The sequence below is a fragment of the Bacillus bingmayongensis genome, assembly GCF_000299035.1.
Classification (GTDB): Bacteria; Bacillota; Bacilli; order Bacillales; family Bacillaceae_G; genus Bacillus_A; species Bacillus_A bingmayongensis.
In genome coordinates this window covers 518,258-567,733 of record NZ_AKCS01000005.1, presented here as the reverse complement: position 1 = coordinate 567,733, position 49,476 = coordinate 518,258, and the positions used below count along the sequence as shown (strand labels likewise).

At 34.1% G+C, this 49,476-nt stretch carries 33 protein-coding genes and 8 pseudogenes; 32 read left to right on the top strand and 9 right to left on the bottom strand.

What is annotated here, in order from left to right; genetic code table 11:
* Window positions 1–330 precede the first annotated feature (330 nt).
* Window positions 331–801, bottom strand: a pseudogene (locus Y7E_RS34180) (hypothetical protein).
* Between the two features lie 613 nt (window positions 802–1,414).
* Between Y7E_RS34180 and Y7E_RS0103020 the strand changes: the two are divergent.
* From Y7E_RS0103020 to Y7E_RS0102935, 18 genes and pseudogenes are all read left to right on the top strand, one after another.
* Complete coding sequence (locus Y7E_RS0103020; RefSeq protein WP_017149846.1) at window positions 1,415–1,597, top strand: YolD-like family protein; 183 nt, start codon at window positions 1,415–1,417, stop codon at window positions 1,595–1,597.
* Between the two features lie 628 nt (window positions 1,598–2,225).
* On the top strand, window positions 2,226–3,650 hold the full coding sequence (locus Y7E_RS0103015; RefSeq protein WP_017149845.1) for an alanine/glycine:cation symporter family protein: 1,425 nt from the start codon (window positions 2,226–2,228) through the stop codon (window positions 3,648–3,650).
* A gap of 124 nt (window positions 3,651–3,774) precedes the next feature.
* The gene (locus tag Y7E_RS0103010) at window positions 3,775–4,755 is read left to right on the top strand and encodes a glutaminase (RefSeq protein WP_017149844.1); all 981 of its coding nucleotides are present in this window, start codon (window positions 3,775–3,777) and stop codon (window positions 4,753–4,755) included.
* Between the two features lie 233 nt (window positions 4,756–4,988).
* Complete coding sequence (locus Y7E_RS0103005; protein WP_017149843.1) at window positions 4,989–6,305, top strand: sensor histidine kinase; 1,317 nt, start codon at window positions 4,989–4,991, stop codon at window positions 6,303–6,305.
* A 4-nt stretch (window positions 6,306–6,309) separates the two neighbouring features.
* Complete coding sequence (locus Y7E_RS0103000) at window positions 6,310–7,251, top strand: response regulator (protein ID WP_017149842.1); 942 nt, start codon at window positions 6,310–6,312, stop codon at window positions 7,249–7,251.
* Window positions 7,252–7,528: 277 nt separating this feature from the next.
* Window positions 7,529–8,929 (top strand): amino acid permease, encoded by a 1,401-nt coding sequence (locus Y7E_RS0102995; protein WP_017149841.1) that lies wholly within the window; start codon window positions 7,529–7,531, stop codon window positions 8,927–8,929.
* 281 nt (window positions 8,930–9,210) lie between these two features.
* The gene (locus tag Y7E_RS34175; protein WP_154652005.1) at window positions 9,211–9,348 is read left to right on the top strand and encodes a hypothetical protein; all 138 of its coding nucleotides are present in this window, start codon (window positions 9,211–9,213) and stop codon (window positions 9,346–9,348) included.
* A 2-nt stretch (window positions 9,349–9,350) separates the two neighbouring features.
* Window positions 9,351–10,925, top strand: a complete 1,575-nt coding sequence (locus Y7E_RS0102985) for a spore germination protein (RefSeq protein ID WP_017149839.1) — start codon at window positions 9,351–9,353, stop codon at window positions 10,923–10,925.
* Window positions 10,926–10,951: 26 nt separating this feature from the next.
* Window positions 10,952–12,049: a spore germination protein gene (locus tag Y7E_RS0102980; RefSeq protein ID WP_017149838.1), complete on the top strand. Its 1,098-nt coding sequence runs from the start codon at window positions 10,952–10,954 to the stop codon at window positions 12,047–12,049.
* Window positions 12,046–13,248 carry a Ger(x)C family spore germination protein gene (locus tag Y7E_RS0102975; RefSeq protein ID WP_017149837.1) on the top strand — a complete coding sequence of 401 codons (1,203 nt, stop codon included), beginning with the start codon at window positions 12,046–12,048 and terminating at the stop codon, window positions 13,246–13,248. The genes Y7E_RS0102980 and Y7E_RS0102975 overlap by 4 nt, the downstream gene beginning before the upstream one ends.
* Before the next feature lie 499 nt (window positions 13,249–13,747).
* A pseudogene (locus tag Y7E_RS29075) lies at window positions 13,748–14,572 on the top strand (sensor histidine kinase); the annotation flags it as partial.
* Window positions 14,573–14,576: 4 nt separating this feature from the next.
* Window positions 14,577–15,437: pseudogene (locus Y7E_RS29070) on the top strand (response regulator).
* Window positions 15,438–15,628: 191 nt separating this feature from the next.
* Complete coding sequence (gene nikA / locus Y7E_RS0102960) at window positions 15,629–17,254, top strand: nickel ABC transporter substrate-binding protein (protein ID WP_017149833.1); 1,626 nt, start codon at window positions 15,629–15,631, stop codon at window positions 17,252–17,254.
* Between the two features lie 21 nt (window positions 17,255–17,275).
* On the top strand, window positions 17,276–18,217 hold the full coding sequence (nikB, locus tag Y7E_RS0102955) for a nickel ABC transporter permease subunit NikB (protein WP_017149832.1): 942 nt from the start codon (window positions 17,276–17,278) through the stop codon (window positions 18,215–18,217).
* A complete protein-coding gene (gene nikC, locus Y7E_RS0102950; protein ID WP_017149831.1) occupies window positions 18,217–19,050 on the top strand; it encodes a nickel ABC transporter permease subunit NikC in 834 nt (277 codons plus the stop codon). Before nikB ends, nikC begins: the two co-directional genes overlap by 1 nt.
* A 6-nt stretch (window positions 19,051–19,056) precedes the next feature.
* Window positions 19,057–19,905 carry a nickel import ATP-binding protein NikD gene (nikD, locus tag Y7E_RS0102945; RefSeq protein ID WP_081584525.1) on the top strand — a complete coding sequence of 283 codons (849 nt, stop codon included), beginning with the start codon at window positions 19,057–19,059 and terminating at the stop codon, window positions 19,903–19,905.
* 31 nt (window positions 19,906–19,936) lie between these two features.
* Window positions 19,937–20,776, top strand: a complete 840-nt coding sequence (nikE, locus tag Y7E_RS0102940; protein WP_017149829.1) for a nickel import ATP-binding protein NikE — start codon at window positions 19,937–19,939, stop codon at window positions 20,774–20,776.
* Between the two features lie 12 nt (window positions 20,777–20,788).
* Window positions 20,789–22,123 (top strand): MATE family efflux transporter, encoded by a 1,335-nt coding sequence (locus Y7E_RS0102935; RefSeq protein WP_017149828.1) that lies wholly within the window; start codon window positions 20,789–20,791, stop codon window positions 22,121–22,123.
* Between the two features lie 571 nt (window positions 22,124–22,694).
* Here the strand turns inward: Y7E_RS0102935 and Y7E_RS0102930 are convergent.
* The 3 genes from Y7E_RS0102930 to Y7E_RS0102915 form a co-directional block, all read right to left on the bottom strand.
* A complete protein-coding gene (locus Y7E_RS0102930) occupies window positions 22,695–23,846 on the bottom strand; it encodes an anion transporter (RefSeq protein ID WP_017149827.1) in 1,152 nt (383 codons plus the stop codon).
* A gap of 1,393 nt (window positions 23,847–25,239) precedes the next feature.
* A complete protein-coding gene (locus tag Y7E_RS0102920) occupies window positions 25,240–27,252 on the bottom strand; it encodes a serine hydrolase domain-containing protein (protein WP_017149825.1) in 2,013 nt (670 codons plus the stop codon).
* Window positions 27,253–27,331: 79 nt separating this feature from the next.
* Complete coding sequence (locus Y7E_RS0102915; RefSeq protein ID WP_017149824.1) at window positions 27,332–29,656, bottom strand: S9 family peptidase; 2,325 nt, start codon at window positions 29,654–29,656, stop codon at window positions 27,332–27,334.
* Between the two features lie 397 nt (window positions 29,657–30,053).
* Here Y7E_RS0102915 and Y7E_RS0102910 point away from each other — a divergent pair, with 397 nt between their 5' ends.
* Together Y7E_RS0102910 and Y7E_RS0102905 are read left to right on the top strand one after the other, a co-directional pair.
* Entirely contained in the window at window positions 30,054–30,770 is a 717-nt protein-coding gene (locus Y7E_RS0102910) for a response regulator transcription factor (RefSeq protein ID WP_017149823.1), read from the top strand.
* Complete coding sequence (locus Y7E_RS0102905; RefSeq protein ID WP_017149822.1) at window positions 30,760–32,190, top strand: sensor histidine kinase; 1,431 nt, start codon at window positions 30,760–30,762, stop codon at window positions 32,188–32,190. Before Y7E_RS0102910 ends, Y7E_RS0102905 begins: the two co-directional genes overlap by 11 nt.
* Window positions 32,191–32,425: 235 nt before the next feature.
* On the opposite strand, the gene Y7E_RS0102900 is transcribed toward Y7E_RS0102905, so the two are convergent.
* Window positions 32,426–33,334 carry a LysR family transcriptional regulator gene (locus tag Y7E_RS0102900; RefSeq protein WP_026049067.1) on the bottom strand — a complete coding sequence of 303 codons (909 nt, stop codon included), beginning with the start codon at window positions 33,332–33,334 and terminating at the stop codon, window positions 32,426–32,428.
* Between the two features lie 183 nt (window positions 33,335–33,517).
* Between Y7E_RS0102900 and Y7E_RS34170 the strand changes: the two are divergent.
* The 4 genes and pseudogenes from Y7E_RS34170 to Y7E_RS0102875 form a co-directional block, all read left to right on the top strand.
* Window positions 33,518–33,727, top strand: a pseudogene (locus tag Y7E_RS34170) (IS6 family transposase); the annotation flags it as partial.
* Between the two features lie 289 nt (window positions 33,728–34,016).
* Complete coding sequence (locus Y7E_RS0102890; protein WP_017149819.1) at window positions 34,017–35,009, top strand: DUF4046 domain-containing protein; 993 nt, start codon at window positions 34,017–34,019, stop codon at window positions 35,007–35,009.
* Between the two features lie 345 nt (window positions 35,010–35,354).
* The gene (locus Y7E_RS0102885; protein WP_017149818.1) at window positions 35,355–36,599 is read left to right on the top strand and encodes an NAD(P)-dependent malic enzyme; all 1,245 of its coding nucleotides are present in this window, start codon (window positions 35,355–35,357) and stop codon (window positions 36,597–36,599) included.
* A 659-nt stretch (window positions 36,600–37,258) separates the two neighbouring features.
* Window positions 37,259–37,609 (top strand): DoxX family protein, encoded by a 351-nt coding sequence (locus Y7E_RS0102875; protein WP_017149816.1) that lies wholly within the window; start codon window positions 37,259–37,261, stop codon window positions 37,607–37,609.
* A 273-nt stretch (window positions 37,610–37,882) separates the two neighbouring features.
* Here Y7E_RS0102875 and Y7E_RS34160 read toward each other — a convergent pair.
* A pseudogene (locus Y7E_RS34160) lies at window positions 37,883–38,142 on the bottom strand (IS3 family transposase); the annotation flags it as partial.
* A 504-nt stretch (window positions 38,143–38,646) separates the two neighbouring features.
* On the opposite strand from Y7E_RS34160, the gene proC reads away from it, so the two are divergent.
* The 4 genes and pseudogenes from proC to Y7E_RS34155 form a co-directional block, all read left to right on the top strand.
* Entirely contained in the window at window positions 38,647–39,465 is an 819-nt protein-coding gene (gene proC, locus Y7E_RS0102865; RefSeq protein WP_017149814.1) for a pyrroline-5-carboxylate reductase, read from the top strand.
* A 202-nt stretch (window positions 39,466–39,667) separates the two neighbouring features.
* On the top strand, window positions 39,668–41,020 hold the full coding sequence (gene brnQ5, locus Y7E_RS0102860; RefSeq protein ID WP_017149813.1) for a branched-chain amino acid transport system II carrier protein BrnQ5: 1,353 nt from the start codon (window positions 39,668–39,670) through the stop codon (window positions 41,018–41,020).
* 338 nt (window positions 41,021–41,358) lie between these two features.
* A complete protein-coding gene (locus tag Y7E_RS0102855) occupies window positions 41,359–42,774 on the top strand; it encodes an amino acid permease (protein WP_017149812.1) in 1,416 nt (471 codons plus the stop codon).
* Window positions 42,775–43,183: 409 nt separating this feature from the next.
* Window positions 43,184–43,312: pseudogene (locus Y7E_RS34155) on the top strand (IS6 family transposase); the annotation flags it as partial.
* A gap of 174 nt (window positions 43,313–43,486) precedes the next feature.
* Here the strand turns inward: Y7E_RS34155 and Y7E_RS0102845 are convergent.
* Window positions 43,487–44,263 (bottom strand): GIY-YIG nuclease family protein, encoded by a 777-nt coding sequence (locus Y7E_RS0102845; RefSeq protein WP_017149811.1) that lies wholly within the window; start codon window positions 44,261–44,263, stop codon window positions 43,487–43,489.
* 896 nt (window positions 44,264–45,159) lie between these two features.
* On the bottom strand, window positions 45,160–45,354 hold the full coding sequence (locus Y7E_RS0102840; protein ID WP_017149810.1) for a hypothetical protein: 195 nt from the start codon (window positions 45,352–45,354) through the stop codon (window positions 45,160–45,162).
* 159 nt (window positions 45,355–45,513) lie between these two features.
* Between Y7E_RS0102840 and Y7E_RS29065 the strand changes: the two are divergent.
* From Y7E_RS29065 to Y7E_RS0102820, 4 genes and pseudogenes are all read left to right on the top strand, one after another.
* Window positions 45,514–46,066, top strand: a pseudogene (locus Y7E_RS29065) (tyrosine-type recombinase/integrase).
* 287 nt (window positions 46,067–46,353) lie between these two features.
* Entirely contained in the window at window positions 46,354–46,770 is a 417-nt protein-coding gene (locus Y7E_RS0102830; protein ID WP_017149807.1) for a hypothetical protein, read from the top strand.
* 72 nt (window positions 46,771–46,842) lie between these two features.
* On the top strand, window positions 46,843–47,382 hold the full coding sequence (locus Y7E_RS0102825) for a hypothetical protein (RefSeq protein ID WP_017149806.1): 540 nt from the start codon (window positions 46,843–46,845) through the stop codon (window positions 47,380–47,382).
* A complete protein-coding gene (locus tag Y7E_RS0102820) occupies window positions 47,375–48,484 on the top strand; it encodes a S8 family peptidase (RefSeq protein ID WP_017149805.1) in 1,110 nt (369 codons plus the stop codon). Before Y7E_RS0102825 ends, Y7E_RS0102820 begins: the two co-directional genes overlap by 8 nt.
* Window positions 48,485–48,607: 123 nt before the next feature.
* Here the strand turns inward: Y7E_RS0102820 and Y7E_RS31310 are convergent.
* Window positions 48,608–49,276: pseudogene (locus Y7E_RS31310) on the bottom strand (IS6 family transposase).
* Between the last annotated feature and the right edge of the window lie 200 nt (window positions 49,277–49,476).

Here is a 49,476-nt window from a genome sequence, read left to right as displayed (position 1 = left end):
GGGGGTATTTTGTTTTGTTAGCTTGATAGCGATGTGGCGAGACCCCTAAAACTACGGGTAGCGTTAGTACAACAACATTACAATTAGTTGTTGCAGTAAATGGGGTCATTTGTAGTACAAAAAAAGGATAGATAGAGCATATTTTATTCTGCTCTTCTATCCTTTTTAATTTACCCCTTATAATGTCTGACATTAAATGAAAACTTAGTGTTATTAGGGGGTTAAAGAAATATATTGACTTTTAATAAAATTATATTTCCACTGCTTTTTTATAATTTGTAATGCCACATATCGCATTTCTGTTACGTCAATTACAGGAACCAAAAGTAATTACTTATTTTTCATTTTCACTAAAATTTTTGATATTGCTATCCATAAATTTATAAACATTAAAGTTCCGAAAATATCAGCAACAACTACATAATGTCCTATAAATAGGTTTTCAAAGTGAAATAATGGAGTGTTATAAATGGCTATTAATAAAGATATAATCATCGAAAATAGAAAAATTTTTTTCTTAGTTATCATATAACTGCAAAACAAGAACGTATAATAAGCCCAAAATTGTGCATCATACCAGGCATGAGATAGTCGAATACCTGCTTTTGTATGCAGAGTTGTTAAAACCAGTACGAATAATACAAGTAATGCAATTAATGGAGCAAATTTAACGAATTGTAAAAGGTTTAAAATGCGCTTGTTTGAATTTGGATGGTTTACTCCATATTCAAATATCTATTTCGTTATATTATGAATAAAACATATAAAAGCCACATTAATAATTGACATAAAAAACATCATTATTATCCCTTCTTTTCCAATGTATTAATCAACTAAAAAGTTAATTGATAGTTTATTTAAACTTATTTTTATTAAACTCTTTTTTTGTAATTTTCAAGTTTGCTCAAGTGGAATGGTTCATTTTTTTCGAGTATTTCGGGGAGTGACCATTGTCATCAACCTAAGAAAACAGGTCACCCCAAAAACGATAAATACGCTTTTTCGTTACAAGAAAGCCTAAAAATTTCGTTCTGGGGGTGTAATAAAACCTTAGCTTGATAGCGATGGGGTGGTACCCCTAATGAGGTAAAATTCGGCTTTTTTCTTATCCGTATTTGCTTAGTGTATAACGGTTAATAATTGTTTCTTCATTATGTCCAAGATTTAGAAATTCACGACGATTATCTTGAAGTTTTTTCACCAAAATGAATTTTTAAATATTTTAAAAAATATTTTATAAAAAACTGTACTTTTTGGTAAGATTCTGTACTTTTGGTTATAAATTAAAAATACGTTTCTATTAGTTTAGGGTTGAAAGCGCTTCAAAGTATGGTTTTTGAATTTTTTACTTAGCCTAGATTCTTTTACTTACAGGCTATTTATATAGATTAGTAGTGAGAAAGGAGATAAATTCATGTTCTTAAGAAAATTAGCAAAAAATCACTTAATCACTATTGATTACTATCAGAGTGGATTTTTGCAAACATGTAAGGGGCGAGTTTGCAACCTTGATTTACACCAACAAACACTTCTTTTAATAAATGAACAGCAAAAGATCTTCTCTATATGTTTATCTGATATTAAGGAAATCTATTAATGATTTTCTTTATCTATAGAGGAAAATAGAATTAAAGATTCCTGAAATACTGTAAAATTGGCAATATAATATTATATAAACAAAGTATTTAAATGAAGGTTTTGTAGCAAAAATTTGCAGACAAGTGAGGGGCAGTACATCTACTGATATCATGTGTTGATTTAGAAGGGAATACCAGGGCAGACAAGTGCTTTTCTAAGAAGTGTTAATTATAAACTAAAGAGACTATGTTCTAAAACAAATATTAAAGTGCTTATAATCGTTTTGTTTTTTGATAATTCGGTTTATATCCCTGTGCAAATAATAAAAAGAGACAAAAAGGATTTATATAAGTCCAATTTAAAAATCCAGTATACGGAACAAGTATGATGGTGCAGCCACATTTCTGGATAAAAACTATTTTTTTGCGGGAGGAGCTAGAGCATCCAAGTATACAAGCATCAGATCCTTCAAGATGTCAGCTGTACAGTTACATATTATGAATATTCGTATAAACGAGGAAATACCATTTTCATAGAAAATTTTTGTCTTTGTTGCATGTGTATATGAAACGAGGTTAGTTATGTCAGAAAATAAAGGTGATTTTATATAGATTAGGGGATATGAAATTTTGATATGAGGTGATGATATGGAACAATTCTTGTTGGATTTAGTCGGATCAACGAATGCTTTTTTATGGTCTAAATTGCTAATTATTATGCTTGTTTTTTGCGGAATTTATTTCACATTTAAATCGAAATTTGTACAGTTTCGAATGCTAAAAGAAATGGTCCGTGTGTTAATGGAAGGGAAGAATAGTTCTAAAGACCAAATTTCTCCGTTTCAAGCGTTCTGTATTGGTATGGCCGCACGCGTTGGAACAGGAAATATCACAGGAATTGCGATTGCAATTGCACTAGGCGGTCCTGGAGCGGTATTTTGGATGTGGATTATTTCTATTATTAGCTCAGCATCCAGCTTTGTTGAAAGTACATTAGCACAAATATATAAAGTAAAAGATAAAGATGGTTTCCGCGGTGGTCCATCCTATTATATGGAAAAAGGGCTAAACAAACGTTGGATGGGAGTAATATTCTCTATTTTAATTACGATTACTTTCGGTCTTGTATTCAATTCTGTACAATCAAATACCGTTACAATTGCTTTTGAGAACTCTTTCGGTACAGATCGTTTAACTGTAGGGATTATCATGGCAATTGCTTTCGCAGTGATTATCTTTGGCGGTGTGCAGCGTATTGCAAAAATGGCTGAATACAAGGTGATGTTTCTAGCAGTCTTATACATTGGAGTTGCATTATTTGTTGTAGTTACGAACATAACAAAAATGCCGGAAGTTCTTTCTCTTATTGTTCAAAACGCATTTGGCTTTAAACAAATAGCAGGCGGTTCAATTGGCGCAGCACTCATGAATGGAGTTAAACGTGGATTATTCTCAAATGAGGCTGGTATGGGAAGTGCGCCAAACGTTGCTGCAACGGCAACAACAAGCCATCCGGTGAAACAAGGACTTATACAAGCATTTGGTGTATTAACGGATACACTGATTATTTGTACAAGCACAGCATTTATTATTTTACTTTCTGATGCATACAAACAACCAGAGCTAAATGGAATTGCACTTACACAAGCAGCATTAAGTGAACATATCGGCTCTTGGGCATCGGGCTGTCTTGCTATCTTTGTTTTCCTATTTGGATTCGGTGCGTTAATTGGGAACTATTATTACGGAGAAACAAATATTCGATTCTTACATAAAAGTAAAGTATGGTTGATGGTATACCGAATAAGTGTGTTAGCCATGATCGTATTCGGTTCGGTTGCAAAGATCCAACTTGTATGGGATTTAGCGGATTTATTTATGGGCTTTATGGTTATTATAAATTTAATTGCTATTACATTACTATCAAAAATAGCCTTTGCTGCGTTGCAGGATTACATGAAACAGAAAAAAGCTGGTAAAGATCCTATTTTTTATAAAGAAAGCATTAAAGGGCTTGAAAACATTGAATGTTGGGAGCATTATCAGGACACTTCAAAAAAGAAAAGTATGTAACAAGAAAGATATTCAGACTGTAATATGTCTGAATATCTTTCTTGGTTCTAGTGCAAATATTATTGATTATAATAAAGAAAAAATAATTCTATACAAAGTTAATAGTACGGAGGAATATGGTTAAATGATAAAGGAGTCTAGCGTTCAAGTTGAGAGTCAAGAAAAAGCTTACTTAGATCAATGGGTAGCTCATTATCGATCCTATGCTGCTAAGGGACAAAGCGCCAGTTATATTCCCGCTTTGGGGAAGATAAATTTATCGCAATTAGGTATTTGTATAGTAGAGCCAGATGGAACAATGATAAAGTCAGGGGATTGGGAGGTACCTTTTACCTTACAAAGTATATCAAAAGTAATCGGCTTTATAGCCGCTTGTTTAAGCCGCGGTATTTCTTATGTATTAGAGCGAGTTGATGTAGAACCAACTGGAGATGCCTTCAATTCGATTATTCGTTTAGAGATGCATAAACCAGGAAAACCTTTTAATCCTATGATTAATGCTGGAGCGATTACGGTAGCTTCGCTTCTGCCAGGAACATCGGTGCAAGAAAAATTAGAATCTCTATACGCATTAATCGAAAAAATGATAGAGAAGCGTCCCGCCATTAATGAAAAAGTGTTTCAATCAGAATGGCAAACAGCTCATCGCAATAGAGCTTTAGCATACTATTTAAAGGAGAATGGTTTTTTAGAATCAGATGTGGAGGAGGCACTAGAAGTTTACTTAAAACAATGTTCGATAGAAATAAATACAGAGGATATTGCCTTAATAGGGCTTATACTAGCACATGATGGATATCATCCTATTCGTAAAGAACAAGTTCTCCCTAAAGAGGTCGCTAGATTAACAAAAGCCTTAATGCTTACTTGTGGAATGTACAATGCTTCTGGCAAATTTGCTGCTTTCATTGGGTTGCCAGCTAAAAGTGGGGTGTCCGGAGGGATTATGGCACTTGTCCCCTCAAAATCCAGGGGGGATCTACCGTTTCAAGATGGATGTGGTATTGGTATTTATGGACCAGCCATTGATGAATATGGGAATAGTTTACCAGGGGTTATGTTATTAGAACATATTGCAAAAGAATGGGATTTAAGTATATTCTAAAAAGGATCATAGATGTTTTTGTGTCAGAGCGAATATAAAAATGTTCAGACCGTATAATGTGTCTGAACATTTTTGGGTTACAAAGTATCTTCCTAAAGTAGAAGAATGTAAAGAATACTCACAATGTTTAATGCTTTCGTTTATATCTTATTTATCGTTTTTTGTAAAAAATAGAGTAAGTGTTGTATTAATGTTAATAGATTTGTATACTGACTGTTAGGCGAAAGTGAGAAGTGATTATTTTGAATCTTAGTAATTTAGTAAGAAAAGACATCTATATTCTGGTTTTGATGATATTTACAGTACCCTTAGTAGGTGAAATAAAGTCATTTCCCTTAAATGAAACATTTAGAATGAGCTTTGGTGCACCAACATTTTTCTTTTTTTTGTTATTATTTCGACGAATACCAGCATTTTTGCCGGGTTTTTTAACAGCAATAGTGGTTGTAGCATTTCGTATCTTAATGGACGTCATCACAAATGAAAATATGGATTGGATAGCTGCTTTCCATATCCACTATCCTAGTTTTTTCTTTTATTTTACTTATTCTTGTCTGTTTTACTTAGCGAAAGTCGAACGTTTTCATCATCAACCACTGATGATTGGGTTTGTCGGTTGCATTATTGAAATATTATCAGACTGTGTGGAATTAATGATTCAATATTTCGTATTAAAAACAACTATCACACCAGAGGCAATAAATGAGATAATCGTTATCGCATTTTCCCATAGTTTTATCGTTCTAAGTTTTTTCAATATGATGAAACTGTATGAAGCGCAGTCAAGGGAGAGACACATAAAAAAACAAAATGAACACATGCTTATGCTTATCTCTAATTTATATGAAGATGCTGTTCATTTAAAAAAAACGTTGCAAGATGCTGAAAATATAACAAAAAAATCCTATGATTTATATAAAACCTTAGACTCTTTAGAGCATAAACAGATGAGCTTTCAGTTTGAGGGTTTAAGGCAGCAGGCATTAAAAATTGCTGGTGAGGTCCATGACGTTAAAAAGGATAACCAACGTATTTTTGCTGGACTTTCAAAGCTAATTTCTGATGAAAGTTTTACAGATTATATGTCTGTACATGAACTGGTAAATATCATTATACGAGCAAATGCGAAATACGCCCGGTTACTAGAGAAAGACATCGAATTTGTGTATAAGATTGATGGCGTGCATCCTCACTATCATATTTACACAATCTTATCAATTATAAATAATATCGTTGCAAACGCTGTAGAAGCTATTCAAGGTATGGGAACCATCACAATTGACATTAATAAAGACCATCATTCCGTTGAATTTCGAATAGGAGATAACGGTCCCGATATTTCTTCAAAGTATAAAGATTCAATTTTTGAACCTGGGTTTACTTCTAAATATGATGATGTAGGTAACCCATCGACAGGGATCGGACTATCGTATGTAAAAGAAATGGTCGAACAACTTGAAGGTGATGTTACGCTTGAGGACAGAACCGAAGGAAAAGGATCGATTTTTATAATCAGATTAGGGATTGATCATATAATTTCGAAAGGGTGATTCTATGTATTTTTATATAGTAGATGATGAGAAAGCGGTTCGCTCAATGTTGGCTCAAATTATCGAGGATGAGGATCTTGGAGAGGTTGTAGGAGAAGCTGAGGATGGTTCATTGTTAGATCAACAAATGCTAATCCTCAAAAATATAGACATTTTATTTATCGATTTGTTAATGCCGATTCAAGATGGAATAAAAACAATTCGTCAAATAAAACCATCGTTTAAAGGGAAAATCATCATGGTTTCTCAAGTAGAAACAAAAGAATTAATTGCTGAAGCGTATTCGCTTGGCGTTGAATACTATATTATTAAACCGATTAACCGGATTGAAGTATTAACAGTCGTTCAGAAAGTCATCGAACGAATCCGATTGGAAAAATCGATAAAAAACATTCAAGAATCGCTCAATATGGTACTAAAATTAGATAGTAATCAAAGTACGCAGGAAAAATACCGTAATGAAAAACATATAAGTACTTTCAATCATTTTCGAAATTCCATTCATTTTCTTCTATCCGAATTAGGGATAGCCAGTGAAAGCGGAAGTAAAGATTTAATGGACATGCTGGATTATTTATATAAATATGAACAAGATAAAACGTTGGAACAAGGGTTTCCCTCACTAAAAGAGATTTTTATGAATTTGGCTCAAAAAAGACTTGGAGAATCAGCTGAAGAAGCCGAATTAAAAAGGTCGATTGAAGCCTCAAAACAACGGATTAGAAGGGCAATTTATCAATCATTAAACCATTTAGCATCCCTTGGACTTACTGATTTTTTAAACCCGAAGTTTGAAAACTACGCTTCTAGGTTTTTTGATTTTACTACTGTAAGGAGAAAGATGACAGAATTGAATAATGAGCCAACATTACCTACTCGTATCGATACGAAAAAATTTATTCAGGTTCTTTATTTTGAAGCAAAACGAATACACTTGGAATTGTAATGACGAACTTTTGCTAATTCTTAATCTTCAATGTTGAATTTATAACTGTTTCGCTTATATATTCTGTTTTCAATAAAATATTAGAGAGTATACCTTTTCGTCCACTTTTACTTAATGTGTACTTAAAGTTAGCGAAATCCTTTGAAGAATCTATAAAAGTGTACTAAGTAAAGTAAGAAATGATATATTTTCTGTTTTTTAATATAAATATGTATCAATAAAATAATCTGAATTCTAATTATTTTTGTATTTTTATGTGATCTCAGGGGGAAAGAAAATGAATGCATTTATTAGAAAAAAGTCCATTGATCATTTGCAAAAGGAAGGCCTTAGAAGTACTGGACTAAATCGAGTGTTAGGATTATGGCAATTAACTGCAATTGGACTAGGAGGAATTATTGGGGTTGGAATTTTTGTTCTAACAGGAGTAGCTGCATCTGAGCATGCTGGTCCTGCAGTTATTTTATCTTTTATTATTGCTGGACTAGCTAGTGCAGCTGCTGCACTATGCTATGCTGAATTTGCTGGACTTATCCCCGTTTCTGGGAGTGCATATACTTATAGCTATGCTGTATTAGGAGAAGGAGTAGCATGGTTAATTGGGTGGGATCTGTTACTAGAATATATTTTAGTAGTGGGAGTAGTTGCTATTGGTTGGTCTGGATATATGCAAGAATTACTTCAACAAATCGGAATACATATTCCAATTTGGGCCCAAGGGGCCCCAGGTACAGGAGAAGGGCATCGAGTAGACTTAATTGCAGCTATTATAAGTCTAGCTATTGCTGGATTATTAACATTTGGTATGGAGTGGGGATCAAAATTCAATACGTTGATGGTGATTATTAAGCTAAGTATTATTTTAGTGGTTATTGCTGTTGGAAGCTTCTACATCGATTCAGCCAATTGGCATCCTTTTATGCCTTTTGGTTTTAATGGCGTAATGAGTGGTGCTGCGCTTGTATTCTTTGCAGTATTTGGATATGATACGTTAACTACAGCAGCTGAAGAAGCCAAGAATCCACAACGTGATTTACCAAGAGCTGTAGTCATATCTTTAATAATTGCATTATGCCTGTATATTGGAATGTCTTTAGTAATTACAGGAATGGCACCATATCATACATTGAATAACGCTGCACCGGTAGCTAAGATTTTCAGTGATGTAGGATTAAAATGGATTACTTTATTTATCTCTGCAGCAGCTATTACAGGCATACTTTCTGTTTTATTTTCGTTCACACTTGCAGGCTCGCGAGTTTGGTTTGCAATGAGTCGAGATGGATTATTACCAAAATGGTTTACAAAGGTACATCCTAAATATAAGACGCCACATCGTCCTACATTAATTATCGGTATAATTACAGCAATAATATCAGGGTTTACCCCTATTAGTGAGGTAGCCGAATTAGTTAATATTGGTACATTATCAGCATTTATATTAATTTGTTCTTCTATCATTGTGTTAAGAAAGAAAAGACCAGATTTAGAAAGGAAATTTAAGACGCCTTTTGTTCCTGTAATTCCGTTGATTGGGATTTGTTTTTCATTATATCTTATCATCAGTCTTCCAGAAATTACTTGGATTCGTTTTATAATCTGGATGCTTATTGGACTTGTTATATATATGTTATATGGAAAAAACAAAAGTAATTTGGCTAAAAATATAAATAAATAGTTAGTTAAATTAAAGTAAAAAAGATGCTAGAGATAGCATCTTTTTTACTTTAATAGGTATTATTACATCCTTTTATATTTAATTTATATGTAAGCATATAAATAGGCATAAAAGGAAACAATATCTAGAAAATTGAAATTGAAATTAGGAACAGAAAGTCTCAATGGTAACAAGAGTTTAGTACGGAATGAAATTAATGTCCACCGTTCTATTTTTGGGAATCTTTATAAAAAAAGACCAGATTTGATAAAATCTTGTTCCTAGGAGAGTGCATTGATAAGGTGATGAAAATGTGGAATATGATTGTTTCCTATCTTCCAGATTGGAAAATTTTTGTACAAGCTTTTATCGTATTTTTAATTCCATATATTATCTCAAGATTTTTTCATTGGGTCAATATATCAGAGAAAGAGTGGTAAGAATGAGTTGGTGGAAATCAAAGGATAACCAGGTGCAAAAAAATACCATTCAAGGAAATACTGAACAACAAACTAAGCCTTCTCGAAACTCAACGGTTCATTTTACGGGTGACTTCACATCAGACTTAGGACTCATAAGACAAGAAATCGGTCATAATTCTGATGTTCACTTTCGGGAGTTTAATATTGGGCGCATAGGCATTCGAGCTGCAATCATTTTTGTCGATGGACTATCAGATAAAGAGCTAATCGATAAACATATCATGAATTCACTAATGGTTGATTTTTTCGATGAATATAAAAACGAAACTACTTATGTGGAAGAGACTGTTTCGAAAGAATTTATTAAAAATAAAGTTCTTTCTATTAGTGAAGTAACAGAAATCAATCAAATAAAAGATTTGATATCCAAAGTATTGACAGGTTCGACAGCTCTATTGATTGATGGTTTATTTGATGTGTTCATTCTTGGCACAACAAAACCAAACAAACGGAATATTGAAGAACCAGTATCAGAAGCATTAGTCAGAGGTCCACGGGTAGGTTTTACGGAAGTATTAAGTGATAACACTGCACTTTTGCGACGTCATGGTGAAAATAAAAATTTATCATTAATAAAGCTTCAAGTAGGAGAACGTGCAAAAAAAGAGCTAGTTATAGCCTACATCAAAGACCTTGCTAGTCCAAAATTAGTGGAAGAGGTAAAAACAAGAATTCAGAAAATCAATATAGATAGTGTACCTGAATCTGGTTATATAGAGCAACTTATTGAAGATAATTACCTCAGTCCTTTTCCGCAAGCTCAGAATACAGAACGTCCTGATCGTGTTATTGGTGCCTTGATGGAAGGACGGATAGCAATTTTACTGGACGGGACACCATTCGCATTAATTGTTCCAGTTACATTTAGTATGCTGTTACAATCACCAGAAGATTATTATGAACGCTGGATTCCAAGTACGCTTCTCCGCCTATTGCGTTTCTTTGCAGCTTCTGTTTCATTATTTACTCCTGCATTATATATTTCCTTTATTTCGTTTCATCCAGGGTTAATTCCCACCAAGCTAGTTATCTCTATTATAGGAACACGTGAAGGAGTTCCTTTTCCTGCTCTTATAGAAGCATTGATTATGGAAGTGGCCATCGAAATTTTACGGGAAGCTGGGTTACGTTTACCTAAACCGATTGGACCGGCAATGGGGATTGTGGGTGGACTAATTATTGGCCAGGCTGCCGTAGAAGCAGGGATTGTCAGTCCAATTATGGTAATCGTTGTAGCTGTTACAGCTATTTCTTCCTTTACTATCCCACAATACAGTGCAGGGATTACATTACGCGTTCTTCGGTTTGTAGCCATGTTCTGTGCTGCTGTGTTTGGGTTGTACGGGGTCATTCTCTTTTTCCTCTTACTTTGTAGCCATTTGGTGAAACTGAAAAGTTTTGGCGTTCCTTATACTAGTCCAGTTGTTCCTTATCGATTAAGTGACTGGAAAGATTTTATGGTTCGCATGCCGCTAAGAATGATGAAACGGCGACCAAAGATGATGCATTCAAAAGACCCTACTCGCAAAGGATAGCTTAAGCCGAAAGGAAGTGACTTTCAATGATTAGCAGACCCCAAGACCGAATTACGACATCGCAAGCAGTTGTTATCGTCGTTAATTTTATACTTGGAACAGGAATCCTTACCCTGCCTAGAGCATCTGTAGAAAAAGTGAAAACACCGGATGTATGGATAAGTGTGATTTTAGGTGGGATAATCGCGATGGTTGCAGGAGTAATCATGGTTAAATTAAGTCAACAGTTTCCCGAAAAAACCTTTTATCAATACAGCCAAGAAGTTGTAGGGAAATGGATAGGGAGGTTATTTAGCTTACTTGTTGTATGTTATTTTCTTGCAACTTCAGGGTTTCAAATCCGTTCAATGGCAGAGGTCATTAGCTTGTTTTTGCTAGAAGGAACTCCTACATGGGCCATTATTATACCTTTTATGTGGATAGGTCTCTATTTGATTATGAGTGGCATTAACTCAATTGCCCGGATGTTTGAAATCATATTCCCTATTACGGTGTTTATTTTTTTACTAATTTCCTTGATGAGTCTCGGAATATTTGAGATAGATAATCTCCGCCCCGTATTAGGTTTAGGAGTTAAGCCGGTGTTAAACGGGATAAAGATGACTGCTCTCGCATATACAGGTCCTGAAATCATGTTAATCCTTTTGGTGTTTATGGAGCAACCAAACAAAGCAGTAAAAGTCATTCTAGTTGGAATTTCTATTCCGTTAATCTTTTACGTAATAACGGTCGTAATGGTCATCGGTGCATTATCCGTCGATGGAGTTGTAATGAGAACATGGCCGACAATTGATCTCATGCGCAGTTTTGAAATTTCTGGTTTGATATTTGAACGTTTTGAATCTTTATTGCTTGTAATATGGATTATGCAAATATTTGCTACATATACGATCAGTTACTACGCTGCTGCACTGGGGCTAGCACAACTCTTCAAAAAGAGCATTCATCCTTTTATGTTTGCTTTGCTTCCGATTATTTATATCATTGCTATGACTTCGAAAAATATAAATGATCTACTTAAATTCGGGGATATGGTCGGCAATACTGCTTTATTTTTATTTGGGTTACTACCACTGCTCCTTCTTATCATCACGCGATTAAAGAGAAAAGGGGGGCCATCGTGAAGAATAACTTTCACTATGTACGGGTTCTTTTGACTTTGTTTTCGATGCTTGTACTCCTGTTTCTGACAGGGTGCTGGAGTAGCAAAGAAATTGAAGAGATGAGTTTAGTTTTAGCTGTAGGATTGGATAAAGGTAAGGAGTCAACAATTGAGAAAGAGATTAAGGACCGAGGAGGAGGATATCCTAAAAGAAACCTTATAACATCTACTTATCAAATTGCAAGCCAACAAACGGGGAGTAAAGGAGACGGGGCACAACAAAAACGTTATGTTAATGTTTCTGAGACTGGAGATTCTACTCATCAAATAATCCGTGAATTTTCATTAAGAGAAGATCGGCCTTTGTTCGCTTCACATTTAAAAGTGATTGTGATTAGTGAGAATCTTGTACGCAAGTATAGTTTAGACCAATTACTTGATCAGTATCTCCGTGAAAATGAGAGTAGACTTAGCTGTCTTGTGTTAATCAGCAAGGGGCGAGCTAGTGAGACGCTGGAATCAAAGGAAATAGGAGAAATTCCAGCGTTTCATTTGGTTGGGATTGGAGATAATCAATATAGAATAACAAGAATTTTACCTCCTGTATCGCTCGCTAAATTAGGAGGTAAGATGGAATCAGGAGCTAGTTTTCTTTTACAAAATGTAATTTCGACAAATGGTGAAGTAAAATTTGCGGGAGCTGCCATAATCAAAGGAAATACAAATAAGTTGCGTGGTTTTTTAAATGAAGAGGAATTAGAGGGGCTAATATGGATCAACGGAAAAAGGAAAGGTGGTGTGGTAAAAGGCTTTGATAAAAAGACAGGGCAACCTATCATCTACGAGATAAAGTCCATAAAAAGCAAAATCACCCCGCATGTTAAGGGAAATAAGATTTCTTTTGATGTAAACATTGAATCAGAAGGGCGTGTGTCTGAAAATTGGATGCACTCAGGAAAAGGTTTTGAAAATGAATTTTTAAAAAGGGCAGAAAAAGCTGCTGAACAAGAAGTAAAGCACTTGGTGCATCATGTAACAGAAAAAATGCAGAAAAAATATCAAGTTGACGTTGCTGGCTTTGGAAACCGATTAAGAATTGAAGACCCAAAAGTATGGGAGAAAGTCAAAAAAGATTGGGATCAAACATTTAGTAGGGTACCGATTAAATATCATGTGAATGTAACCATACAAGATTATGGGGCGTCAAACTTCAAAAAGTGAGACGCCTTATTCCATTTCGCGAATGCATAATTCTAATTAATTGTATTGCAAAACAAATGAATTTAAATTCAAAGCTCTTTCATCAATATAATTGCCAAAGCGTTTTGTGTGCCAGAAACTATCGTTATACGCTCTTGATCTACATCAATACCGAAAGATTTCATCTAATTGAGTTCTGCCGTTTTTTAATGGGGAATACCAGTTGGATTATTGTAATATCCTCGTTCCTCTTCGTATATTTGTACCAGAACCTTTAGAAATTCACAGTGATTATCTCGAAGTTTTTACGCCAAAATGAATTTTTAAATACTTTAAAAATTGTTTTATAAAAAATGTACTTTTTGGTAAGATTCTGTACTTTTGATTATAAATTAAAGATACGTTTCTATTAGTTTAGATTTGAAAGCGCCTCAAAGGGTGGACTTTGAATTTTTTACTTAGCCTATATTCTTTTACTTACAGGCCATTTATATAGATTAGTAGTGAGAAAGGGGGTACTTCCCACAGTTTTATAGTTCTAAGCTTTTTCAATATGATGAAACTGTATGAAGCGCAGTCAAGGGAGAGACACATTAAAAAACAAAATGAACACATGCTTATGCTCATCTCCAATTTATATGAAGATGCTGTTCATTAAAAAAAAACGTTACAAGATGCTGAAAATATAACGAAAAAATCTTATGATTTATATAAAAGTTTAGACTCTTTAGAGAACAAACAGATGAGCTTTCAGGTTGAGGATTTACGGCAGCAGGCATTGAAAATTGCTGGTGAAGTCCATGACGTTAAAAAGGATAACCAACGTATTTTTGCTGGACTTTCAAAGCTGATTTCTGATGAAAGTTTTACAGATTATATGTCCGTATATGAACTGGTAAACATCATTGTACAAGCAAACGAGAAATACGCCCGGTTACTAGAGAAAGACATCCAATTTGTGTATAAGATTGATGGCGTACATCCTCACTATCATATTTACACAATTTTATCAATTATAAACAATGTCGTTGCAAATGCTGTAGAGGCTATCCAAGATATGGGGATCATCACAATTGACATTAATGAAGACCATCATTCCGTTGAATTTCGAATAGGAGATAACGGTCCCGGTATTTCTTCAAAGTATAAAGATTCAATTTTTGAACCTGGGTTTACTTCTAAATATGATGATGCAGGTAACCCATCGACAGGTATCGGACTATCGTATGTAAAAGAAATGGTCGAACAACTTGAAGGTGATGTTACGTTTGAGGACAGAACCGAAGGAAAAGGATCGATTTTTATAATCAGATTAGGGATTGATCATATAATTGCGAAAGGGTGATTCTATGTATTTTTATATAGTAGATGATGAGAAAGCGGTTCGCTCAATGTTGGCTCAAATTATCGAGAATGAGGATCTTGGAGAGGTTGTAGGAGAAGCTGAGGATGGCTCAGTGTTAGATAAACAAATGCTAATCCTCAAAAATATAGACATTTTATTTATCGATTTGTTAATGCCGATTCAAGATGGAATAAAAACAATTCGTCAAATAAAACCGTCATTTAAAGGGAAAATTATCATGATTTCTCAAGTAGAATCAAAAGAATTAATTGCTGAAGCGTATTCGCTTGGCGTTGAATACTATATTATTAAACCGATTAACCGGATTGAAGTATTAACAGTCGCTCAGAAAGTCATCGAACGAATCCGATTGGAAAAACCGATAAATAACATCCAAGAATCGCACAATATGGTGCTTAAATTGGATAGTGATCAAAGTACGCAGGGAAGTGAAAGCGGAAGTAAAGATTTAATGGACATGCTGGATTATTTATATTAATACGAACAAGCTATAACGTTTGAACAAGGTTTTCCTTCTCTAAAAGAGATTTTTATACATTTAGCTCAAAAAAGACTTGGAGAATCAGCCGAAGAGATCAAATTAAAAAGGTCGATTGAAGCCTCCAAACAACGGATTAGAAGGGCAATTTATCAATCATTAAACCATTTAGCATCCCTTGGACTTACTGATTTTTCAAATCCGAAGTTTGAAAATTACGCTTCTAGGTTTTTGGATTTTACAACCATAAGGAGAAAGATGACGGAGTTGAATAATGAACAAACATTAACTATTCGTATCGATACGAAAAAATTTATTCAGGCTCTTTATTTTGAAGCGAAACGGATACATTTAGAATTGCAATGACGAACTCTAGTTAATTCTTAAACTCAAATGAAGGGCTTGTTTTGTTTTGTTAGCTTGATAGCGATGGAGTAGCACCCCCAATTATTTGTAATTTTCATTGACAGGAATTATTTTAGTAACTATTATTAGTTAGTGATAATGATTTTCAATTGCGTCATTTTTTATTAATTTTAAGGGGGAAGTATTTACTAATGTTTAAAGAGAAAAGGGAAATCGGTATATTACTATCAGCAATAATTCTCCTCTTGTCTATTGTCTTTGTGGGTTGTACACCACAAAATAATGAGCAGGCCGTTAAAAAAGAAACGAGTAATAAAGAAAAAACTCTCACTTTGTCTTGGCCGAGGGACATAGGAGAGATGAATCCACATGTTTACAATCCTTCGCAATTAATTGCACAAGCGATGATTTACGAACCATTGGTTAGCTATAAAGAAGGCGGTAAACTGGAGCCGGCGCTGGCCGAATCATGGACAATATCTGAGGACGGTAAGGAGTATATTTTTAACCTTCGTCAAAATGTAAAATTCTCTGATGGAACCGCTTTTAATGCGAATATCGTGAAAAAGAATTTTGATGCGATTATAAAAAATATGAAAATGCATAGCTGGCTAGGATTAATCAACATGATTGATAAGACTGAGGCAGTAAATGATTCTATCTTTAAAATTACATTAAAGCAGGCTTATTATCCAACATTACAGGAGCTAGCGGTAGTCCGTCCAGTACGCTTTTTAGGTGAAGCAGGCTTCCCGGATGATGGCGATACTTCAAAAGGAGTGAAGAAATTTATTGGAACGGGCCCATGGATGCTAGAGAAATATAAGAAGGATGAATATGCGGTATTTACTCGCAACCCGAATTACTGGGGTGAAAGTCCAAAAGTTGACAAGATTGTAATTAAAACAATTCCTGATGCAGAGACGAGAGTGCTTGCTTTCGAAAAAGGTGAACTCGATTTAATTTATGGAGAAGGTACTATTAGTTTAGATGCTTTTAAACAATTAAAGGAGTCAGGAAAATATAAAACAAGTATTTCTGAACCTGTTGCAACAAGACAATTGGTTATGAACACGACAAAAGAGCAGCTTTCTGACATAAAGGTACGTTTAGCGCTTCAATATGGTTTTAACAAGCAAGCGATGGTAGAAGGAGTAACTTCTGGACTGGAAGAGAAGGCAGACAATATTTTGGCTCCAAACCTCCTATATACCAATATTAAAACAACACCTATTAAGTATGACGTAGAAAAAGCGAAGAAGTATTTAGAAGAAGCGGGATGGAAGCTGCCATCCGGAAAAAGTGTTCGAGAGAAAGATGGTAAAGCATTGGAGCTTGAGTTGATGTATGATAAATCAAACCAAACCCAAAAGGCGATGGCAGAAGCCCTTCAAGCTGAGTGGGCGATGATAGGTGTTAAGCTAAATATTACTGGTGTTGAGCTGCCTGTTCAAGTAAAACGGTTTGGCGAAAATGATTTTGACTTGAACTTCTACAGTAACTATGGAGCTCCATATGATCCACATACCTTCCTTAACATTGTTTCAATGGACGGCTTTGGATTCTCAGATGCTTTGTCAAACTTGCCATTAAAGCAACAGCTTGATCAACAAATAAAAGAAGTATTTGCCTCGACGGATGAGAAAAAGCGAAAAGAATTATACAACTCTATCCTACAGACATTGCAGGACCAAGCAGCAATCGTGCCAATTTCTTATATTAAGAAAACAGCTGTGTACCAAAAGGATATAACTAGCTTTGAATTCCCGGAAAATCGTGATGATCATCCATTCACTGGAATTAACATTAATAACTAGGAAACGGAAGGATGAGAAATAATGGGTAGCTATATTATCAAACGATTTCTTGCCATCATTCCTATTTTTCTCTTTGCCACACTTCTTACTTTTTTATTGATTCATCTGTCGCCGGTCGACCCTGCTGAAGCATATTTGGCAGCTGCCCATATTCAGCCGACAGCGGAGATGTTAGAACAAAAAAGACAGGAGTTTGGCTTAGATCAGCCACTGTTTGTGCAATATATTCAATCTCTTATTAAGATATGCCAACTTGATTTTGGCGTATCTTATCTTTCTAACAAGCCCGTTTGGCAGGAGGTTGTGTACAGGATGCCTACGACGATCCAGCTCGCCTTTAGCAGTATTTTCGTAGCTGTACTCGTTAGTGTGCCGATCGGATTTTTAGCTGCAGTGAAGAAAAATGGTGTCGTGGACCAGCTTAGTCGAGTTCTGGCTTTTTTTGGTGCTTCAATTCCGCAGTTTTGGCTCGGTTATTTATTAATTTATTTGTTTGCAGTGAAGTTTAATCTGTTTCCTGTGGAGGGAGCAGGAACATGGATGCACTTGATTCTTCCATCCGTAACACTGGCTTTGCCGCTCATTGCGATTTATACTCGTTTGCTACGCATTAGTGTGCTGGAGAATTTACAGGATCCTTATGTCTTGTATGCGAGAACAAGAGGCATTCATGAGCATGCCATTATGGTAAAGCATGTATTGAAAATTGCAATTTTGCCGATGATTACGGGGATTGGGATGAATTTTGGAAAGCTATTGACGGGAACGATTATTGTTGAGTCCGTTTTTTCGTGGCCTGGGTTTGGACGTTATTTTATTGAGGCAATTTTTAACCGGGATATACCAGTCATCCAATGCTATGTGTTTCTTGCGGCCTGTCTATTTATTTTATGTAACCTGATTGTGGATATTGTGCAAATGTATATGAATCCGCGGATTTCTTGGAAAGGAGGAACGGACTAATGATTGCAAGTATAAGAGGTGTTTTCAAGCATCAAATCACCATTGCAGTCTGCTCATTCACTTTAATCGTTCTTTTTATCCTTACGATTTTGGCTCCGTGGATTTCTCCGCATGATCCCATTCAAGTGAATTTAGCATTAAAACTAAAGCAGCCTTCCATGGAATATCCGTTGGGTACTGATTATTTAGGACGGTGTAATCTGTCTCGTCTTTTACATGGTGCTCGTATTTCTTTAGGGATTGCATCTTTAATTTTTATTTCTTCCTTAGGGATTGGTTTGCTTATCGGAACTTTTGCTGGTTACAAGGGAGGCCGGATTGATCTTATATTAATGAGATTTTGTGAGGGAGTGATGGCCTTCCCGAATCTTGTGCTCATACTTGGACTTGTAGGAATATTCGGTCCAGGAATGAAACAGGTAATTTTGGCAATGGTGCTTGTGCAGTGGGTGTATTACGCGAGGATGTTCCGAGGCTTAGTACTCAGTTTAAAGGAGCAGAATTTTATTACAGCTGCGAGAATAAACGGATCTTCGCAATGGAAAATTATTAGACGACATATTATCCCGAATGTACTTCCTCCTATTGTCGTGATGGGGACACTTGAAATGGGGTGGGCTATTATGGATATTTCCGCTCTGTCGTTTTTAGGACTAGGTATTCAGCCACCCACACCTGAGTGGGGTGCTATGATTCACGAAGGGAAATCGTATATACGAAGTAATCCAGAGTTAATGATATATCCAGGTGTAATGATTATGCTCGTTGTTATCACTTTTAATATATTGGGAGAAGCTTTATCAGATCGGTTTGGGGTAAAACGACGTTTTTAAAAAGGAATGAGACAATTGATAGAAAAACAGTGTAATGTTTTGGAGGTAAGTGACCTGCATGTAAAGATAAAGACCCCCACTGGAACAATCCCCTTAGTGCAGGATATCCATTTTGAACTAAAGCCTGGGCGTGTGCTCGGGCTTGTTGGAGAAAGTGGCAGCGGCAAAACCGTTACTTCCTTGTCACTTCTGCAACTGCTAGATCGTAAAACAACAAGTATAGAAGGTAGTATACGATTGCACGATAGAGAACTAAATGAGCTGAGCGCGAAGGAGATGCGACGGATTCGAGGGAAAGAGATTGCCCTTATTATGCAAAATCCAATGAATGCTTTTACCCCTGTATATACGATTGGAAACCAATTCATTGAAACGATTCGCACTCATACTGCTTTAACAAAGAAAGAAGCATTTGAACTGGCTGCGAACTCTTTGCATGATGTAAATTTGCCAAATCCTTTAGATGTTATGCGTAGATACCCATTTCAGCTAAGTGGAGGAATGCTGCAGCGGGTAATGATTGCTATTTCCCTATGCCTGCGGCCATCTGTAATTATTGCTGATGAGCCAACAACAGCGCTAGATGTGACAAACCAATTGCAGGTGCTGCAGCAGTTGGATTTTATTCGTTCGGAATATGGTACGTCTATCCTATTAATTTCTCATGATTTAGGAGTTATTTCGGAACTAGCTGACGATGTCATTGTGATGCAGCGCGGAAGAATTGTAGAAAAAGCAGACGTTTATCAGCTATTTGATTATCCACAGCATGAGTATACGAAAAAGTTGCTTCATGCTCGACCGACGCTGCAATTTAACGAAAAATCTCAGGATTTTCTAACATTATTGAAGTAGCATGATTATCCTAAAAACAGGGAGTGAGCCTATGAGTTTACTACAGGTTAAGGACGTAACACATATGTATGGTTCCTATAACTTGTTTGGCAGAACGGATCAACGAAAAGAGGTACTTTCCAACGTTTCTATTTCCATAGAGCCAGGAATGTGTCTCGGTCTTCTCGGAACGAGCGGAGCTGGGAAAAGTACGCTGGGAAAAGTAATCCTTGGATTGGAGAAACCGCAAAAGGGACAGGTTCTGTTTCAGGGACATGATTTTTATAACATAGACCGTACCACCCGTAAACGGCTTCGCCGTGATCTTCAAGTAGTGTTTCAAGATTGCTACTCTTCGGTAAATCCACGAATGACTGCGGAACAAATTATTAGTGAACCGTTACAAAACTATGAAAGAATGTCCCGGGATGAACAGAGGCGGACCGTTGGAGAGTTACTAGAAAGAGTTGGTCTGAATCGTGAGGATATGAGAAAGTACCCTCATCAGTTTAGCGGGGGACAGCTGCAAAGAATTAATATTGCGAGAGCGATTTCCTTAAAACCGAAGCTAATTGTATTAGACGAGGCGGTAAGTGGTTTGGATATGGTCAACCAAACAAACATTTTAAACTTGTTGAGTGAGTTGAAGTCAGCTTTTGGTCTCTCATACCTTTTTATTACACATGATATAAAAGCTGCCTATTTTATCTCTGATGCTTTGGCTGTGATGGAGAGAGGGGAAGTAGTTGAGCTATGCGAAAATAAAGACCAGTTTTTCACCTCGCGGCACCCCGCTGTGCAAACTTTGCTCTCGTCCATTCTTTCCGAGCATCCCCGTTACCGTTCTCTTTCTGGAGGGGGCATTCCTCCCATCCTCTGGCATGAGAGATGAGGGAGGAAAACTATGAATCATCGATTCTATCTTACGTTAGCCATTCCATTGATCATTTCAACTATAACAACTCCTTTATTAGGGGCTGTAGATACAGCAGTTGTCGGGCAGCTGTCTGACCCTGCTTATATTGGGGCAGTGGCTGTAGGAACCATCATTTTTAATACGATGTATTGGTTATTTGGTTTTTTGCGAGTGAGTACATCGGGATTTGCTGCTCAAGCGTATGGAGCAAACGATGATATGCAAGGGGTTTTAGCCCTAACAAGACCATTTGTAGCGGCAATTGTAGTAGGGATTATTTTTATTCTTCTGCGGCACCCTGTCGAATATTTATTTTTAACCTTAATAAACCCGGAGTCTGACGTTCGTACGTTGACATCTGATTATTTTAGTATTCGTATATGGGGTGTTCCGTTTGCTTTAATGAATTACGTTATCCTCGGATGGTTAATGGGGATGTCTAAGATTAAAATCTCTTTAATGATACAAGTTTCTATGAATCTTATGAATATTATTCTAGCCCTATTATTTGTCAACGTATTCTCTCGGGCAGTGTCTGGCGTAGCTGCAGCAACCTTAATATCGGAAATAATGGCCTTTATGATAGGTATCATCATTATATGGAAGGCTGTTCCTTTTACATGTAAGCAGCTTCCTTTAAAAGAAATTTTTAATCTTGCTTCGTTCAAAAAAATGATGAGCGTTAACCGCGATTTATTCATCAGAACATTTTGTTTGTTAACCATGTTTAATATGTTTACGGCGAAAGGTGCTTCCTTTGGAACAGAGGTTTTGGCAGCAAATGCTGTTCTTATCCAAATTCATTACATCATGGCGTACTGCTTTGACGGATTTGCGAATGCTTCTAGTATTTTTGTAGGAAAAGCAATTGGGGCAAAAGATAAACAATTGTACAAAAAGACACTTTCACTATCGTGTCAGTGGGCAATCTTTTCGTCCTGTTTTATCGCAGGTATTTACAACTTGCTTGGTCATAATATAATTACACTATTTACGAGTGTACCAAGTGTTATTGAGTTGGCAAACACCTATGGAATATGGATTACGCTATTCCCTCTTTCGGCAAGTTTTGGAATTATTATATATGGTGTTTTTACAGGGGCAACAGAAGCAGCACCTATTCGAAATTCTATGATTTTGGCATTAATTGCTTATCTCGTTGCTCAATTTATCGCAGTGCCTAGCTTTCAAAATCACGGCTTATGGTTCGCCTTTATCGTATTTAGTATAGGACGTTCTGTATTTTTAGTAATGTATATTCCAAAGTTAAATAAAAAGCTATTTTCGGTACAAGCGCAAAATACTAAAACATTTTACAATTAGGGAGCCTGCCCCTTGTCACCTTAAAATTCCCTAAGTTTTAACAAGCGGTGTATAAAGAGGGGATGGAAGAAAAGGCAGAGATAGCATCGAAGCTTTACCTTTCGCAGTTAACCACATTTCCTTAATACAAGAAAAACACTATTCTTTTCGTACAATTATTAAAAAGGATAGCGCTCTTTATTGATATTCTACTTCTAGGGGTACCGTCACACATCCATCAGCTTAAGAATAGGTTAAAGATGGTAATATGGCGGTCCCTCTGTGTTAGTTTAATAATAGAGTAAACAATGAATGAAAATAGATATTATTTTAGTGTGTTCGGTAAAGAAAAAATAATGGATTATAAACAAAAACTACACTGAAATCCAGTTCGGTATAGTAAAATTGCATAAAAAAAGACCACTTTTGTGAGTGGCTCTAAAAAGAAGGAATGGCTGCCGTACCCCTTAAGCGTACCGATATTAAAAAGCCCAATTTCTCAATTTAATGCTGAGAAATTGGGCTTTTTTCATTACTTCAGAAAAGGAATAAGAACACTATAGGTTTTTATACTCCAATCGGTAATCATTTTTTAAAAGATTTTTAGAAATTTAAAGATGAAGTATTGTATACATGCAAGTATGACTAAAAATGAAAAGTTGTAAATACTGAATTTGATTAAATACTTTTTGCTCTCTTTACGGTTGGCCTGAATGAATAGTTTATAGGAGATTACACTGGCTAAAGATGCGATAATTGTTCCAAGTCCTCCGATATTTACTCCTAATAATAAGGGTTTCCAATCAGAAGTAAAGTTTGACAGGAGAATTGACGCAGGCAAATTGCTAATCAATTGACTCAAAAATATGGAACTAAAAAAAATTGATGTGTCTCCTCTTAAATTGGCGCGAGCAAATGTCTCCATTGCATTTGAGTTAGAAATATTTCCAATAAAAACAAAAAAACAGACAAAGGTTATCAGAAGAGAATAATCAATCTTAAATAGTAATTTTCTATTTAAAATAAATACTGTCACCAATGTAATTATTAGCGCAATGTAATAATTAATGACTCCAAAAATAGATGCAATAATAATGACAAGTATCAGAATCCAGACTGTAGCTTTTTTTTGATCCTCTATGGTAATAACAGGGAGTTCTATTTTTAATTCTGTTTTATGAAGTTTTTGAGTAAATATAAACAACAAACTGATGCCAAGCACAGCTAATAACAAGATTGAACCCCAAAATGGGATAATCTTAATTCCATAGTAAGAATAGATGTACAAATTTTGCGGATTCCCCATAGGCATCAAGCTGCTTCCAATATTTGCCGCAATTGTCTGCAGGATAATCGTATCCATCATATTCATTTGTGTCTTTTTACTAATGACAAGTGTTATTGGTACAAAAGTGAGCAAAGCGACATCATTCGTTACAAACATGGAGCAAATGAAGCATAACAAAATCAGAATAACTGATATTGACCTGCTGTTATTGCATTTGTTCAATATAGCAACGGCAAGTTTGTCTAATAACTTTAGCTCTTCAAAGGCCTTAATGGCAACCATTAGATTAAATAAGCTAATCAGCACCTCAAAGTTAATATATTCGAGCCTTGGCGGATATATAAAACAGCTTACAACTGCTAGTACCAGAGAAAGGGTAAGCACTATATCCTTTTTTAAAAATACAAATTTCATAAGGATTCTTTTTTTATTTTGGACGAATATTAATTCTTTCACAATGCACCACCTGTAATCTATGTTAATAGGAGGAAACGGAAGAGCAATTCTTACTCTAAATAAGCATTCTCTAATATATATCCAACAAAGGGTATATATTGCAATAAGTTTAATAGCTTTTCATGTCAATTAGTTGTTCTATAATCTGGCCCTTAAATGGAATAATATGACTAACGTTTTCAAACAACAACAATAATATAAGGTATTTTTTATTTGTGGATTCTGTCAAAAAGCACGCTTTTTGACAGATCCGATATGTCTAGAAAAGAGTATATCACAAGGCCCTGAATGGGAACTTTGTAATATGTCATTCCTGCAAAACACTTTATGACATATATAAACAGGTTCTTAGCGTGACTGAAATAAGGAATTTTTTCTTCTTAGAGCCCTTAACGTTGTAAATCCGAGTAATGTTGTCGGGACCCTATTAGGGGGTTAGCTGAGAAAAACTAGTATTGTTTTGTTAACTTATAATATCATATATAAACCAAATGCAATGTTTTTTGAAGATTTCGTAAAACGGGTTATCAAGCCTTGAGTTCAATTACTTTACATGAAGTTTTAAAAGAACAAAAAGTATGCAGGATTTTATGAAAAAAGTAGGGAGACCAGAACTTGCACCGCTCGGGCATTGCTTAAAATCTTGCATACGAAATAAATTCGAAGATTGCGAGAAACCCAGTACCCATGTGGATTTTCCAGGGAACCCCACTTCCGATAATGCCTCATTCTGTCTCTTCCTTAACTAATCATGATGGTATGAAATTATAAAGAAATAAGGGGGCTGAAACTGAATAATAGCTGGAATCGTTTTATATAAATGTTGAGCACTTGTTTATGATGTTTTTTTAATAGTGGTAAGTCAAAGGATTTTATTTGTTGGAGTAGGGACAGGGGGAGATTTGCATTCTTTCCAATTGATCAATTACAGCCATTGATTACTCAATGGAAATGCTGTAGAAGGCAAAAAGAGTACCCTGATAATCAGGTTAAAATCTTTCATATGGATGCACAAAATCTTCAATTTACAGTGGAAGAAGAGGAGTGGCTAGAACAAGCTATGTATTCTTATTTCATGTACAGTTCTAACGTTAATCAAGAATAAGACAGGACCAACAAATTGAGACTAAGATTTGTTGGTCCTGTCTATATATGAATAATGTCTACTAATGCTTATTGCGTAAAAAGGGTGCCATTGCTACATAGGCTCAAATATCATATTGATTCAAATTATAAACAGGAAAAACTCTTCTTTGTGCTTTCAACTTTTTCAAAAGATAAGGGTTTATGTTAACTATCCGCCACTTTGCGTCCTTACGGGTTGTTTGAAGTGGTGGCTTCTTGGGAAGTAGATGCTTTTATTAGTTATCTATATATTTGTTTACATATAAATTTACTTTCCGAATCCTTTGTGAAAAGCTCTTGCAATCATAGCCGCTGCTTCCTGGTGGGTCATATTTCTTTTCGCATAATATCTTACTGCACCATCTCGATATTTCGTTACTTCGGGACCATATAACTCTAATGTAACTACCGTTTTAACTGCTTGTTCCGCCCATGAATCTACTTTATCTTTTAGCTTGGCATTCCCTTCCTTTAAGCCAGGATTGAGTATCTTCATCATATTGATTAAAATCACGGCTGCCTCTTGACGGGATACTGATTCTTCAGGAGAAAAGTTTTTCTCAGTGGATCCCTTCATTATCCCTAAGTTGACAGCTATTTCAATCTCTTTTTTCGCCCAGTAATGATTAGGAATATCGTTAAATAGAACCGATTTTTCAGGAAAAGAAACATTTAATTGCGCAAGCGAACGTGCAGTCATAAATGCCATCTCCGCCCGAGTGATTGGTTTATTTGGCTGAAACTTCCCTGTTCGGTTTTTGGTTAGCTCTAGCAATTGTGTATACCGAATATAATTTGCATAGGGGTTCTTTTGGGTGACATCTGTATAATAAGAAAGCTTGCTCTTTTCTGCGTAACTGGAAATGTCCACGTATTTCAAGTAGGAGATAGTGTGATTTTTGTCCTCTTTAAAGGCTAATTTTCTACCCTGTTCGTCTACAAATAATAACGGATCAAGCTGTTTCAGCTTGGATTTTATGCCTAAGACCCCATCTTCCGCTAATAATTCTCCATTACCAATAGCGGTAATTTTCGTTACAAGGAATCTAGTTCTTAGATCCATGTATTCTCCTTCAAAACGCTTAAGCTCCTCTTTTGGCGTTCTCATATATTTCGGTTCTTCTTCCTTTTGCGGGTAATAGTGGTTCATAAATTTCTTAAAGAACTCCTGACGTAAATCAGACGTTGATTGTTTGTTATATGTCAAAAAGATTCCGAGTTTGTGTTCAGGTAAAAACCAAATAGCAGAAGAAAAATCAGGCAAACTGCCTCCTTTACCAATCACGTACTGGCCATTAGCAGACTGAAAACTTACGTTTTCAAGTCCATAACCCGTATCAGGGAATTTAGGATGAATAGCTGAATGGTATTGATTCATTTCTTCAATAGTTTCATTCTTTAAAATACGCTCATTCTCATAAGTTCCGCCATTCAAATACGCAATCATATATTTGGCCATATCTTCGGCTGTTGTATTCATGCTTCCTGCCGGATTCACGGTTGGGATGATAGTATAGGGCTGCATTGGATTCCCTTGTTCATCATAACCAGTAGCTAAATGTTTCTGCATGGCAGGTGCGAGTGCAAAATCACTGTTTTTCATACGCAAAGGTTCAAAAATATTTTTTTTCATGTATTCTTCGAAAGGCATTCCAGAAATTTTTTCTACTAAATAGCCTTGAAGAGTAGAAGCGTAATTATCGTACATATAAGATTCGCCTGGCTGTCGAGTTACCTTCGGTAGTCGTTCTTTAACATAATCCTTTAGAGGAGAAAATTTCGTTGCATCCATTTGTATATCTTCTGGTTTCATCACTTCTGTATGAAAGCCCGTTGTATGTGTCAATAAATGTTTTGGCGTAACAAACTGTGGAAATGGATTCTTAATTTGTACTTCATCTAGATAGTTATTTACATCCCCATTCAATTGAATCTTTCCTTGTTCCACCAGTTGCATGACAGCTGTAGCTGTAAATGCTTTTGATACAGAAGCGACACGAAAAACAGTTTGATTAGGATCAACAGGAATTTTCTTTTCTTGATTTGCATATCCATAACCTTTCTTTAACAACACTTTTCCATCCTTCACCACTACAACCGCGGCTCCAGGAATATTCATCTCTTTAATCTCGTTTTGGTTAAAAAACTGATTCATCCAATCCTCTAACTTTTTTTCGTCAGACGGTCCTATATCTATGCCAGCCGCATATGAAGAAACAGGACCGAGAAAAGAACTTACGAACATAATGAGAGAGACTATCAAAACAATAAATCTTTTCATAATGATTCTCCTAACTTAACTCATTATTTTCTATATAAGTTAGCTATTTCATTGGTTAATAGATAATACTATCTGTGCATCATCCTGGAAACATGGGGGCATTAATCGCATACTCTTTTGGTGGTTCTACTTCCATTAGGTTTCGTATAAAATAGTCCCATCGTCGACGTATAAAGTAAACATCTTCTGAAACTTCATGCATTTGATTTGGAAGAATCAGTAGGTCAAAGTCTTTGTTTTCTTTAATCAAAGCATTCACCATTCGCATGCTTAAAGCAGGATGGACGTTATCATCCAGGTCTCCTGTCACCAAAAGTAATTTTCCATTTAGGTTCTTAACCAATTTCGTGTTATCTTGTTCACGGTATAGTTCTGAATTGAAAAGTCCTTGAAAACGTTCTCCCCAAGCCGCTAGGTATAAGCGTTGATCATGGTTCCCGCACCCTGATACGGCTACCTTATATACATCCGGATAAGTCAGTATAGCTCGAGCAGCTGCATAACCTCCTCCAGACTCACCGTAAATACCTACTTTTTTTGAATCTAGAAAAGGATACTGCTCTGCAAGCTGCTTAATAGCTACTACATGATCCTCAAGTCCTGCAGACCATTCCAGTCTCCCGTCAGAAAAATCATGAAATTCCTTTGACCTATAAGGAGTACCTCTTCCGTCCATTAGAATAACAGCAAAGCCAAGCTGTGCAAAAGATTGAGCACCGCCCACTTGATCAAATGGTAGCCCTAATGCATACTCTCCCCCCCAAGTAAATTCTTTCGGTGTGTGGGTTATTTGAGGGCCACCATAAATATAATCTAGAATGGGATATTTACAACCTTTGTTTATTTTTGCAGGAGGAATCAGTATTCCGTACAAATTCGTTATCCCATCGGCAGCCTTGACAGTGAAACGCTTTGGCATTTGATATCCATTTGATAAGAGAAGTTCAATATCAGCTTGCTCTAATGTACAAATTAATTTTCCATCTGTTGAACGCAAAACTGATTTAGGTGGCATATCCACACGCGAAAAAGTATCTACAAAAAAACAATAATCAGGAGAAACAGACACGTTATGCTCGGTATTCTCCGGGGTAAGCAGCACTAAGTCTGATCCATCTAACCGAACTCGATAAAGGTGCTGAAAATAAGGGTCCCGTTCCGGTTCTCGGCCACTTGCAGTAAAATACACCCATCCTTCTTTTTCATCAACACCAATGAGTCGCCGGACTGTCCAAGGTCCAGAGGTAATTCTATTTTTTAGTCTTCCTGTACGACTATCATAAAGATAAAGGTGTGACCATCCGTCCCGCTCCGAATGCCAAATAAAAGAGTTATCATGGGATAACCATTGGACATTTATACCTCCTTTTCCACTTTTAATGTTGTAGAGGTCTGTAAATAGGAATGTTTCACTTTTCTCCTTTAACAAAGTTTGAGTTTTACCAGTTTTTGCATTAGCGACAACAAACTGCATAGATCGATAATCGCGAGCCATTTTTGTGAAATAAACTAAGTCGCTATCATTTGTCCAATAAGCTGTTTGACAAATAGGGCTGAGTGGTGAGAATAATCCAGTAATCATAGGTTCTGTATCCAATTGAATCATCGATTGCTGTTCAATATCACAAATTACAAATTGGGCTAATGGAAGGTGTTTATCTCCGACTAGCGGATAATGGTATGAATGAACGACAGGTGGCTTTGCATCTTCAGAAGGAACAGACTGTATAAGGGTCATTTTTCGCACATTACGTTGATCAAGCCGGTGTGTCAAAATTTGTTTGGAATCTGGAGACCACAGTACTGCTGGTGGAACCTTTTGGTTAGATAATCGTTTAAGGATAACGGAAGTTTCTGATTCCAGTTGAGTACCATAATCATAGTATCGCTTACCATCATGAGTTAATTGGATGATTTGTCCTGTTTCTAAAGAACGCACAAATAAGTTATATCCCTTGATAAACGCAGCCCAACGCCCATCAGGAGATGGAAGTTCATGCGCAGGTAATTTTTTAGTCCTGATTTGTTTACACTGATATTTAGTTAGATCGCAAATCCACGTGGATTCATCTACTTCAAATTGAATAGCCTTCTCGTCATTGACAAAGGTAAAAGAGTTGAAGGGAAGGTTATCTGAATCAACTTCACGTGAAATAACACTTGAGAGGGAATCTGCAAGTTTAACATGATCGAAAGCAGGTTCTTTAGTATTTGACTGTGGATTCATTAATACAAATTGTTTGCCGCGTTTGCTTTCTTTTCGAATATCTTTTTGATACCAAAAGCGGCTTCCTTTATCTAACCAGTTAGGAAAGACTTTACCGTTAAATACATCTTTTATAGCGTTCCAAGAAAGCAGACGCTCTGCTTTCTCATACTGTTCATTGGTTACTGATAATGTCATATCTATCACTCCTTTAATTATTTCTAACATCCACTTTAGTGCAGTAAAAACATAGAACCATTCATTTTTCTCATATTCAAGGGCTTACATAAAACACTAATCTAAACAGCTTATGGGTGAATTCTTTTTAGATTGGAAAGATCTTACATGCGCTCTGCACCTATCTTTTCATCAAATGCATCATTTCAAGCCACCTGATATGTAAGTATCATGATGTACAAGCTTTTTAAATTTCTTTGATATTAGCAGAGTTTTTTGATCTTACATTTCTATGTAAGATAACATCATCTTACAATGTTACTCTTTCCTCCAACTTTCATTTATCTTACAATAATCTTACAAAAGGAAAATTTTAGTTTTAAGCAAGATTTTAACTTAGTAGAAACGGAGGAGGAAGATGAGGAGAAATATTATAATCGTCGATGATGAGCCTGAAATTATAGAGGTATTAAGACTTTTTTTGGAAATGGAAGGCTTTTCGATACTGGAAGCACATGATGGTAAATCAGCTTTAAAATTGATACAGAAATATAGAATTGACCTAGCTATTATTGACATTATGATGCCGAAGGTTAATGGATACGAATTGATTAAACTAGTTCGGAAAGAGTACAAAATGCCTATCATTATTCTTTCTGCCAAAAATCAGGAAATGGATAAAATTATGGGACTAGGGCTAGGAGCAGATGATTTTATATCCAAACCATTCAGTTTGTTGGAGGTATTAGCACGAATCCAAGCTCAACTTCGAAGAACATATGATTTTAATGTTAGCTCTTCAAATTATGAGCACTCTCAAACGCACTTTAACGACTTGGTGTTGGATCACCACTCTTGTATTCTTTACAAGCGAGGGCGCGAAATTAAACTTAGCGCTCTAGAGTATAAATTATTGAAGCTATTTATGGGAGAGCCAGGTCGTATTTTTACAAAAAAACAAATTTTTGAGAATGTATGGTCTGATCATTATTATTCAGATGACAATACTATTATGGTTCAAATCAGTAGATTGCGAGAAAAAATAGAAGATTATCCAAGAAATCCAGTATATTTAAAGACTGTACGAGGCTTAGGTTATCGATTTGCGAAGAAGGAAGAATTAAATGAGCGATAAAAATAAAATATTTAACACCTTAATTAAGACGTATGTTTTCTTCTCATTAACTGTTGGGATTACTGTCGTTGTCCTACTTGTCATTTTAAATTTTCAAATGAAACAGAAGTTCGATAATACTGTGTTATCTAATTTAAGAGCGCATGAAATTGTACGACAGGACTACTCAAACATTCGCTCTGGTGCAATAGAGTCATTTAACGGTTGGGTAGAAATTCTGGATGAAGATTTGCAAGTTATTTATGTTAAAGGGAAAAAACAAGATAACTCATACGCCTATACAGAAAAAGAATTAAACAGGCTTTTTTATGACCAAAAGGAAAATTCGTATCACACTTCTTTAGCACCATTTAAAACAAAAGACGGGAAAAACGCTTATTGTCTCATTAAGATTCCCAAAACATATATAAAGCAAGAATTCACAGTAACAAGTGCAGCAAAAGACCATATTACGGATTTTACAACATTGCTGCTTCAAACCTGTCTCCTTTTTCTCCTTTTATTCGGGATTAATGTCTATATATATAGCCGCTGGATGGCTATGAAAATAACCAATCCATTACTTTCAATCGCTAATGGAATTAGAAACATTACGAATGGCCATTACTACAAACGGCTTCATTTTAAGGCAAACTATGAATTAATAAAAATACAGAATTACTTTAACCTTATGGCCGAAAAGCTAGAAAAAACAGAAAAGGATAAAAAACAATTAGAAGAAAGTAAGCAGCGCATGCTTGTTCATATCTCTCATGATTTGAAAACTCCTATTACAACTATTCAGGGCTATGTTGAAGCACTGCAAATGGGCCTTATTAAGGAGGAAACGAAGAAACAGCAAGCTTTACGTATCATACATACAAAAGCACGACTCGTTACAGAATTAATTGAGGATGTATTTGAATTGTCTAAACTTGAAAGCCCTGACTATCCATTTGTAACTGAAGCACTGGATATTTCTGAATTTATTCGTGAAATAGCTGCCGAATATTATGGACTATTTGAAGAAAAACACTTTCGATTTCAATTTGAAATCCCTCCTCAGGAAATACTCGTTTCTTTTAACTATACATTGTTATATCGAGCCATTTCTAACGTACTGTCCAACGCCTTAAAATACAACCCAGAAGGAACAAATGTCTTCGTTTCGCTTATCGAAGATACTCAAAAGGTACATATTAATATCATCGATGATGGCATTGGTATTCCTAATCCTATAAAAGAAAAAGTATTTGAAGCATTTTTCAGGGGAGACCAATCAAGAAAAAGTGATGGGGGAACAGGTCTCGGTTTAACTATTTCAAAACATATTGCGGAGAAACATGGAGGTCAAATTTATTTACATACAGACGAAGGAAAAACGAAATTTCAAATCATTTTGCCTAAAGCTGGTTACAATAAGAATCTCGTACAAGATTAAAAAGACTTATGTGCTTTATTCGCATAAGTCTTTTATTTTTATTTAGTATTCGTGGATTCATATGTTAAAGTACATAAATGGTTATTCCAAAATCCCATTAATTTCAAGTGAATCTGTAGTGGCTTCTCTGATACATGGGTTAATGACAATTTTACGTACCTAGTTGTTAATCAATTGTGCATTTTTTGCTTTACGAGTCCTTCCTAATCTTATGGAATAGGAATTTCCACTGCATTCATGAATTACCTGTTACCAAATTTAAATCAATTGTGGTGGCTTTTAACTGTTCAACAAAAATATGTGTAGCAGTACTCATATACTTATCCTTTCTATAGATAATTCCCACTTCTCGAGAAAGATTAGAATTTAGACTAGGAATAATTCTTATTTTATTATTATTAAGACACTCTAAGTAAGGCCTAGGTAATATGGTTATGCCTATTCCTTTTACGACCATGTTAATTAAAGATTCCATAGTTGTTATTTCAAGGATTGGCCGAGGTAGAAATCCCAATTCATTACAAGATTTATTGATAAGTTGTCTTATAAAGTAGCTTTCAGGAAGTAAAATGGAAGGCGTTGTACGCAATACTTCCAAACTTACCATATCTTTGACCTCTAATGGATGCTCATTAGGTACAGCGAGGGCAAGATCCTCTTTATACAATGAGATAGTTTCTAATTCATTATTATTCATAGGTAAAAAAACAATACCTATATCTAACTTATTTTCTAACAAATTTTTCATAATATCTCCTGTGCTTAACCCAAGCACGGATACCTCAATATTAGGGTATAAATGATGAAAACTCAGTAATGCTGGTGGAATTAAGTAGTTTTCAACTGTTAACAATGTTCCGATAGATATACTTCCTCTCTGGAGTCCGTTTAATTCCTTTATAGCAGTTTGTGCTTGTTCTAATTCATCAAAAATGTTCTGGGTGTGCCTCAGAAGTAGTCTTCCTGATTCTGTAAGTGCCGTCTTTTTACCAATTCGATTAAATAAAGGTGTTCCAATCTCATACTCTAATAAACGAATTTGTTGGCTTAAGGCAGGTTGGGAACTTCCAACCTTTTCTGCAGCTCTCGTGAAGTGAAGTTCCTCACATACTGCACGAAAATATTCAAGTTGTCTTAATTCTATCCTAATGCCTCCCGATTTTATTATTTAAAATTTATTATGCTTAGAGGAATAAAGTAGTTTAGTAATCTCTTTCTAGGTGAATTTTTATAAAAGCTCACTTATGGAGATATGTAGCATATCATAGTTTTAACCTATTATTATCATATAAATAATTGAATTGTATTATGATTTGAAATATTAATATACCTCAATAATCTCATTGAGCAAGCACGTCGACACGTGAAGCTCCGTTTCGCTCGTTCCTTAGGATTTCAAATTCCTCGTCATACCTCACGTAAGATAAAAGGGATAGAAACACTTCGTGTCATATGCAAACAAAGACGAAGTCTTCAATCAGACTCCGTCTTTTCAGCGTATAACGAATTACAAAAATTTATTAACAAATACATATAAATTGACCATAATCTTCTCATGTTACTATGTGTTAAAAAACTTTGCACCAGAACCTTAGTTACAAAAATTTTAAATTGAAAATTTTTGTAACTTTTTGTTTTTTCATGTCATCTTTATTATAAATTAGAGAAATGATTCTATTAAATGTTTGTTCTTTCTTCATCATATGCAACGCTTCTACTCCATAAAGTAAATAACAGCAGTTAATAAGGGTGTTTTATTTTGCATTAGGGGAGAAAGGGATATCGTCACATGTCCTTTACTAGTTTAAATAGGAGGAAGTTTTGAAGTGCAAACAAGAGCAGTGAAAATAGAGGAAATCTATCAAGAAGTATTAGACGGTAAAAGAAGTAGGTTCCCGGCGAATACATGGAAAGAAGATGACAATAGAGATCTATCTAGAAGAGTAACAAAATATTTAATTGAAACAATTTTAAAGTGGAATGAAGAGGATATTAAACAAAAATGGAATACGCCTTTAATTATAAAATATCGATTACTCGGTGCGCTCAAACATGGTTATGATAATAGTCCCTATAAAATGATTGAAGACTTATATCCCAATAGATTTAAAGAGTGGGAATTTGGTATGGCACCTTTAAATTTTTGGACTAAAGAAAAAGCTCTTGAAGTATTAAAATGGACTATTGAAGAAAAAGAACAGCTAAGTAAAGTACAACTACTAAAGATATACGGAAAAAAATGGATAAAAGAAAATAAACTCAGTGCGCCATTAGTTATGTATTGGAATGGTAGCCCTTATGCAATGATAAACGCTTTATATCCTAATAAATTTAAAGAATGGGAATTTAGTATGACTCCAAACAAGTTTTGGACCAAAGATAAAGCATTAGAGGCACTAAGATGGACTATTGAAGAGAAAGAAAAGTTAACGCCTGCTCAATTATTACAAGTTTACAGTGTAAAATGGCTAACTATTCATAAATTAATCTCTCCTTGTCAGATATTATGGAAGAACAGTCCGTACTCTATGCTCAATGAATTATATCCGGGTCAAAATAAAGAATGGGAATTTAAATTTACACCTACCGGATTTTGGACCGAAAAAAAAGCATTAGAGGCGCTGAAATGGACTATTGAAGAAAAGGAAAAACTAACAGAGGAGCAATTACTATCTACTTACACACAAAGGTGGTTAATAAAACATAAATTATGGACGCCATTAAGAAGGTATTGGAATGGTAGTCCATACGAGATGTTAAATGCTTTATACCCAAATCGCTATTCAAAAGATATGTTAAAAGGTTATAAAAATAAATAATGATTACTAATACATAGGAACGAGCAAAAAGACCATCGCTATCAACCTAACGAAATTGAATACCTCAAAAACAAAAAATTTGAATCTGTTAATAAGGATTAAAAAAGAAATATTAATAAATTTTAAAACGTTAGTTTGTGTCTTTTTTTGTAGCTATTAATATAAACTGAAATTGAATTTTTAGAAGAATATGAAATCAATCAAAAAGAAATGATGATTATATTAGAAGTCCCACGTATAGTCATAAACTATCAAGTTTAAGATGAGTTAACAAAAAATTTGCTTTAAACAATTCCTAACTTAATTATAGGAAAATAAAAAACTTAATTAGAGGAGCGAAATTATATGTCACCTTTACGCGATGAAGCATTAAAAATGCATAAAGAAAAACAGGGCAAGATCGGTGTTTATCCTAAAGTTAAAGTGCAAAATTCGACAGATTTAAGTCTTGCTTACTCACCAGGCGTTGCTGAACCATGCTTAGAGATTTATAAAGATGAAAGTAAAGTATATGATTATACAATGAAAGGGAATCTCGTTGGAGTTATATCCGATGGAACTGCAGTACTAGGTCTTGGGAATATTGGGCCTAAAGCAGCTATGCCAGTAATGGAGGGAAAAGCTTTACTTTTCAAGTCGTTTGCTGAGATTGATGCTTTTCCTATTTGTTTAAACACTAATAATCCAGATAAGATTGTTGAGGCTGTTAAATTATTAGAACCAAATTTTGGGGGGATAAATTTAGAAGACATTGCAGCACCTCAATGCTTTGAAATTGAGGAGCGCTTACGAAGATCTAGTGATATTCCTATTTTTCATGATGATCAACACGGTACAGCTATTGTAACTATTGCTGGCCTAATTAATGCTCTTAAGTTAGCAAATAAAAAAATTGAAGATGTACAAATCGTTGTAAATGGCGCTGGTGCTGCTGGGATAGCTATTGTTAAGCTGTTACTTCATATGCATGTAAAAAATGTTATTTTGTGTGACACAAAAGGGATAATATATGAAAACCGACCTGTTGGCATGAATACACTTAAAGAAGAAATAGCTCGTATTACCAACATAGAACAGAAGCGGGGAACATTAGCAGACGCCCTTATTGGTGCTGATGTATTTATTGGGGTATCAGCTGCAGATGTAGTTGATGAGGAAATGATTCGTTCTATGAATAATGATCCTATTATTTTTGCTATGGCTAACCCTACACCTGAAATTATGCCTAATAAAGCAAAAATAGCTGGAGCACTAGTAGTTGGTACAGGTCGTTCTGATTTTCCTAATCAAGTAAATAATGTACTAGCATTCCCTGGAGTTTTTCGTGGAGCTTTAGATGTACAAGCAAAAGAAATTAATGAAGAAATGAAGCTAGCAGCTGTTTATGCAATAGCTGAGTTAATTTCAGAAGAAGAGCTTCATGTAAACTATGTCATTCCAGATCCGTTTGATCCTAGAGTGGTGCCGCATGTAGCATATGCTGTTGCGCGTGCTGCAATGGAAACTGGTGTTTCAAGAAAAAATATCAGTATGGCTGAAATTAAAAACAACCTATTAAGATTAACAGAAGAGGCAAATGTATTGAAATAAGTATTTGTCTTGAGAAAAGAAAATGTCATGGAGCAAAGATTGCATGTATTTGAAACAGGCTATCCCGACTAAGATAGCCTGCTATATTTTTAAAATTTTTTAATAGTTAATGCAGTTATCTTGAAGTTTTGACACCAAGATGATTTTTCTAATACTTAATATTTTTTGTAAAATCATGTACTTTTTGATTAGATTTTGTAGTATTAATTATAAATTAAAGATACGTTTCTATTAGAATAGTTTTGAAAGCGTTTCGACTCCCCTTATAAAGAAATTGCCAATTTCTTTATAAGGGGAGTTTGCATGATGGTTTTTTATTAGCTTAGATTCTTTTACTTACAGGCTATTTATATAGATTAGTAGTGAAAAAGCGGATAAATCCATGTTCTTAAGAAATTTAACAAAAAAGCACTTAATGACTATTGATTATTATCAGAGTGGATTTTTGCAAACATGTAAAGGACGTGTTTATAACTTTGATTTAAATCAACAAACCCTTATTTTAATAGATGAATAGCAAAAGGTCTTCTACTTAGTTCTTAGCGTATAAAACGTTAAAACATGTATGTTACTCTTTCTATTATCTATAAAATACATATATATCTAGTTATTTGTAAATAAAATGGAAACGAACAAAATCTTAAAAGGAGCGAACTTGAATGATGATTGTTCTTCAGGTAGTTTTAGCAATTTTTATTTTAGTAGGGGGATTCATAAAACTTTTCCGTATACCTTTTCAGGTTGAACATTGGCAACACTATCAATATCCATTATGGTTCATGTCTATAATCGGTTTTGTTGAAATTGTTGGGGCAATAGGAATAATCGGTGGTATCTGGAATCAATACTTAGCACTGGGATCAAATATATTATTAGTAGTTCTCATGGTCGGAGCCATTCATGCTCATATTTTTCGGGCACATCAATCTATCTTAATGATTATTCCTGCAACACTCTGTTTAATATTATCTATGACGATAATTATTTGGAACTTAAATGTATTTTCTTAAACTTAATTATAAACTTCCACTTCAAATAATGGGAATTATATAAATAACAATTTTAATTGAATAAATATAATTTTAAAATAAATAATTATTAAAAAATATTATATAAGATTTATTTAAAATGGTGATTAGTTAAAGAGTATTAATGCCGAAAAAATTATCACCACTTTACTTCTCCTTTTAATGATTATGTGAATGGAAAGCCCCTTTATTTCTTAAAATGTACCCTTGTAAAGGACATGCAAAAGCCTAGGCAACTTTAAGAAGGTGATCTCTTTATTGCACAGGGGTGACCTTTTTAAATTCCATTGGTATATGTAGTAAATCATATATTGTTTATTTTCTTTTTTTATTCATCTAGAGTCTTTCATAGAGACTTCATCTTTCAGAGGGCCTAAGAAAGATTCTTTGAGAGAGTTATCCCAACAGTTTCCTCTTCTTGACATAGATTATTGTAACCCTAGTTTCTTAACTGTTTTTTGGATATTAGGAGGCATATAGTGAACTTCTTGATCTGAGTGAATCAATACACCTTTTGCCCGATACTTACTTGTTCGTTACAAAAAGCTAACATCTCTCACGAAATCTCATAAGGTATTTGAAGATAAAAGATTTTGAATCTCTCGAGCAAATAATTGTAATTCATCAGATACAAAAATAGACATACTAAAACGCCATCCTTTCCTATAATTCTACAGAAAGAATATCGTATTTTTTATTTTAGGGGGGAGTTTGTGTTATTGGCTTGATGGTGATGGGGTAAGATTAAATCAGTCTGTCCAAAATCAGAAAGAATTTATTCACCAATTGTTTGGGCTTACAGCATAAGATATGATTCCGTTAGGAATATATGCGTTTTATTCTCTTTCGTGTTATTTTTGTACCAGAACCCTAATGGGTGGGTTGAACAAGAAATAAGATACTAGTCTCGATATAGTTTACAATGTTTATTTCTACTGTACGGGATATCAACAATTTTTTTCAGAATAATAATTTCAAACCGATAAAATTTATGATAAAAGGAGCAAAAGCGAGTTATTATGAACAAACAAATAGGATTCATCGGATGCGGAAACATGGGTATCGCTATGATAGGTGGGATGATTAGCAAAAATATAGTTCCTTCGGATAAAATAATTTGTTCAGATTTAAATGTCATTAATTTAAAAAGTGCTAGTGAAAAATATGACATAGCTACAACTACTGACAACAATGAAGTAGCTAAAAGTGCTGATATTTTAATTTTATCAATCAAACCAGACCTATACTCATCAGTAATTAACCAAATAAAAGAGCAGATAAAACACGATGTAATAGTCGTAACTATTGCTGCAGGAAAAAGTATTAAGAGTACTGAGAATGCCTTTGGCAGAAAGTTAAAGGTTGTTAGAGTAATGCCTAATACACCTGCTCTTGTTGGAGAAGGAATGTCTGCGTTATGTTTTAATGAAATGGTTACAGAAAAAGATCTAGAAAATATACTAAATATATTTAATAGTTTTGGTCAAACGGAGATAGTAAATGAAAAATTAATGGATGTTGTAACATCTGTAAGTGGTTCTTCTCCAGCATATGTATATATGTTTATAGAAGCCATGGCAGATGCTGCTGTACTAGATGGTATGCCAAGAGCTCAAGCATATAAATTTGCAGCTCAAGCTGTATTAGGTTCTGCAAAAATGGTACTGGAAACAGGAATACATCCAGGCACACTTAAAGATATGGTTTGTTCTCCAGGTGGAACGACAATAGAAGCTGTAGCAACACTAGAGGAAAAAGGTTTAAGAACAGCTATCATTTCAGCTATGAAACGTTGTACTCAAAAATCTGTTGAATTATCCAGTTTAACTAATAAATAAGAAGCTTCGTTTAGGGGTAACGTCACATCCATTAATTTAAGCCATTTTTAAAGTTAAAAGCCTGTTGCTATTATCTTATAGGGGAGGAGGACCGTAACATGGCCTTCCGCTACTGTACTCTAAGCTGGAATAACCTAAATTAGTATATAATTTACATAAGCAAATAAAGAGTGTATAAAAATTTGTAATCGGAGGATTTATTATGTCAAAAAAGGTTCCTTCTTCCTTTATCATAATTATAGGATTAATGCTATTTGCATTGTTTTTTGGAGCAGGAAATTTAATTTTTCCACCTATGCTTGGTCAAATGGCTGGAAAGAATGTATGGATAGCCAATGCAGGTTTCTTAGTTACCGGAGTTGGTTTACCATTGCTAGCAATAACAGCATTTGTTTTTTCAGGTAAAAATGATTTACAATCTTTAGCTAGTCGTGTACATCCGTTGTTTGGTATTGTATTTACGACTGTTCTCTATCTAGCAATTGGTCCTTTTTACGCTATCCCTAGATCTGGTAATGTATCGTTTGAAATTGGAATTAAACCTTTTTTATCAAATGATGCAAGTCCTGTTACATTAATCATATTTACAATCTTATTTTTCACAATTGCATGCTTGTTATCACTTAATCCTACAAAAATTATTGATGTAGTTGGAAAATTTTTGACTCCTATTAAATTGACATTTATCGGATTGCTCGTAGTTGTAGCTCTTGTTCATCCGATTGGAAGAATTCAAGCACCTTTTGAAGGGTATACATCACATGCATTTTTTAAAGGTTTTCAAGAAGGTTATTTAACTCTGGATGCTCTTGTAGCTTTTGTTTTCGGGATTATTATTGTGAATGCAATTAGAGAAAAAGGGGCTACCACTAAAAAACAGCTTATGATTGTTTGTGCAAAAGCAATGGCTATTGCTGCTACACTCTTAGCTCTTATCTATACTGCCCTTTCCTATATGGGGGCTTCTAGTGTTGAAAAACTAGGTCGTTTAGATAATGGGGCTGAAGTTTTAGCAAAAGTTTCGGACTATTATTTTGGTTCTTACGGTGCAATTTTATTAGGTTTAATGATTACAGTAGCATGTTTGACCACAAGCGTAGGACTTATCACTGCTTGTTCTTCTTTTTTTCATGAATTATTTCCAAAGATCTCTTACAAAAAATTTGCCATTATTTTGTCTGTTTTCAGTACACTAGTTGCAAATATAGGATTAACACAATTAATTACGATTTCAATCCCTGTATTAATGACTATGTATCCAATTGCTATTACCTTAATATTCTTAACATTTTTACACTCTGTATTTAATGGTAGATTTGAAGTATATCAAGGGAGTTTGATATTAACATTTATTATTAGTTCATTTGATGGCTTAAATGCTGCTGGAATAAAAATCGAAATAATTCATAAGTTTTCCGCCCATTTTCTCCCTTTGTATAGTGTAGGTTTAGGTTGGGTACTTCCAGCTATTATAGGCGGTGTATGCGGTTATATTTTTAGCATATTACGGAAGAAAAATACCCTTAGTTCTGGTGAAATTCGATTAAATAAATAATTTATTATGTATGAGATATCACCATATCCCTATCAAGCTAATAAAACTAAGCATCTCTTTAAAATGAAAAAATCTGTTATTCTTTGTTTTGGGAGTCACTCAAAATATCTACAATCTATTTATAAATAAATTGTAGCTGATTTTAGTTGAACATTGGATGAAGGAGAAAAAAATAGAATCTATTCCTATAAAGGTTCTGAAAAAAGTATCGATAAATTTACCGAATATTTTTAATCCATATAATGTAAAGTTTTGGGCTAGCTAATATCTAAGTAAATTTATATATACCAAAAGAGTTAGAAGAACATACCTTATTTTTTAAAGGGGATAATGAGAATATGAACAAGTTGTTTAAAAAAAAATCTGTTACACAATTGTTAGAACATAATAAAGGTAAGACCCTAACAAAAACATTAGGAGCATTTGATTTAATAATGTTAGGGATAGGCTCGATAATTGGAACGGGAATTCTTGTGTTAACTGGATTAGTAGCAGCAAAAGATGCTGGTCCAGCAGTTATTTTTTCATTTGCACTTGCAGCGATTGTTTGTACATTTATAGCATTATGTTACGCAGAAATTGCTTCTACACTCCCGACGTCAGGTAGTGTATATACGTACTCCTATGCAACAATTGGTGAGTTTGTGGCTCATTTAGTAGGTTGGACGTTACTCTCAATATATATCTTGGCAACAGCGGCTGTCGCTGGTGGATGGACAGGGTATTTCCACAATTTAATAAAGGGCTTTGGATTAGAGATACCCAAATCCCTATTAACGATTCCATCGCAAGGTGGTATTGTGAATCTACCAGCGGTAATCATTATATTGATATTAACATGGATGTTATCGCGTGGTACGGAGGAAAGTAAACGTATCAATAATACAATGGTATTGATTAAAATTGGAATGGTTGTATTATTTATTTTAGTTGGTATATTCTATGTAAAGCCAGAGAACTGGGTACCGTTTGCACCATACGGTTTAAGTGGAGTTTTTGCTGGTGGAGCAGCCATATTATTCGCTTTTACGGGCTTTGATATATTAGCAACTTCAGCAGAAGAAGTAAAAGATCCACACCGTAATCTTCCCATCGGTATTATTGTATCGTTAATCATATGTACACTTATTTATGTTATAGTATGCCTTGTTATGACAGGGATGGTTTCCTATAAAGAATTAAATGTGCCTGAGGCAATGGCTTATGTAATGGAAGTTGTAGGGCAAGGAAAAGTCGCTGGTGTAATTGCTGCAGGTGCTGTAATTGGCCTTATGGCTGTTATTTTTTCGAATATGTATGCAGCAACACGAGTATTCTTTGCAATGAGTCGTGATGGACTGTTACCAAAATCACTTGCGAAGGTTAATAAGAAGACTGGAGCACCCACCTTTATAATCGGATTGGCGGGAATAGGAAGCTCTGTGATAGCTGGATTTATTGATTTGAAAGAATTAGTTAATTTAGTTAATATTGGTAGTTTAGTAACATTTGCGCTAGTTTGTGTATCAGTTATTATCCTCCGTAAATCACACCCAAATTTAAAACGTGGATTTATGGTACCGTTAGTACCTGTATTACCAAGCATTTCAATTGTATGTTGTGTGTTCTTAATGCTAAATTTACCGTTAAGAACATGGTTGTACTTTAGTATTTGGATTACTATTGGGGCAGTAATATATTTCATTTATTCGATAAAACACAGTAATTTAAATGAGGAAACGATTTCAAAAGCACATGATAAAATCGCGAGATAATAACCACAGGAAATTCTATTAATAATCATATCGATAGTTGGGTAACATAGATATCAGTGAAATTTAAAGAAGCTGACTTCTGTTGAATACAGAAGTCAGCTTCTTTATGTTACATAATTTTTTTCGAAATGCCCTTTACGAAAGAGACAGATTAGTATTGTACCTTACTGTGTTAAAGTTCATTTAAAAAAATTTTGTACGCAGTCACTTTAGAATCCTTCACTCAAAAAAATAAAGCATCATAGACACCTTAACTTTATTTAAAACATCGTGCCTCTGTTTTAAATTCACATTAGGGGGAAAATAAGAACTTAATACTTTAAAAATTCCGTTTAGACTTTCTTGCATAGAGACAGAATTATGCCTACTTAAATTCAACCTATGTACAACAACATGAAATTTTTTGCTTACAACTACATCCATTATTTCTAGGATAGAAACGATGCACATGATTAAAAAAGGACAACTTATTTTGAGGGATAAGTCCGTCAAAAATCAAGTAAAGTTTATCCAGAAACTATTTGGAATAGTTGCTTAAAGTCAAACTTCATTAGAAAACGTTTTGCCTTTTTACATATCTTTCTTAAATATTTGCACCAGAACCAAGAAGGTTTTTTACGTTTAACAGAGGAACTCAAAATCTGTCTCTTAAGAAGAACAATATATATAATAGAAGAAACTTGTCAAAAAAAGCGGATTTGCTACTTTAAAGTCAATGGTTTAACCTTAGATTTCTTAAATTTTTTTTACCAGATAAAGCATGCATTATATCTTGATGCTTTATCATCCTCTTATGATTACGTGGTGTACGGAAATCGTTTCGGTGTTCTTTAATTGTAATTAATGTTTGAAGTTCTATGCTCAATACTTTAGCGAGGACATGATGGTTATACCCATTGTCTAACAAAGAAATTATTTCATAAAACATAGTTTTTCCACCAACTAATTTTACTAAGTCATTCTTTAACTTATCTCTTTCTCTTGTCCTTTTCTTTTGAAGTTCTTTTAATTCCAATGCAGACTGATGTTGTTTTTCTGTTTCAATTTTTTGTAGTTTAACTTCTTGTCGTTTCTTTTTTTCTATATCTCTTGCTACATTTTCTATTTTCCCTTTTTCTTTAGCTTCATCAATTTCTAATAACATGGATTTTTTATTTGTCTGTTTAATGTATTGAGTATATAATTCTGGGAACTCCTTTTGAACTTCTTTGTTTAATACTGTTTTATATTTAATCATATAAGTAATCTGTAATAAAGAACGTTTTAATAAACTATCTTCAATGAGGTACGCTACTTTATTAAATAAATGTGCATACTCCTGAGTGTTGGAATAACTGTTAAAATGAGCTGAAACTCTACTCTTTATACTAAAAGCCTTGCCTACATAAACAATGTTGTCGTTATAGTCTGTAATTAAATAAACACCACTATCGGATTTGTTCAATTCATTATTCAGTTCTTCTAGATTCATAAAATGTAATTCACTCATACTTTCCCCTCCTTAGAAGTTTTGAACCATGAAAAGCAGCCAAGGTTTCTTAAAAAAGCACTTGACTGCTCTGGTAACTCTCGTTTTATTAAGGTGAAAATTTATGGTATCCCTTTTTTTACCAATAAATAACATGCATAAAAATATTCAAATTATAAACTAGTTATACTTTTGGAAAACTTTAATATAGACTGTCCTTTTGTCCGATAGTTTTCACTCTTAATACAAATAACATAGAAAAAATAGTCGCTAAATTATAGTCTCATAATTATCAAATGGAAAATACTATCTAAAAATATGAACAAATATTTTAAATAGACTCTTCTGTTGCGATTCCAATGCCGTACTTGTAAAAGTGTTGATATCAGGCACTTCAAGTGAACCTTTATCTATATAAATGTAAGTAAAACAATAATCATTTGAAGTGCTGTCGAACAAATTCTAATAGAAATGTATATTTAATTTACAATCAATACTACAAAATCTAACCAAAAAAGACAGATTTTTTCAAAGGTTAAATGCTAGAAAAATGGGTTTTGGTGCAAAAATCCCAGGAATCTTGCAAGTATTCTCCTAAACTTTGACATACTGATAGTATGATTCTAAAAAAGGTGCACGATCAGTACGGAAAAGGAAAGTTTGTTCAAATGGAAGCTAAAAAGAATACTGAAAAAGAAAAAGTGTAAATTGGGCAAAGGATTTTATTTTATAACAAAATCGAACGTTTATGTTACAGGAAGTGCTAATAATAATAAATTCTATAACCTTTGAATTTATCAATACATGAATATATGGCTTACTTTGCCCCTGGTTATAAGAACGCTGGTACTAGACCAATATGAGATTCCTATCCTCGCTAATGAATACTGAGACGTCCCTTTTCGATTCCTGAAGCATCATTTCATTTTAGAGGGATATTTCCAATCACGATTCCCTTTCAAAACAGTCGAAGAGGTTTCACTTTTTTTAGGTAGGCTTTGTTTCTCTATGTTTTCCAGAGATTTTTGCATTCGTTCAATTTGTTCTTGTAATTCTTTTATTTCAAATTTCATTTCCATAAGTAATCGTAAAATAGCATCTCCTTTATTCATTGCAACATACTTCCTTCGTTTTTCTCTTATTACTTTTAAATATCAGTTTACATTCATATTCCCACAAACATTGACCTTATCCCAATTTCCCTGCTATCCTCAAAATACATACCAAAAGTATATATTCAAAACGCTATAAATAAAGAGATAGAAAAAACCATGAACAAAAAAACATATCTCATTGATGTCCAACCTATCCGAAGTAAAGAACAGATCGGAGACATGAAATGGGCTTTAAAACGCCACTGTTTTTTATTCATTATTGGAATCAATACAGGTCTACGAATAGGTGATCTACTCCAATTAGAAAGTAAAAGTGTTTTGGAATTGAAACGTAAAAAAAGAAAAGAGTTCAAACTAAAAAAAGGAAAAACGAAGAAAGAACGGATGGTTAACTTCTATTTTTGACGAAGTATATGAATACGCTCAAGCCGTTCAAAGTATCTAGTTATTCCCATCTCGGAAAGGAGATCAACCAATTAGTAAGATCCAGGCCTATTGACAATTGCAAAAAGCCGGAGACTTTGCCAGTATAGAATCCATTGGTACTCACACCATGCGAAAAACCTTCGGCTATTCGTTCTATAAACAAACCAAAGATGTAGCCATGTTGCAAGAAATTTTAAATCATAGTACACCACAAGTCACACTTAACTATATTAGAATTAATATAGAAGAAAAAGATAATATACTAGACATTCCTGTGTTATGATCAAAAAAATTTAAAACATTCTGTATTTAATCAATAAAATACAGAATGTTTTATTGAATTAACAAGTAAATAATCATATATATATGATTATTTATAAGGTTTAAAGAATATAAAAAGAAATATATTTTTATAAATGTTATATTTATGTGAAATATATAATTTTTATTCAATATCCAAAAAATGCTTTCATGATAATATTTGTATGTAAACGGTAATGGGATTAAAACTTGTACAAGATTTTTATTTTAATTCTGTTACGTATCACAACATAGGGGAGGAATTTTAAAGTGTCAATTAAAACTAAAGTTCTAGGTGGGGCATTAGCTTTTTCAGTATTAGCTACAACTTTACCTACAGCATCTTTTGCAGCAGAAAACACATCTAATTTTAACACCCAAAAAAAAGCTCCAGCACCAATAACACAAACAGCTACTGAAGGAGATGTTTCAGCACAAGGATGGAAAACAAAATTAGCCGCGCAAGCTATTAGAAAAGCAGGATGGTTAGTATCAAAATTAGGTAACAAAATTTCACCTAAAGCTTCTAAGATTCTATCAAACAACCTTAATAAAATTGCTAACTGGATTGAAAAAGCTGGAGATGTTCAAGAATGGGCATTAGCATCATTTTTAGTGAGTTTAGGAATTCCTCCAGGTGATGCCGCTATAATTGCACATTGGATAGTATTATTCTTTGGCTTATAATATATTATACAAAAAAGATTCAGCATACACTGAATCTTTTTTGTATAAATAAAACAATGGATAGGTGATTTTATGAAAATTTTCTTAGCAATGTTATTAATATCATTCATTATATTAGGTTTTTTTTACTATATCCTCGACAAAAACAGCTCTAAACAAACAAAAAATGAAGAAAGTTTCTTTTTAACTATATTATCAGCTTTTGTCGGTGCGTTTGTAATAATTTTACTTACGATTATTCCATCTATAATACTATTTATTATTTGTCTAGGAATAGAAAATCTTTTTCCTCACTTATTAAAATCAAAAAATTTGTATGACATTCTTTTACTATCTATATTATCGATAGGAATAACTTTTATATTCGAAATATTCTTTAAAGGTTTCTTTACTGGTTTTTCTAAGTATTTTAAATTACCTCAAGTTATAAATATCATAGGATCAATATTTATATACACAATTACTTTCTATTTAATTACTGAAAAATTTATCAAAGACTTACATCTAACAATGATAGGTTCATTAATTATATCCATTATTATGGTATTAATAGATTTAATATTAGACAAATATGTAAAAAATAAAAAACACTTTAGAGGTTTAAATGTATGAAAAAAACATATATATATCGCTTATACTTATCTGTATAACATTTTCTCCAGTACAAAGTTTAGCATCCAATAAAGAAGATGAAACAAATTATTTGATAACATTCAAAGAAAAAGTAGATCCTAAACTTATAGAAGAGTACACAGGAATAATGAAAGAAGCATATTTTGAAAATATAGCAAACGTACAAATTTCAAAAAGTAAGATTAAAGAATTAATACAAAATCCCAAAATAAAAAGTATAGAAATAAATCAAAATGTTAAAGCTTTAGAGCAAAAAAATGATTGGGGAATCGATTCACTTAATATTCTGTCAATTAAAAATAATACCGGTTTAACGGGGAAAAATATATCTATTGCCATATTAGATACAGGTGTCGATATGAATCATGCAGACATAAATATCAGAAGGAGTATTACATTTATAGAAGGTACAAATGGCTATGCTGATGAAAGTGATCATGGAACACATATATCAGGAATTATAGGTGCAAAAGATAATTCAATTGGCGTTGTGGGTATCGCACCATCTTCAAAAATTTATTCTTTGAAAGTTCTTGACAAAAAAGAAAATGGAAAATATAGCAACATCATTCAAGCAATTGAATGGTCTATAAAAAATAACATAAGGATTATTTCAATGAGTTTCGGAGGATATCAAAAATCAGATGCTTTAGAAAGTGCTATAAATAAAGCACATGAAAAAAATATTATTTTAGTTGCATCAGCTGGTAATACAGGTTTTTTTAATGAAGATACTATTACTTATCCAGCAAAATATAAAAATGTTATTTCAGTGGGAGCTGTAAATAAACAAAAACAAAGATGGTTTGCATCAAGTCAAGGAAACAAAATAGATATAATGGCTCCTGGAGAAAAAATTTTAAGTACCTCACCAAAACAAAAATATACAATAAAAAGTGGTACTTCAATGGCTGCTGCTTATGTAACAGGAAGTATATCTTTATTATTAGAAAAAAAACCACAACTTACCAACATAGAAGTGGAAAATATCTTAAAAAAGACTACTACACCTATAGGTATTTCTTTTGAATATGGAAATGGTATTCTGAATATAGAAAAAGCTGTAAATGAAATAAACTAAAATACATAATAATAGTAAGGGAATGCTTGTATACTGATCTGTACTGCATTCCCTTATTATATGTATGCTATATTCGGTTCTGAAACGAGAACAAATCGCATATATTCCTAGCGGAATCGTATCTTATGCTGTAAGCCAAAACAATTGGTGGATGAATTCTTTCTGATTTTGGACAGACTAATCTCGTAAAACAATCTATTCTTTTTAATCATATGCATGGCTTCTACTCCAAAAGGAATGGATGTAGCTGTATCAAAAAATTTGAGCCCTAGCATAGAACGGATTCGCTTCTTTATAAAGCAATTATCTTGTTCTACTATGTTATTCAAGTACTTTTGTTGTTTAAGTTGCATACTATTAGGTATGCTTTTTCCTTTTTTCAACTGTTTAATTGCTATTGGATAAGCTGGATTTTTATCGACTGTTATAACACGAGGCTTTGAAATATGAAAAGAACGCAAAGCTTTCTTGAAAAGTCGCTTTGCAGCCTTCTGATTTTTTGTTTTGCTTAGAAAAAATCGATTGTATTTCCTTTCGAATCAACAGCATGATACAGGTACACCCATTGACCTTTTACTTTGATATATGTTTCATCGGCTCTCCAAGAGTCATTTGTTTAAGGTGACATTGGATCCGTTTGTCCAATTCAGGGCCATACTGATGAACTCAACGCATCATAGTTGTGTGAGCCATGGATAGGCCGCATTCCTACATCATTTCCATCAAACGAACCGTTAACAAAATAATGTCGGACCGATAATGCTTCCATTTGAACAAATTTTGTTTTTTCATACTGATCACACACCTTTATAGAGTAATAGTATCAGTATGTCCAAGATTTATAGATTCATTGCAATTGTCCTGAAGTTTTTGCACCAGAGCCACTTGTAATAGTCTACGAAGATTTCTGGATAGGATCATCCATTCATCGATATTGGAGTATTTTTCCTTTGATGTTTACACAAAATATATGTATAATTTTAATCGTAATG

What these genes read in the sequence shown, in the direction of transcription:
- Y7E_RS0103020 (WP_017149846.1), top strand. Translation starts at nt 1,415, where the DNA reads ATGTTCTTAAGAAAATTAGCAAAAAATCACTTAATCACTATTGATTAC.
- Y7E_RS0103015 (WP_017149845.1), top strand. Translation starts at nt 2,226, where the DNA reads ATGGAACAATTCTTGTTGGATTTAGTCGGATCAACGAATGCTTTTTTA.
- Y7E_RS0103010 (WP_017149844.1), top strand. Translation starts at nt 3,775, where the DNA reads ATGATAAAGGAGTCTAGCGTTCAAGTTGAGAGTCAAGAAAAAGCTTAC.
- Y7E_RS0103000 (WP_017149842.1), top strand. Translation starts at nt 6,310, where the DNA reads ATGTATTTTTATATAGTAGATGATGAGAAAGCGGTTCGCTCAATGTTG.
- Y7E_RS0102995 (WP_017149841.1), top strand. Translation starts at nt 7,529, where the DNA reads ATGAATGCATTTATTAGAAAAAAGTCCATTGATCATTTGCAAAAGGAA.
- Y7E_RS0102985 (WP_017149839.1), top strand. Translation starts at nt 9,351, where the DNA reads ATGAGTTGGTGGAAATCAAAGGATAACCAGGTGCAAAAAAATACCATT.
- Y7E_RS0102980 (WP_017149838.1), top strand. Translation starts at nt 10,952, where the DNA reads ATGATTAGCAGACCCCAAGACCGAATTACGACATCGCAAGCAGTTGTT.
- nikA (WP_017149833.1), top strand. Translation starts at nt 15,629, where the DNA reads ATGTTTAAAGAGAAAAGGGAAATCGGTATATTACTATCAGCAATAATT.
- nikB (WP_017149832.1), top strand. Translation starts at nt 17,276, where the DNA reads ATGGGTAGCTATATTATCAAACGATTTCTTGCCATCATTCCTATTTTT.
- nikC (WP_017149831.1), top strand. Translation starts at nt 18,217, where the DNA reads ATGATTGCAAGTATAAGAGGTGTTTTCAAGCATCAAATCACCATTGCA.
- nikD (WP_081584525.1), top strand. Translation starts at nt 19,057, where the DNA reads ATGAGACAATTGATAGAAAAACAGTGTAATGTTTTGGAGGTAAGTGAC.
- nikE (WP_017149829.1), top strand. Translation starts at nt 19,937, where the DNA reads ATGAGTTTACTACAGGTTAAGGACGTAACACATATGTATGGTTCCTAT.
- Y7E_RS0102935 (WP_017149828.1), top strand. Translation starts at nt 20,789, where the DNA reads ATGAATCATCGATTCTATCTTACGTTAGCCATTCCATTGATCATTTCA.
- Y7E_RS0102920 (WP_017149825.1), bottom strand. Translation starts at nt 27,252, where the DNA reads ATGAAAAGATTTATTGTTTTGATAGTCTCTCTCATTATGTTCGTAAGT.
- Y7E_RS0102915 (WP_017149824.1), bottom strand. Translation starts at nt 29,656, where the DNA reads ATGACATTATCAGTAACCAATGAACAGTATGAGAAAGCAGAGCGTCTG.
- Y7E_RS0102910 (WP_017149823.1), top strand. Translation starts at nt 30,054, where the DNA reads ATGAGGAGAAATATTATAATCGTCGATGATGAGCCTGAAATTATAGAG.
- Y7E_RS0102905 (WP_017149822.1), top strand. Translation starts at nt 30,760, where the DNA reads ATGAGCGATAAAAATAAAATATTTAACACCTTAATTAAGACGTATGTT.
- Y7E_RS0102885 (WP_017149818.1), top strand. Translation starts at nt 35,355, where the DNA reads ATGTCACCTTTACGCGATGAAGCATTAAAAATGCATAAAGAAAAACAG.
- Y7E_RS0102875 (WP_017149816.1), top strand. Translation starts at nt 37,259, where the DNA reads ATGATGATTGTTCTTCAGGTAGTTTTAGCAATTTTTATTTTAGTAGGG.
- proC (WP_017149814.1), top strand. Translation starts at nt 38,647, where the DNA reads ATGAACAAACAAATAGGATTCATCGGATGCGGAAACATGGGTATCGCT.
- brnQ5 (WP_017149813.1), top strand. Translation starts at nt 39,668, where the DNA reads ATGTCAAAAAAGGTTCCTTCTTCCTTTATCATAATTATAGGATTAATG.
- Y7E_RS0102855 (WP_017149812.1), top strand. Translation starts at nt 41,359, where the DNA reads ATGAACAAGTTGTTTAAAAAAAAATCTGTTACACAATTGTTAGAACAT.
- Y7E_RS0102845 (WP_017149811.1), bottom strand. Translation starts at nt 44,263, where the DNA reads ATGAGTGAATTACATTTTATGAATCTAGAAGAACTGAATAATGAATTG.
- Y7E_RS0102840 (WP_017149810.1), bottom strand. Translation starts at nt 45,354, where the DNA reads ATGAATAAAGGAGATGCTATTTTACGATTACTTATGGAAATGAAATTT.
- Y7E_RS0102825 (WP_017149806.1), top strand. Translation starts at nt 46,843, where the DNA reads ATGAAAATTTTCTTAGCAATGTTATTAATATCATTCATTATATTAGGT.
- Y7E_RS0102820 (WP_017149805.1), top strand. Translation starts at nt 47,375, where the DNA reads ATGTATGAAAAAAACATATATATATCGCTTATACTTATCTGTATAACA.